At 56.0% G+C, this 45392-nt stretch carries 30 protein-coding genes and 3 pseudogenes; 17 read left to right on the top strand and 16 right to left on the bottom strand.

The annotated features are described in order from the left end of the window. The 3 genes from TX82_RS14570 to TX82_RS15490 form a co-directional block, all read right to left on the bottom strand. Positions 1–3220: molybdopterin-dependent oxidoreductase (locus TX82_RS14570; protein ID WP_244875046.1), on the bottom strand; the 3220-nt coding region annotated here is incomplete at its 3' end. A 667-nt stretch (positions 3221–3887) separates the two neighbouring features. Next, positions 3888–4520, bottom strand: coding sequence for a response regulator transcription factor (locus tag TX82_RS14575; protein ID WP_237100498.1), 633 nt, complete (start codon positions 4518–4520; stop codon positions 3888–3890). 20 nt (positions 4521–4540) lie between these two features. Next, positions 4541–5812 (bottom strand): GAF domain-containing sensor histidine kinase, encoded by a 1272-nt coding sequence (locus tag TX82_RS15490; RefSeq protein WP_187291986.1) that lies wholly within the window; start codon positions 5810–5812, stop codon positions 4541–4543. A 1160-nt stretch (positions 5813–6972) separates the two neighbouring features. On the opposite strand from TX82_RS15490, the gene TX82_RS14590 reads away from it, so the two are divergent. The 4 genes and pseudogenes from TX82_RS14590 to lpdA all read left to right on the top strand — a co-directional run bounded on the left by TX82_RS14590 (position 6973) and on the right by lpdA (position 12881). Next, positions 6973–7377, top strand: coding sequence for a hypothetical protein (locus TX82_RS14590; RefSeq protein WP_144079191.1), 405 nt, complete (start codon positions 6973–6975; stop codon positions 7375–7377). Between the two features lie 20 nt (positions 7378–7397). Beyond that, a pseudogene (gene aceE / locus TX82_RS14595) lies at positions 7398–10074 on the top strand (pyruvate dehydrogenase (acetyl-transferring), homodimeric type). A gap of 14 nt (positions 10075–10088) precedes the next feature. After that, a pseudogene (locus TX82_RS16930) lies at positions 10089–11485 on the top strand (2-oxo acid dehydrogenase subunit E2). 4 nt (positions 11486–11489) lie between these two features. Further along, positions 11490–12881 carry a dihydrolipoyl dehydrogenase gene (lpdA, locus tag TX82_RS14605; protein ID WP_005005943.1) on the top strand — a complete coding sequence of 464 codons (1392 nt, stop codon included), beginning with the start codon at positions 11490–11492 and terminating at the stop codon, positions 12879–12881. 110 nt (positions 12882–12991) lie between these two features. Here the strand turns inward: lpdA and TX82_RS14610 are convergent, their stop codons facing one another. The 5 genes from TX82_RS14610 to TX82_RS14630 all read right to left on the bottom strand — a co-directional run bounded on the left by TX82_RS14610 (position 12992) and on the right by TX82_RS14630 (position 20507). Further along, the gene (locus TX82_RS14610) at positions 12992–13171 is read right to left on the bottom strand and encodes an Hc1-related histone H1-like protein (protein WP_005005945.1); all 180 of its coding nucleotides are present in this window, start codon (positions 13169–13171) and stop codon (positions 12992–12994) included. Between the two features lie 376 nt (positions 13172–13547). Further along, on the bottom strand, positions 13548–14816 hold the full coding sequence (locus TX82_RS14615) for a tetratricopeptide repeat protein (protein ID WP_042251427.1): 1269 nt from the start codon (positions 14814–14816) through the stop codon (positions 13548–13550). Between the two features lie 153 nt (positions 14817–14969). Further along, positions 14970–15788, bottom strand: a complete 819-nt coding sequence (locus tag TX82_RS14620; RefSeq protein ID WP_005005955.1) for a glycine/sarcosine N-methyltransferase — start codon at positions 15786–15788, stop codon at positions 14970–14972. Between the two features lie 433 nt (positions 15789–16221). Continuing rightward, positions 16222–18453, bottom strand: coding sequence for an NADP-dependent isocitrate dehydrogenase (locus TX82_RS14625; protein WP_005005962.1), 2232 nt, complete (start codon positions 18451–18453; stop codon positions 16222–16224). Between the two features lie 422 nt (positions 18454–18875). Beyond that, positions 18876–20507: a sigma-54-dependent Fis family transcriptional regulator gene (locus TX82_RS14630; protein ID WP_005005967.1), complete on the bottom strand. Its 1632-nt coding sequence runs from the start codon at positions 20505–20507 to the stop codon at positions 18876–18878. Between the two features lie 205 nt (positions 20508–20712). Between TX82_RS14630 and TX82_RS14635 the strand changes: the two genes are divergently transcribed. The 8 genes and pseudogenes from TX82_RS14635 (at position 20713) to TX82_RS14670 (ending at position 29840) form a co-directional block, all read left to right on the top strand. Then, entirely contained in the window at positions 20713–21243 is a 531-nt protein-coding gene (locus tag TX82_RS14635; protein ID WP_005005968.1) for a hypothetical protein, read from the top strand. Between the two features lie 97 nt (positions 21244–21340). Next, a complete protein-coding gene (locus TX82_RS14640; RefSeq protein ID WP_005005971.1) occupies positions 21341–21568 on the top strand; it encodes a CDGSH iron-sulfur domain-containing protein in 228 nt (75 codons plus the stop codon). Positions 21569–21723: 155 nt separating this feature from the next. Next, positions 21724–22158: pseudogene (locus TX82_RS14645) on the top strand (DoxX family protein); the annotation flags it as partial. Between the two features lie 110 nt (positions 22159–22268). Then, positions 22269–23078, top strand: a complete 810-nt coding sequence (locus tag TX82_RS14650; protein ID WP_005005977.1) for a dioxygenase family protein — start codon at positions 22269–22271, stop codon at positions 23076–23078. Between the two features lie 50 nt (positions 23079–23128). Further along, complete coding sequence (gene ygiD, locus TX82_RS14655; protein ID WP_005005979.1) at positions 23129–23926, top strand: 4,5-DOPA-extradiol-dioxygenase; 798 nt, start codon at positions 23129–23131, stop codon at positions 23924–23926. An 11-nt stretch (positions 23927–23937) separates the two neighbouring features. Then, positions 23938–25482 carry an efflux transporter outer membrane subunit gene (locus TX82_RS14660; RefSeq protein WP_005005982.1) on the top strand — a complete coding sequence of 515 codons (1545 nt, stop codon included), beginning with the start codon at positions 23938–23940 and terminating at the stop codon, positions 25480–25482. Positions 25483–25544: 62 nt separating this feature from the next. Then, entirely contained in the window at positions 25545–26699 is a 1155-nt protein-coding gene (locus tag TX82_RS14665; RefSeq protein ID WP_222823029.1) for an efflux RND transporter periplasmic adaptor subunit, read from the top strand. Between the two features lie 3 nt (positions 26700–26702). Next, a complete protein-coding gene (locus TX82_RS14670; protein WP_005005985.1) occupies positions 26703–29840 on the top strand; it encodes an efflux RND transporter permease subunit in 3138 nt (1045 codons plus the stop codon). A gap of 22 nt (positions 29841–29862) precedes the next feature. Here the strand turns inward: TX82_RS14670 and TX82_RS14675 are convergent, their stop codons facing one another. From TX82_RS14675 to TX82_RS14685, 3 genes are all read right to left on the bottom strand, one after another. After that, complete coding sequence (locus TX82_RS14675; RefSeq protein WP_005005988.1) at positions 29863–31326, bottom strand: alginate export family protein; 1464 nt, start codon at positions 31324–31326, stop codon at positions 29863–29865. A 235-nt stretch (positions 31327–31561) separates the two neighbouring features. Continuing rightward, positions 31562–31759: a 30S ribosomal protein S21 gene (rpsU, locus tag TX82_RS14680; protein WP_042251432.1), complete on the bottom strand. Its 198-nt coding sequence runs from the start codon at positions 31757–31759 to the stop codon at positions 31562–31564. Positions 31760–31864: 105 nt separating this feature from the next. Then, on the bottom strand, positions 31865–33175 hold the full coding sequence (locus TX82_RS14685) for a DEAD/DEAH box helicase (protein WP_005005991.1): 1311 nt from the start codon (positions 33173–33175) through the stop codon (positions 31865–31867). A 1028-nt stretch (positions 33176–34203) separates the two neighbouring features. Here TX82_RS14685 and TX82_RS14690 point away from each other — a divergent pair. The 3 genes from TX82_RS14690 to TX82_RS15505 all read left to right on the top strand — a co-directional run bounded on the left by TX82_RS14690 (position 34204) and on the right by TX82_RS15505 (position 39352). Next, complete coding sequence (locus TX82_RS14690) at positions 34204–36288, top strand: TonB-dependent receptor family protein (protein WP_005005994.1); 2085 nt, start codon at positions 34204–34206, stop codon at positions 36286–36288. A 207-nt stretch (positions 36289–36495) separates the two neighbouring features. Beyond that, positions 36496–37644, top strand: coding sequence for an amidohydrolase family protein (locus TX82_RS14695; RefSeq protein ID WP_222823031.1), 1149 nt, complete (start codon positions 36496–36498; stop codon positions 37642–37644). A 193-nt stretch (positions 37645–37837) separates the two neighbouring features. Then, positions 37838–39352, top strand: a complete 1515-nt coding sequence (locus TX82_RS15505) for a tetratricopeptide repeat protein (RefSeq protein ID WP_005005998.1) — start codon at positions 37838–37840, stop codon at positions 39350–39352. A gap of 42 nt (positions 39353–39394) precedes the next feature. Here TX82_RS15505 and arsC read toward each other — a convergent pair whose 3' ends face one another. Continuing rightward, complete coding sequence (arsC, locus tag TX82_RS14705) at positions 39395–39742, bottom strand: arsenate reductase (glutaredoxin) (protein ID WP_005006000.1); 348 nt, start codon at positions 39740–39742, stop codon at positions 39395–39397. An 88-nt stretch (positions 39743–39830) separates the two neighbouring features. Next, on the bottom strand, positions 39831–41519 hold the full coding sequence (locus tag TX82_RS14710; protein ID WP_222823034.1) for a SulP family inorganic anion transporter: 1689 nt from the start codon (positions 41517–41519) through the stop codon (positions 39831–39833). A 320-nt stretch (positions 41520–41839) separates the two neighbouring features. On the opposite strand from TX82_RS14710, the gene TX82_RS14715 reads away from it, so the two are divergent. Together TX82_RS14715 and TX82_RS14720 are read left to right on the top strand one after the other, a co-directional pair. Further along, entirely contained in the window at positions 41840–42244 is a 405-nt protein-coding gene (locus tag TX82_RS14715; protein WP_042251437.1) for a YqaA family protein, read from the top strand. Positions 42245–42256: 12 nt separating this feature from the next. Next, positions 42257–43669, top strand: a complete 1413-nt coding sequence (locus tag TX82_RS14720) for an ArnT family glycosyltransferase (RefSeq protein ID WP_144079193.1) — start codon at positions 42257–42259, stop codon at positions 43667–43669. Between the two features lie 105 nt (positions 43670–43774). Here the strand turns inward: TX82_RS14720 and TX82_RS14725 are convergent, their stop codons facing one another. From TX82_RS14725 to TX82_RS14735, 3 genes are all read right to left on the bottom strand, one after another. Beyond that, complete coding sequence (locus TX82_RS14725; protein WP_005006006.1) at positions 43775–44197, bottom strand: hypothetical protein; 423 nt, start codon at positions 44195–44197, stop codon at positions 43775–43777. Positions 44198–44266: 69 nt separating this feature from the next. Then, positions 44267–44857 (bottom strand): hypothetical protein, encoded by a 591-nt coding sequence (locus TX82_RS14730; protein ID WP_005006009.1) that lies wholly within the window; start codon positions 44855–44857, stop codon positions 44267–44269. Next, the coding region (locus tag TX82_RS14735) for a L,D-transpeptidase family protein (protein ID WP_222823036.1) at positions 44854–45392 on the bottom strand (539 nt) is incomplete at its 5' end. The genes TX82_RS14730 and TX82_RS14735, both read right to left, overlap by 4 nt.

Genomic DNA, 45392 nt, shown 5'->3' on the forward strand with positions numbered 1-45392 from the left:
CGTACTGACCTGCCAGGTACATCTCGGCGAAGCGGTCTTTCAACGGAGACTCCGGGGTGTAACCGGTACGAGCCGGTTCCCACAGTCCCTTACCATGCATACCACCGTCTTCCGCCTTGGAGAACTTAACCAGCGTCTCTTTCGGCGTAGCGTTGATGGCATGGTTGTCTGCCTCGTACCCGTGTACGAACTTCATCTTGGTTTTGGACTTATGGAACAGACTGTCCGTCTGATGCATCGGCATCAACCAAGACCGGGTGATCGACTGCTGACCGCCGTACCGGAAGTTGGACTGGTACGGAGTGGTCATCGACAACGCGCGTCCGTCCGGGCGCTCTTCGTGCGCTTTAACCGAGCGCTCCGTGCTCTGCCATGCTGAATGCTTCATCATGGAAGTGTGGTACGGATACGCCGGGTTGTACTTCGCACGGAGCATCAGGCGGGCAACCTTGTAGCGCGGATCCGACGGCTTCCAGCCCATGTACGGGCGGTCGGCCGGGTTCGCGTCTACATACACGTAGTCGCCGTCGTTGATACCCAGGTCCTTACACAGGAACGGGTTCATGTGAACCTGCCACTCACCAACACCCGGAGACCGCTTATCCATGCGGTAAGGATCGCCGAAGTTGTTGTTCCAGATCATGTTCCAGTCAGTCGTCGCCCAGGACGAATGAGCCGTATGTCTGGATTTCGGAGTGACGCAGTAGAACCGGTACCCCTTCTCCCACAAGAAGTTCTTGGTCGTACGTACGGAAGACCACGGCTTCTTGATGTTACGAACGTGACGCAGATCCGGATCCTGCTCGTCTTCCGGAATCCCGTAATCGTCCGGGCGGATGTAGGGGTTGGTGGATACGATGACGTTCGGCAGGTAAGGAGTCGCCTCAGGACCTTCCCTGTGAACGATGAAGTTTTCACCATACTCGATCGCTTCCGGCTCGTCGTTGTAGAACTGGATGCGGCCGTGCGCGGTGTAGAAGGGTTTGGACTCCGTGTACATTTCCCAGAACGGAGACCGCGGGTAGGTGCGGTACAGCAACAGACAACAACCCGGCTCACCATACTTGCCGTTGATGATGTCGTCGATGTTGTAACCCATACCCGAAGTCGAGGTGGTGAACAACCGGCGGATCTGAGCTTTCGTCCGGTTCGGAGCTTCACCCTCGTATACCTTCATGTAATCCGCAAAGCGTTTGTCACCGGTGATCTGGGACAGGCGTTTTGCGAACTCGCGGTGGATCAGGTTGTCATCGATCGTGTCGAATACCGGTTTGATGCCGGTGCCGCCCCAGATCTGATGGAACGGGTTCGAACACGCCGAAGTGATCTCGTAAGACTCGAACTCGGCCCAGCTGTTCGCCGCGAGCACGATATCAGAGTACTCACAGGAACCGGTGAACTCGATGTCCTGAGCCACGATCATGTCTACGTTGTTGTTGGTGTTGAACACCATCTCGTAGAACCACTTCGCGTTGTTGATGACGTTAACATTAACAAACCAAAGAAGCTTGGTCGGAGTCGGCATATGGGTGCGGCCCGTGAAGACCTTACGTCCATACCGCGGGGTATTGACGATCAGAGCCTTGTCACGATGCGCCCAGTAACCAGGCTCTTCACCTTTGGCATAGGCCTTGATGTTTTCCCAACCGACGTTCTTCGTCACATCAAGAACCGGGTTGAAGGGATCTTCCGCAACCATGGCCGCGAAGCCCGGTCCCGACCAGTGAGAACCCTGGTAGTTACCGGCCTTGTAGTTCCCGGACCAGGTGTGGGAACCGGAACCCTTCGGTCCGACGTTACCCGTCAACATCAGTGGAACAAAGGATGCACGATTGTGCATGGTGGCGTGGAAGTAATGGTTGATACCTTCACCGTAGTGAATCTCAACCGGCTTGATGGTACCGATGTCGCGTGCCAGACGTACAACCAGATCCTTCGGGGCATGACAAATCTGGTTAACCGTATCCAGATCGTAGTCCTTCAGGTGGATTTTGTACATCTCGTACAGCGGCATAACGGTGATGGTCTTGCCGCTGACCAGCTTGATGTCATAAACACCGTCCAAAGCCGGGTCGATGTTCTTCCTCCGCATCTTCGCGCCAATGTCCTCGCGAGTCAGGGCGACCGGTTTGTCGGTGTTGGTGTCCCAAACTACGAAGTCCGGCATTTTGTCCCGATCGTAGTTCTTCATCCACTTGGTCGTAAAACCATCCTTGGGCAGGGGCTGGTTTTTGTAACCGGGGATATAGTCCTCCGGATGCAACCGGATCAGGTTGTCCGTGCGGACCAGCAACGGCATGTCGGTATACTCTTTGACGTATTCACCATCAACGAGACCCTCATCCATCAGAATTTTGGCTACACCGAGGAAAATGGAGATGTCAGCCAGACCAGCGCGGGTCGGGATCCAGTAGTCGGCCTTGGTTGCCGGAGGATTGTACTCCGGAGCTACCGTTACCAGCGTACCGCCACGTTCCATGATTTCCGTGTACCAGTGCGCTTCCGGCATCTTGTTCTCAATGAGGTTTTTACCCCACTGAATGGTCAGCTTCGCATACCGGTGGTCGGCGAAGTCGATGTCGGAAGTCTGCATGCCATGCGTCCAGGAATGACCCGGAGCCTGGTCACCATGCCAGGTGTAGTTGGACCATGCGCGTCCGCCCAGTACCTGACCCGGGCCGCGGCCGCGAATGATCGCATCCAGAAGACCCATCATGTTGGCGAGGCGGTAGATACCGTACTTACCGACAACACCCAGCAGGCCCATGCCGCCGCGATACTTCATCGAGCGGGATCCGGATCCGCCCATGGCCTCGATCATCTCAGGCTGATAACCTTCGTTCTTCAGGCGCTGCGCACCGCGGGAACCGCTGTACGCCTTTCCGATCGCCACGTGGCCTTTTGCCAGATAGGTGAAGGTCTCATCCCAGGTCACGCGGACGAACTCGTCCGTGCCCCGGCTGGTGAACTTATATTTTTCCCGGTTCTCCTTGTCCAGATAAGGAAAGCCGTCGTCGGCCCACTGCTTCCAGCCAACGCGCAACATCGGATACTTGTTGCGGTACGGTCCATAAACACGACGCGGGAACGTCATGCCGCGGAGACACATGCGCGGGTTCCACGCTGCGTCCGCCTGGTTGCCGTACAGATCGCGAACCTTGTGATGATCGTAGTTCTGCTCGATCCGCATCAGAATGCCGTTACGTACGAAACCGCGCACACGACACTGATGGGTGTCGTTCGGCGAACAGCAGTACGTGAACGAGCGTTCATACTTATATTGATCGCGATAAACTTCTTCCCAACGACGATCCGGATAGGACTCCAGGGGATTCCCAACCTTCACAACGGGTTTCAACTGAGCGCCTACCCTCTTGCTCGAAAGCGCCATGGCCGAAGCCACACCAGCACTTACCTGCAAGAACTTCCTTCGATTCAAACGCATAGATTCAAACCTCCCTGCATTAGAGATAAAATGAGCCCGATCTGCGGGCCTCCAACCACTTCTTCCTCTTCCAACAATACTTCGGGATCACAGGCGATCCCGCTTTCACTTCATCCATGGCGGCGTCAGCGGTTTCCCAAATTAACGGCGCGCCACAAAACTTTTTCACTTCTCCAGGCAACGGAAGAGAAATACAAAATAATTAGGCAAAACTATTTCTAGCGAATGCGATTCTATGGGTTTTCGGCAAGGAAGGTAATCAGACGAGCCTGATTGGCGGATCGGATTTGGCTGTTTTTGAAAAAGGAATGGGTCCTATGATTTTGTAGGAAAACGATGTCTATAATTTGTGGGAAGTTTTGCTTTTGCCTAATAACAAAGGACTTGGCAACCCGAGAGAGGGAGAGGAAAGAAGGGGTGTTTCCGACTACAGGGAGAGCCTTCAAAGAAGCCGGTTTAACAGTGCGTACTGAGTGAGTTCAGAATTTGTCTTCATATTCATCTTCTGCAAAATATGGGTACGGTGCGTGCTGACGGTTTTCACGCTGAGACACAACTTTTGCGCAATTTCGGTGAGTGACTTGCCGCCGGAAAGAAGGCAAAACACTTCAAATTCCCTGTCCGTCAGGTATTCGTGGGGTTGCTTGTCGAATCCGTTGAAATTGAATGTGAGCTTCTCCATATATTCAGGACTCAAGAACTTTCCACCGGAGGCCACTTTGCGGATGGCATTGATGAGCACTTCCAGCGGGCTTTCCTTGGTAACGTAACCCGATGCGCCGGCTTTGAGGTAACGCATGGCAAAATGTTCCTCCGGGTACACGCTGACGACAACGACGGGCAAATGAGGAAATTCCTCCTTCAACTGCTTCATGTATTCCAGGCTCCATTCGCCACCCATCGTTATATCCAGAAGCACCAGATCCACCTTGGTCTCGCGTGCTTTCTGCAGCATCTCGGCGCCATCGACTGCTTCTTCCACCACCTCCATGTCCTTGATGGCCGAAAACGCACGGTGAATGCCTTGACGGAAAATTGGATGGTCGTCCGCAACAAGAATTTTTATATTTTTCAAAGAAGGCTCCATAATATTTCTCAATGCTTCAACTCTATGGTTATGGTTGTACCCTCGTTCTTTCGTCCATTCAAGTAAACCTGCCCACCCCAGATTTGTGCGCGTTCCTTCATGCCAAGCAAACCGAGCGAGAAGTTTTCATTAATCTGTTCCGGAACGAGCCCTTTTCCGTTATCGAACACCCTCATTGTCAACAGGCCTTCTCGATCCGTGAGGTCCACATTCACCTTGCTGGCTTCGGAGTGGCGAATCACATTGGTGAGGCATTCCTGAAAAATCCGGTAGATGGTGCTGGACCTCTGCGTGTCGAGGCTAATGATATCCGGTTGCGTTGACAAATCAAACTCGATACCCGTGCGGCTTTGAAACAATTTCCCCTGCCATTCGATGGCTTCCGTCAAGCTCATCCGGTCCAGGACAGGAGGTCTCAGGTCCAGAGAAATTCGTTTGACGGTTTGGATCGTTTTCTGGATCAGGTCGGTGATCAGGTCCACATCCTCCGAAATATCCTTTCTTTCCGGCGGAACCTTGGCCTGAATTCGGGAAAGGTCCAGCTTGATTGCCGTCAGCACCTGGCCCAGTTCGTCGTGCACCTCCCTCGCAATCCGTTTGCTCTCCTCTTCCCGAATTGAATCGAGACGATGATATAGCCTGCGCAGATGGTTGTTGTATTCTCCTTTATCTTTGTCCACCTTCTGTCGTTCCATGACCCGGCCAAGCAGGAAACCGATGCTCTCCATCACTTCCAGCAGGCGGGCATTGGGCTCCAGCTCCTTGTTCGAAAAAAACTCCATGACTCCCACAACCTTGGACCCGATGTAAACCGGAAACGCCAATCCCGTTTTGACTCCCAGTTCTTCCACCATTCTGTTACGGGCAAAGTTGGTGTCCTGTCCCACATCCTTAATCCAATGGGGCCTGGAATCCCCAAGCACCCGGCCCGGCAAGCCTTCACCCGCCTCCAGTTTTGTCACCTCGGTGACCTTAATGAAATCCTCGTATCGGTGCGGGTTCTGACAAAACCAGATGCCGGTTGGAAAAAGTTTTTTTTCTTTATCCTCGAAGCGGAAAAAGTGACCCAACACCCAGTCAATCTCCCGGCAGATTCTTTCCAGCGAATACTCGATCGCTTCTTCCAGGGTCTTGCTCATATTCGTCTGGAATGCGATATCCCGATTCAATTGAAGGTAAGAGCTTTCCTCCTGCAGGCGGTTGTAAGCTTTTTCCAGTTCACCCGCCTTCAAAAACTTTTCCGCCCACTGCAATTCCATCAGGCAGAAATAGGTGGTCATCCAAATGATCAGAACCGTGAGACAGCGGTTGATCAAGGCAAACCACCAGTCTCCACTAGGGGGGGAAAGGAAAAGCCCAAAAAAAGTCAAAATCGTTCCCACGATGGCGCCGGTCCATACCGCCTTGCTTTCCCGGGAACGGAATCCAATGAGAACCAGAACCACAAAAGGCAGCCCGCTGGCAACCCCCAGAGGTATCTGGGTGTCCGCTATCAAAATCAAAAGCCCGAGCGCACAAACCACTCCCAAACGGCTCAGCTTCGAGGCGCGTCGTTTTGCCATTGGGGAGGGTAAATGAATATCGTTCACTTTTGGTCTCGGTGAGTTTTTAGGTTCAAACTTTTGACATGAAAAGGGCTACAGCCCTGAATACAGATATTTCCAATCTTAATTTACTCTAAAACCAGCCCCCCTGTAATCAGAATATTGACTACACACAATAGGAAATAAAGAGGCGGGAGTGAAGGGCCGGAAGCGTTGTTAGACACGCATCCATGCAGGAAGCCCCAAGGCTTATAAATAGTGGCTCACAGACACGGTTTTAAAGGATCAACCTGACCCAATTGCAACGAGAAGAGTCGACCCTTGGCCGATTCATTGGAAAGTTTTTTTCACAGGCCGGCTACCTCGTGTGTATTGCAGAGCCGCTTTTAATCTATTTTGGGTGCTACTTGCTCGAGATTTTCCTGCAGCGTGGAGGATCTTTCCGGGGTCGGGTCAATGAGGGGCCAGATCAAAATGAATACCAGAAAACTTGTGACAACGACACCGATGATGAAACCAAACCAGTCGATGAATGCGAATTTTTCCTTCTGTTTTTTTTGGTCATATATAACCAGATTGTGTGAACGAAATAAAAACCGGAATTGTCTGACACCCGGAAATACTTATCCCACACCTTGTGTTTGTTCCAAATTCCGTTAACGAAACTTAACCATAACCTTCGCTAAAATCAAAAGAAATTTTGCGCGTATCCATCCGGTGTTTTATCGCTTTTGCATCCGTTTCATAAACATCAAATCCGCACGGCAACCGCATTCCAGGCATTGCCTGAACAGGCTAAAATTAAAATTGGACCGTGGCCAACCTTCGCCTGCGTGGGCGGCGGTCCCACCGGGGTGGAATATTCCGGCGCGCGGGGCGAAGGGGTCCGTCTCGTTATGGTGAAGGACTACGCGGAACTGCAGCGCGACCGCATTCGGATTCTCCTCTTCGAGGCGGGCGGGAGCCTGCTCGGCGGGTTTTGCGACGATGCCACAGACATCGCGCGCACCGGACAGTTAATGGTGAACGGATTCATCGGCTGGCTGTTGTGGCTGGGGGTGTACATCTTTTTTTCTGATCGGGACCCGCAACCGCCTGTTGGTACTGTTGTACTGGGAATGGAATTACGTGTTCTACGACCGCCCGGCGGGCACCGTCATCCCCCGGACCCGGCGGAGTCAACGCCGCCCGCACACACGGCGCAAGCGGGGACGAAGTATTTTGGACCGAATCCGGCGTTGAGGTCTCGGGGGTTATCAAGTAATCTGGAAAGAAATAGGACAATACGGGCGGCGTGTTAACCCTTTCTTTGGAGGCGGGCATGACGCAGTGGGCGGACATTCCCATGGACGACACCGATCCGGCGGAAACGCAGGAATGGGTGGACTCGCTCCACTACCTGTTGCGCGACGTCGGACCCGAGCGCGCCCATTTCATCCTGCACCGCCTGCAGGATGAAATGAGGAAGTCCGGCCACCACCTCCCCTTCACCGCCAACACACCGTACATCAACACCCTCCCGGCGGAAGACCAACCGTCGTATCCCGGCGATCCGGAACTCGAAAGGCGCGTCCGCAGTCTGGTCCGCTGGAACGCGATGGCGATGGTGGTGCGCGCCAACCGCACCACTCCGGGTATCGGCGGCCACATTTCCACCTACGCCTCTCTTGCACTCCTGCTGGAGATGGGATTCAACCATTTTTTTCGCGGTCCCGGAAACGGAGCACCGGGTGACCAGATTTATTTCCAGGGACACGCCGCACCGGGTATCTACGCCCGCGCGTTTCTGGAAGGACGCCTCACGCAGAAGCAGTTGGAAAACTTCCGGCGCGAACTGCAACCGGAAAGCGGCCTGCCCTCCTACCCCCACCCATGGCTCATGCCGGATTTCTGGGAATTCCCCACGGTGTCGATGGGATTGTCGCCGATCATGGCCATCTATCAGGCACGGTTCAACCGCTACCTGCATCACCGCGGACTCAAGGACACCACCGACAGCAAGGTGTGGGCGTTTCTCGGCGACGGAGAAACCGACGAACCGGAAAGCCTTGGCGCCATCACCCTCGCCTCGCGCGAAAAACTCGACAACCTGATCTTCGTCGTCAACTGCAACCTGCAACGGCTGGACGGACCCGTCCGCGGCAACGGAAAAATCATCCAGGAATTGGAAGCGGCGTTCCGCGGCGCCGGGTGGAACGTCATCAAACTGATCTGGGGCACGGACTGGGATCCCCTGCTTGCCAAGGACGACAAAGGCCTGCTCAAAAAAGAATGATGGAAGCGGTGGACGGCTGGTACCAGAAGTACGTCGTCGAGAAAGGCCAGTTCATCCGAGAACACTTTTTCGGCGCACACCCGGAACTGCTCAAGATGGTGGAAAGCCTCACCGACGACAAACTGGAAACCCTGCGGCGGGGCGGTCACGACATGGAAAAGGTTTATGCCGCCTACCATGCGGCGGTGAACCATACCGGATCGCCCACCGTCATCCTCGCCAAAACCATCAAGGGCTACGGACTCGGCGAGGCGGGCGAAGGCAAGAACATCACGCACCAGGCGAAAAAGATGAACGAAAGCGAACTACTCAGCTTTCGCACCCGTTTCGGCATCCCCATCGGCGACGAGGACGTGGCCAACGCCCCGTTCTACAAACCCGCCGAGGACAGCGAGGAACTGACCTACCTCCACGAGCGCAGGCAACATCTGGGCGGGTTTCTTCCGGAGAGAAAGGTCCGTTCCAAACCACTTTCCGTTCCCGGCCGGGATCAGTTCGAGGAATTTTTTAAAGGATCGAATGGGCGCGAGGTGTCGAGCACCATGGCCTTCGTGCAGATGCTCACCCGGCTTCTCCGCAATCCGGATCTGGGTAAACTGGTCGTGCCGATCATCCCGGACGAAGCGCGAACCTTCGGCATGGAAACGCTGTTCCGCCAGTACGGCATCTACGCCAGCCAGGGACAGCTGTATGATCCGGTGGACATGGACCAGCTTTTGTACTACCGCGAGGCGCAGGACGGGCAGATTCTGGAAGAAGGCATCAGCGAGGCAGGATCGATTTCCTCCTTCATCGCCGCAGGCACCGCCTACGCCACGCACGGCATCAACACCATTCCGTTTTTATTTTTTATTCGATGTTCGGGTTCCAGCGAATCGGCGACCTCATCTGGGCCGCCGCCGACATGCGCACGCGCGGGTTTCTTTTAGGCGGCACGTCGGGACGCACCACGCTGAACGGCGAGGGCCTGCAACATGAGGATGGACACAGCCACCTGCTGGCAGCCACCGTACCCAACCTCATCACCTACGATCCAGCCTATGCATACGAGCTAGCGGTCATCATCCAGGACGGACTGCGCCGCATGTACCAGGAACAGGAAAGCGTTTTCTACTACATCACGCTCTACAACGAAAACCAGGTCATGACCGAAATGCCGGAAGGCATGGAAGACGGCATCCTGAAAGGCCTTTACAAATTGAAAGCGGGTGCGGACAAAAAAGGCTGGCCGAAGGCGCACCTGTTCGGCAGTGGCAGCCTGCTTCAAGAGGCACTCCGCGCCCAACGCATTCTGGAAGAACATTACCAGGTGTCGGTGGACGTGTGGAGCGCCACCAGTTACAAGGAACTGCGCCGCGATGCGCTGGAGGCGGACCGGTGGAACCGCCTGCACCCAACAGACAAACCGCGCACTCCTTATATAGAAGAGATTTTGAAAAAGGAGAACGGGCCCATCGTCGCGGTGACCGATTACATGAAACTGGTACCGGACCAGATCGCGCCCTGGGTGCCGAACCCTTACACGACACTGGGCACCGACGGGTTCGGCCGAAGCGATTCGCGCGAGGACTTGCGCCGGTTCTTTGAGGTCGACGCGGAATCGATCACGGTTGCCATCCTGCATATGCTGGCGAAACAGGGAACGATACCGATGAAGCGAGTGAAACAGGCGATCGATCATCTCGACATCGATCCGGATAAACCCGATCCTGTCTCTTCCTGATAAAGGACCCACTGATGAGCGAAGACATCAAACTGCCCGCACTGGGCGAAGGCATCGAGTCCGGCGACGTGGCAAAGATCCACGTGAAAGAAGGCTCGGAGGTGGAGAAGGATTCGGTGCTCCTCGAACTGGAAACGGAGAAAGCCCTATTGGAGTTGCCGTCGCCGGTGGCCGGACGCATCACCGCCGTCAAAATTTCAGAGGGCGAGACCATCCAAGTCGGCCAGTCGCTTTTCGATGTGGACACCGATGGAACGGAGGAAGACTCCAAACCGGAACAGGTGGAAGACAAAAGGGAGATCAAGGAAAAAGGAGAAAAGCCGGAACCCGGGCCAACGGAGAAGGAAGAAAAGGAACCGGAGAATAAGAAAGAAGCGTCGCAAGAAAAAGAGACCCCGCAGAAAAAAGCACCTCCTCAAACCGGGAACGATTCCGCGGCAAAGAAAAGGACAGAGGAAAAGAAAGAAGAAAGGAAGAGTGCGGAAGACGCTCAAAATAAACGGGAAGCCGAATCCATTCCCGTGCCCGCCGGACCTGGGGCGCGCAGGCTGGCACGCGAACTGGGAGTGGATCTCAGGCAGGTCGCGGGATCGGCGCGCGGCGGACGCATCACTCTCGATGACATCAAGGCTTACACCAAAAAGAAATTGGCCGCGCCTTCCACGGGTTCCGCCGTTCAACCGGAACCGCTTCCCGATTTCACGCAATGGGGGGAGGTCGAGACCAAACCCATTGCCTCGCTTCGCGGCAAGATCGCAAGCAATCTGACGCGGGCGTGGAACGCGGTGCCTTTGGTCACGCAGTTCGACGAGGCGAACATCACCGACCTCGAAGCGCTCCGCAAGACGCAGTCCGAATTCATCAAGAAAAAGGCGGAAAACTGACCGTCACCGTGCTGGTGCTGGAGGCACTGGTGGCGGCGCTCAAGGAGCACCCGCAGTTCAACGCCAGCGTCGATCTGAATGCAGGGGTCATCCACTACAAAAAGTATTACAACATCGGCGTCGCCGTGGACACGCCCTCCGGCCTGATCGTGCCCGTCATCAAAAACGTCGATCAAAAAAGCGTGGCGGAGCTGGCAGTGGAGTTGACGGAACTTTCCGAACGCGCGCGCAACCGCAAGGTATCGCTGGACGAGCTGCGCGGCGGCAACATATCGGTATCCAATCTCGGCGGTATCGGCGGCACCGGGTTCACGCCGCTGGTCCTGCCGCCGGAAGTGGCGGTGGTGGGCCTCTCCCGCACCCGCATGCAACCGGTTTACAAGGACGGCAAATTCCAGCCGCGCCTCATCCTTCCCTTCTGCGTGTCGTACGATCACAAATTAATCGATGGCGCGGATGCCGCCCGCTTTGCACGCACGCTGGCGGAACGGCTGGAAAATTTCACAGGCACCCTGCTCCAAGGTTAAACACATGGTTGAGCACCCGTTGATCGTGATCGGAGCCGGACCCGGCGGTTATGCCGCGGCGTTCCTCGCTGCAGACAAGGGCTTGGATGTGACGCTGGTCGATGACCGCAACGCCCCGGGCGGCGTGTGCCTGCATGTCGGGTGTATTCCTTCCAAAACCCTCCTGCACATCGCCAAACTCATCGGTGAAGCCCGGCAGGCGAAAGAATGGGGACTCGACTTCGGCGAACCGCGCATCGATCTTAAAGGTCTCCGCAAATGGAAGAACAAAGTCGTCGAACAGATGACCGGCGGACTCGCACAGTTGTCCAAACAACGGAAAGTGAAACGCATCAATGGTCGCGCGGTGTTTCAGAATGCGCATTCGGTGAAAGTCGGCAACGAGTTATTGAAGTTCAAACACTGCATCGTCGCAACCGGTTCGCGTCCCGCCTGGCCGAAGGGGTTTCCGAAACCCGGCGGGCGGTTGATGGACTCCACCAACGCCCTCGAGATAGAAGACATACCCGAACGCCTGCTTGTGATTGGCGGTGGCTACATCGGCCTGGAAATGGGCACGGTGTACGCGGCGCTGGGAAGCAAGGTCACGGTGGTGGAAATGACGGGCGACCTGCTTTCCGGCGTGGACCGCGACCTGGTGCGCCCGTTGCAAAAAAAACTGGCGGGGGAATTTGAAGCCATTCACCTGAACACGAATGTGAAATCTCTGAAAGAGAATGTAGATGACGTCCAAGCCATTTTCCAAAACGACGACGGGTCACGCGAGGACGCTTTCGATCGCGTGCTCGTCGCCGTCGGCCGCCAACCCAATACGGAAGGTTTGGGACTCGACGCCGCGTCCGTCGAGCTCGACGAACACGGCTTCATTCCGGTGAACGCGCAACGTCAAACGGCCGAGCCCGCCATTTACGCTATCGGCGATGTCACCGGTGGCGCATTGCTTGCCCACAAGGCGGCGCACGAAGCGCGGGTGGCGGTGGAAGCGATCGCCGGAGAGAAAACGGAATGGAACCCGCACGCCATCCCGGCGGTGGTGTTCACCGATCCGGAGATCGCGTGGTGCGGTCTGACAGAAAGCGAAGCGAAAGAAAAAAAGATCGATGTGGAGATTGCGAAATTTCCGTGGGGTGCGTCCGGCCGCGCTCAGAGCCTGGGCCGTACCGAGGGCGTGACCAAACTTGTCCTGCAACCCAAAACCGGCCGCGTGCTGGGCGTGGGGCTCTGCGGTGCAGGCTCGGGGGAATTGATCTCCGAAGGTGTGCTTGCCGTTGAAATGGGAGCGGTGGCGGAAGACATTGCGCGCTCCATCCATCCCCACCCGACGCTGTCCGAGACGCTGATGGAGTCGGCGGAAACTTTTCTAGGCACTGCCACGCACATCATGCGCAAAAAATAAAACCACCATCACCGGCCCATCAAAAACAAAAACGGACCCGGCCGCAATGGCCGGATCCGTTTCCATTCATGTTGCCGGAATTGTTTTTTGAAAGACGTGTTGAAATATATTCAGCCCAGGCTGTTTTTCTTGTCCTGGATTTCCGCGCGGCGGGCTTTCGCCAGTTTGCCGATTTCGGCCAGCGCTTTGCGGGCGCGCGCAGCGGCGGCTTTGATGTTTTTGGATTCGAAACTTTCGTTTTCGGCGATGTATTGCTCAAACGCGGCAACAATCTGTTCATGAGTGGTCATACGTCTCTCCGTTAAAATTTATTGATAATGCAATGAACTGCGTTTCACTGAGAAATAACCAAGCGTTGAATCCGAACTGGAGCAAATGATTTGAACCTTCCGGCAATTCACGAAGGATTCTGTATTCGATATTTCATTTGATGCGGGGACAACAATGTATTTCCCCTACCCATTAAGATACCGTTTTGCGCCCCAATAGCCCAGTCAAATTACTCAAGCATCAGAATATCAAGGGGATTGAAAACCGTGCAAGCGGCAATGAAATAAACGTTTTCCATTTTTTAGCTTACAACAGAATTTTTAATAATATCCACAGGTTGCAGAACTGAAAATTTCCAAAATGTGGAGACAGGGAGTTGCTTTTCCCGGACCCCTTTCACGCGGTTTTCATTTGACTTCGCAAGGAGGCGATGCGGGATTTCCAGGGATCGGTCCAATTGCCTTCGAACAGATTGAGAATGGCCTCGGCATCGCTCAAACAGTCGAGCGCACGCCGAGGCTCGTTTAACGATTTGTACAATTCTGCAAGGTCCACGTTCAGGCGCGCTTCCTCTTTGCGGTTTTCGACGAACCGCGCGGACATCTTTGCCTGTTCCAGGGTTTCCGCCGCCCGCGTGAGGTCGCCTTTCTTTTCCTGATTGAGTCCGATGCCGACCAGCAGCTCCAGCTCCTTGTCGTGGTCTTCCAGATCGCGGTAATGCTTGAGCGCCCTGCGGTAACAGTCGATGGCCCGATCGAGTTTTCCGCGCTTGACAAAAACGTGTCCTAGCCCATTGTACGCACTGCCGATGAAGGCGGGGATATCCAATTCATCCGCGCGGCACAACTGCTCCTCATAATATTTTTTGGCGTGGTCGAGGTTGCCGGACACCGCATAGGCATCGCCCAGATTCGCCAGAAGTTCGCATTCCTCCCGCGCGCCATTCAGTTCGCGAACGATGGAAAGCTGTTGCTCGAAGCACTCGATGGCCCGTTGCGTCTGACCCAACTGCGCGTATGCGAGACCGAGCGCCCCCAGCGCCTGTTTTTCCTCCTCGCGGTCGCCACTTTGTCGTGCCCGGCCCAGGCTGTTATGTTCCGCATCGATGGTGCGGCGCAGTTCCTGCACGCCGGAAAATTCCAATCCCATGCGCGGCGGTTCCAAAGGGTTGCCTTCTGCGTCTTTCACCTCCGGTAAAGGACCCGGACCGGCCTTGCTCACCTTCTCCATGACCTCCCGGCGAAAGTTCAATTCCGCTTCGATTTCTGCGAGAATTTCGTTCAGGTCTTCCGACCAGCGCTTGGTGCGCAGCCGGTGCGTTTTCATGTTCAGTAACCATTTCCACACACCGCCTGCTTCATCCTTGCCGGGAAGGCGCGCGTCGTCGATGAGCAACGGGATGAGAACCAAATCACCGTTCACGGCGGTGCCGATTTCTTCACGCATGCGTTCGTTCAGTTGCGAAGCACCGGAACCGGCAGGACCGATGGCGACGATCAGTACATCGGACCGTTTCATGCGGCGGCGGACTTCCGGCGTGGGTGGGGTTTCCTCCGGCGTGGCCCAGATGCAATCGGCGTGCAGAATCACATTGCACTCCTCCGTGATCGGAGCGATCAGCTGTTGGAGGTGATGTGTGTTCAGGGTGAAATATAACGTCGGCATACAATCAATGGCCTTGCGGCAATACAAAAAGGGGCCCGCCAAAAACGGCGGCCCCCTTTGTTGAGCGGTTCACGAACCCGGTGAACGCCGAAGGATTCGCTGAGTGGATGCATCAGGCCCACGCCTTACTTCGTATGTTTCGCGGGAACCTGTCTAATCTTCCTCGTCTTCTTCCTGGTATTCCTTCTCGGCAACATGCACCAGGAAGTCGGGTTCGTGGGCGTCGAACGTTCCCTTGAAATCCCCGTACGTCTCGATGTGCTGAAACCCGACCTCGTGCATGAGGCGGCGGGTGTACTTGCGACGCAGGGGAAACATGTTCAGATGATACGTTGAATTGTCGGGAAAGTTGTAACGAAACCGCGCGAGCCCTTCGTCCACGTACTCCGGTTCGGCGGAAACATTTTCGCCACAATAATAGTATTTGTGCTTGCTGGAGAACCCCTGGTCCAGAATGGAATCGTAGTTGCGCTGGTCCAGAATCAGGATGCCGTCGTGATTCAGCGTGGCATAAAATTCCGCCAGCGCCTTCCTCCGGTCATGTTCAGCAAACAAATGCGTGAACGAGTTACCCAGACAGATCACCGCATCGAACTGCTCGTGGATGGTGCGGTTCAGCCAGCGCCAGTCCGCCTGCACGGTGCGCAGAATCAGACCACGATTGCGCGCGTTTTTGAACGCCTTGGCAAGCATTTCCGGACTTCCGTCGGCACTGGTCACGTCGAACCCCGCGCTCAACAGGCGAACGGAATGAAATCCCGTGCCGGTGGCCACGTCCAGCACTCGTTTGATGCCGCGCGACCGCAGGAGTTCGATAAAAAAATCTCCTTCGCTTTTCCAGCGCTGTTCCCAGTCGATCAGTTCGTCCCACTTTTCGACGAAGCTTTTGACATACTCCTCCTGATAGTGGTCCGATTCTCGGACTTGCGTCGGATTCGTCCCAAACGATTGCTCTGGATTTGCTGTAGTCAAAACATACCTCGCTGTTGTTTCCGGTTATTTATATTTTCAGGATAGGCGGTGATTATATCATGAGATCAAAGGTTTAACTCGTCCAACAAGAGAAAATTTTAAAATAAAGCCAATATGGGCTGTTTTTAAAAATCTTGATTTTTTTTCACGTTGGCGGTACGGCCTGCAATCATTAGGCTTATTCCCCTTTGCCCCCAAAATGCTGAATTACTATGCATTTGAAAAAAAATTATTATTTATCAAGGAAAATATGGAAAGTCTTCGCTGAAGTAAAAAATCCTTTTTAAACGAAAGGAGTGTCCGCTCCACATCAATCCAATTGGATTGAATCGATTTTCCAGTTCCCAATCTTGGATCGGCACCCTTTCAAACGAAAAAAAGCCCGGCCGCGACGGCCGGGCTTTCCTGAAACTACCTGATGGGCTCGATCCGTTTAGATGCTGTCCAGGATCGAGTTGAAGGTCTTGCTCGGGCGCATGGCCGCGGCCACCTTCTTCGGGTCCGGATGGTAGTACCCACCCAAGTCCACCGGCTTGCCCTTCGCATCCTGCAATTCCTTGAGGATGGTTTCGAGCTTCTCCTCCATCTGCTTGGCGATGGGGGTGAACCGTTCCTTGAGGTCCGCATCGTCGCTCTGTGCGGCCAGCTCCTGTGCCCAGTAGAGCGCTTCGTAAACATGGCTACCGGCGTTGTCCAACTCACCCAGCTCGCGGCCCGGATTTTTCTTGTTTTCCATGAGTTTTCCGGTCGCGCGGTCCAGCGCATCCGCCAGCACCTGGGCTTTTTTGTTGCCGAAGGTCTTGCTGAGATGAGCCAGGGATTCCGCCAGCGCCAGGAACTCACCCAGCGAATCCCAGCGGAGATGCCCTTCCTTCTGGAACTGCTGAACGTGTTTCGGTGCGGAACCGCCGGCACCGGTCTCGAACAGACCGCCGCCATTGATCAGCGGAACGATCGACAGCATCTTGGCGCTGGTACCGAGCTCGAGGATCGGGAACAGATCGGTCAGGTAGTCACGAAGTACGTTACCCGTGGCCGAAATGGTATCCTCACCCTTCTTGGCGCGTGCGAGCGAGTGCTTCATCGCATCGACCGGAGCCATGACCTGGATGTCGAGACCGTTGGTGTCATGATCCTTCAGATACACGTTCAGCTTCTTGATGATCTCCGCATCATGCGGGCGGTTCTTATCCAGCCAGAACACAACCGGCGTGTTGGACGCGCGCGAGCGGTTGACGGCCAGCTTCACCCAGTCCTGAATCGGGATGTCTTTGACAATACAGCTGCGGAAGATGTCGCCCTTCTCCACCTGATGCTCGTGCAGGGTGTTGCCCTTGGCATCGATGAGGCGGATGGTGCCGTCTTCCTTGGCCTCGAAGGTTTTGTCATGGGAGCCGTACTCCTGTGCCTTCTGCGCCATGAGGCCGACGTTGGGAACACTGCCCATGGTGGACGGGTCGAACTCGCCGTTTTCCTTACAGAACTCGATGCAGGCCTGGTAGATGCCGGCATAACTGCTGTCCGGAATCACCGCCAGCGTGTCGTGCTCCTTGCCGTCCGGACCCCACATTTTGCCGGAGGTGCGGATGGCCGCGGCCATGGACGCGTCGATGATGATATCGCTCGGCACGTGCAGGTTGGTGATGCCGCGATCGGAGTCGACCATCGCCAGATCCGGGCCTTCCTTCATGCTGGCCTGGATGTCGTCCTCGATTTCCTTTTTCTTGTCGGCGGGAAGTTTCTCGATGCGCGCCAGCACATCGCCCAACCCGTTGTACGGATTGACGCCCAGTTCCTTGAACGTGTCACCATGCTTCTTGAACACGTCCTCGAAATAAGTCACCACACCGTGGCCGAAGATGATCGGGTCAGAGACCTTCATCATCGTCGCCTTCATGTGAAGGGAGAACAGAACACCGCGCTTTTTGGCTTCCTCTTTCGATGCCTTCAAGAAAGCGTCAAGAGCCTTGGCGCTCATCTTGGTGGCATCGACAATGTCGCCTTCGTCAATCGTGATGTTCTCTTTGAGTACCGTGGTTTTGCCGCTGGCATCGGTGAACTCGAGTTTCGCCTTGCCCGCCTGCGCCGCAGTGATGGTGGTGGATTTTTCATTCGACCGGAAATCGCCGCTGGTCATGCTGGCGACATCGGTTTTGGAATCCTTGGCCCACTTGCCCATGCGGTGCGGGTTTTTCCTGGCAAAATTTTTGACCGAAGCCGAAGCGCGGCGGTCGGAGTTGCCCTGGCGAAGAACCGGGTTCACGGCACTGCCCTTGACTTTGTCAAAGCGGGCCACAAAGTCTTTTTCCTCATCCGTTTTAGGCTCGTCCGGATAGTCCGGAATGTCGTAACCCTGCTCCTGCAATTCCTTGACAACGGCCTTGATCTGCGGAATGGACGCGCTGATGTTCGGCAGTTTGATGACGTTGCAGGTGGGCTCTTTGACCATGTCGCCCAGGATGGCGAGGTCATCCGGCTGTTGCTGTTCCGGTTTCAGCCGTTCGGGAAACTGCGCAATGATGCGGCCCGCCAGCGAGATGTCCATGGTGCCGACTTTCAGGCCTGCCACTTTACTGAAGGACTGAATGATCGGTAGAAACGAACCGCTCGCCAACTCAGGAGCTTCATCAACTTTCGTGTATATAATATCTGGTTTATCTGACATCTTTGTTTACCCCATTTTTAAGGTCGTGTTTTGGTTGAAAAGTATGGATTTTACAGAGATATTCCGGCAAATACTAAAAAAAATCCTGTTTCTGTCAACTGTTTTTTCGGCTTATAAATATGTAGAAAATTCAGGAAGTCAGAAACCGTTCACATTCCACCCCGGAACACAATTTTCCCTGTATTTTCCCATCCAGCTGGGAGCCGGATAACGAAAAGTTTTTCAATCGTGTTTGGAAAATGAGCGGAATGGGTTTGTGAACCGTTGCCTACTATAACGCAGGTTGGCCTGCAATCCAACAACTGCTTGCGCTGCAATCCCAATTTCTTTGAGTGACAACCTCGTTTTTCCGTTCCAAGCCGTGAAGGGAAACCTGACCGGGAAGGGAGGACCGACCGGCGGAGCGCCCCACCCACCACGAGTCATTTCTGAACATATTGTTTTTTAAGACCCATCGACTTGATGCGCGTGGCCAGCGTGGTGGGTTTGATGCCGAGAAGTTTGGCCGCGCCGTCGTTGCCGTAAACCTTGCCGCCCGCCTGCTTGAGCGCGCGCAATATGTTTTCCTTTTCGCGCTTTCGCATCTCCGCTTCAGAAACCACCTCCCCTCCCACGAGCTCCTCTGCAGCCGCCGGGGATTTTTCTCTCGGTTCACTCACCCCCGGCAGATCGAACTTCAACCGCCCGCCGGTGGCGGTGATGACGGCGCGCTCCACCAGGTTCTGCAATTCGCGGATGTTTCCCGGCCAGTCGTATTTTTCGAGCGAGACGATCACCGACCGCGATGGCGGTCTGATCGGCTGATTGAACCGTTTCGACGCCACCTCGATAAAGTGACGGGAAAGCAGGGGGATGTCTTCCCGCCGCTCGCGCAGGGGCGGGAGCTCGATGGGAAACACGTTCAGCCGGTAATACAGATCCTCGCGGAAGCGGCCTTCCTTCACTTCACGTTTGAGGTCGCGGTTGGTGGCGGCCAGAATGCGCACGTCGGTGGTGCGGGTGCGTTCGTCGCCCACGCGCTCGTACTCCCCTTCCTGCAGAACGCGCAACAGCTTGCTCTGTACGTCGAGCGGGATTTCGCCCACCTCGTCGAGGAACAGCGTGCCGCCGTTGGCGAGTTCGAACCGCCCTTTGCGGTCCTGCACCGCCCCGGTGAACGCTCCTTTAATGTGGCCGAAAAATTCGCTTTCATATAAGTCGCGCGGAATCGACGCGCAGTTGACCTTGACCAGGGGACGTTTCACGCGCCCACTGCGCTTGTGCACTTCGCGCGCCACCATTTCCTTGCCGGTGCCGGACTCCCCGGTGATCAGGATGTTGGCGTCGGTTTTCGCCACCATCTCGATCTGCCGCAGAACCGTTTTGAGAGGGGCGCTCTGGCCGATGATGCCGCCGAACGCCTGCGTCTCCACCAGTTCCTCTGCCAGGTATTCGTAGTCGTCAGTGAGCTGACGATTCAACTCCTCGATCCGCTCAAACGCTTCGGCATTGGTGATGGATACGGCGAGATGGTCCGCTACCAGCCGTCCCCAGAACAGGCCCTCGCCTTCCGCTTCCACCTCCGCCCTCGGAACGTAACCGCAAACCCCCAGCACCTTGCCCTGGAACACGACGGGAAGCACGGCGAGACCGATCACCTTGCGTGGCTCTCCCCAACGCTTCGACACGGCAAAGTCAAAATCCTCCTCCACCGACTCCGTGTCCCCAATTTCACCCGTCACGGCAGAACGCCCTACCTTGCCGACGCCAAGAGGAATGCGGATGTAATCGTCCTCCTCCATGGCATCCGACTCCGGTTCAAATCCGACGCTGTATTTTTCCGCCACCAGATGCAGGCAACGGGCCTGGTCGAGGCATTGTGAACGAAGCGGACAGGTATCGCACCGGTCACCGGGACGCACCAGCCAGATACGCGATAACGCCAGCAAGGGATCTTCCGCGGCTTTATTCACCACCCGCTCCAGCAAAGAATTCACACTGCGCTCCTGTGGCATCGCCAGCAGAAGTTCGCGCATGTTGCGGAATGGAAGGATGTTGGGGTCGGCATTGCTCATGGCCACATTATAACGGATTTCCGTTACACGACAACGAAAATACGTTGAAACCTAAATTTCCGTAACCATCAAAAACAATCAAAAAAACATTAAATACTTACAATTAAAAGGCTTAATCATCTTCCCCCTGCTTTGGCCCGGCTTTTGCTTAATACAAGTTAAGTTTGCTTTGAACCGTTTTCAACTTTTTAAAAGGAACCCGATCATGGAAACCCATCGCGCGAATTCATCGTCAGCTCCCCGTGCCGCAACGAAACGTCACTGGCTGCTCCGGATGATGCTGGTTTTGGGGTCGCTTTTTGTATTCGCCGCCCCCGTTCTGGCTTCCCACGGTGCCGCGCACCACGGGCCGAAGGAATTCGGCAATTGGGAGTCCTATTTCAATTCCTCTCATGCAGAGCATCCGTCCTCCTCCACCCAGGCGAAAAACCCGTTCACCCCGTACCTCCCCGGGGTGAACGGCCTGGTACTGGACAAGGCCGGAATGCACTGCCTGTTATCGGCCAAGGTTCGCCCCGATGCGGGTTCACCGAGCCCGGAGTGCCGGCTTTTCGGCAAACCAGGTGAGGAAACCGCTCTGGCGCCGATGACCCAGGAATGGAACCTGTTCCGCCGGGCATTGACCGGAGGACAGGCCCGGTTTTTTGAAACCACGCCAGCTCCTGCACCCGCGATCGATCTCAACACGTTGACGGGTTACCTGATCGAGACCTACGGCGTATCACGCTTGCATTGATTGATGGACCGGCATTGGCAATGAAAAACATTCCCTATACGACGACTGCAACGTGAAAGCCAAATTGCAAAAAACAATGAAAACCAAGGAGGCTCACATGAGCTGGCAAAAGGAACCATTTGAGATCGAAGTCAAAAAAGGAGAAATCAAGGCGTTCTGTGCCTGCGGAAAATCGGAAAACGGCCCGTACTGCGATGGGTCGCATCAGGGCACGGAATACACGCCCTATGTCATCGAGTTTGACAAGGATCAGACCATCTACGCCTGCGGATGCCAGCAATCCGGCAACCGCCCCTTTTGCGACGGAAGTCACGAAAGGCGGTAATGCGAATACATGAGCCGGTAGACAAAAATAAAAATTGGGCCGGTCAGGATGTAGGGAGGGGCTCCTGTCCGGTTCTCCGAATAACTTTGAGACTTTATCCGATAGGCTTATAATAATTTCGACATACAGGAGAAAAAATCATGAGTGCCAAACCCATTATGCAGAAAATGTTTGAAACCGAAAACCGGACCGGTCCCATGATCGTCCGGGTGCTTCTGGGCCTGGTCATCTTTCCGCACGGGGCGCAGAAATTGCTGGGCTGGTTCGGAGGTTTCGGCCTCGAAGGCACGCTGGGTTTCTTCACCCAAACCATGGGCATCCCGATGGTCATCGCGCTTCTCGTCATCGCCGGCGAATTCTTCGGCGCACTGGGCCTGATCACCGGATTCCTCACACGTTTCAGCGCCTTCGGCATCTTCGTCACCATGATGGGGGCGATGTTCATGGCGCACTGGGACAACGGGTTCTTCATGAACTGGTCCGGCAAACAGGCCGGAGAAGGTTTCGAATTCCATCTGCTCGCCATGGGCATGGCGGCGGCGCTCATGGTCTCCGGCGGCGGTAAATACTCCGTGGACGACTGGATCGCGAAAACCTTCTTCCATCATAAAAAGTTCCATAAGCAGGAAGCAGCCGACAATGGGGCGATCGCGCATCCGGAACCATACTCATCGCACCGCACCCTGCAGGAGAGCGCACGATGAAAAGCCTGGAAAACTCGTATTCGCGACGCAACTTTTTGAAGACCGGGATGGGGGCGCTCGGCGGACTCGCAGGATCCTTTCTTGCGGGTTCCGCCTGGGCGCAGGCCATGCGGATGACCACTCCCAGGCAGACACTGGGGCCGTTCTTCCCGGACGAAGGCGATGCGGTCCACGAGATTCGCGAAAACCTCGACTTCCGCCTGCCCATCAGCGAAGCCAACGACAACGACCTCACGCACATCAAAGGTCACAAAGGCACCGCTGAGGGCCAGGTCATTCATCTGGAAGGCCAGGTCCTGTTCCGCTGGCAGGGAGAAGCCAAGCCGCAACCCGGTGCGGTGATCATCCTGTGGAACGCCGCCGCCTCCGGACGCTACAACCACCGCGGCGACCGCGAGGCGACGCGGTTCAAGCATCCGGAAACCGGACAGTGGGTGGAGCGCACGCACGACGAACACTTCCAGTACTGGGGGCGCTGCATCACCGATGATGACGGTCGTTACAGTTTCAAAACCGTGGTGCCCGGTTTCTACCCGGTGGACATCGAAAACGGATGGTACCGCCCGCCGCACCTGCACTTCATGGTCACCGCACCCGGCATCCCGCAACTGGTGACCCAGTTGTATTTCAAAGGCGAGGCCGTGCCCAACAACGAACTCATACAGAAGTTGAACGCGCGCGACCTGATCCTGCGCGACTCGGCTCTCACGCGGGAACAGCAGGAAAACCTGATCGTCGAATACCGTCGGTCGGAGTCAAACCCGGACGTGCTGACCGGCAATTACGATTTCATGCTGTCATTCTGAAACATGAACTTTGAACCCAATGAAGCACAAACCTTAAACGCCGTTTTGTTATGAATACGCCGACCCAATCCAAATCTGCCAAAATGCCCGCCCTGTTTCTGGGGCATGGAAACCCGATGAATGTCCTCGAGAAGAATCCGTTCGCTCTGAGCTGGGAACTTCTGGGGCGGAGCCTGGCGCGGCCGAAAGCGATCCTCTCGATCTCGGCGCACTGGGAAACCTACGGCACCTACGCCACCGCCATGGACAAGCCGCGCACCATTCACGACTTCGGCAACTTCCCGCAGGCGCTGTTCGACATCGACTACCCGGCGCCCGGCAGTCCGGAACTGGTTCAACGCATCCAATCGCTGGTCACCGCCACGGAAGTCCTGCCGGATCACAACTGGGGCCTCGACCACGGCACGTGGAGCGTTTTGTGCTGGATGTTCCCGAAAGCCGACATTCCGGTAGTACAATTTAGCCTCAACCGCAACCTCTCCCCGCGCCAGCATTACGAGATCGGCCGCGAACTGAAGCCCTTGAGAAGCGAAGGTGTCCTTATTCTGGGAAGCGGCAATATCGTGCACAACCTGGATTTTTTCGATCCCAATCCCTGCACCCCGCCCTACCCCTGGGCCAGTTCTTTTGACGATTCGATCAAAGGGTTCTTGCTCAAGGACGACCATGAAAGTATCCTGAATTTCAGCCACCTGGGAGAAACCGCGCGCTTGTCCGTTCCCACACCGGAACACTTTCTGCCGCTGATCTACATCATCGCTCTGCAGGACGAGTCCGAGCGGGTGACGTTCCCGGTGGAAGGCGTGGTCTCCGGCGCCGCGTCCATGCGCGGAGCCATGATCTCCTGACGACGAGGATTATGCGAATCCCATCCCGTACACTCACCGCTTTCCCGTCCGGAGTGCGCGCTCTTGCGGGATCGGCATGGCTGCTGTTTGCCGCCTGCACCACCGTCGGTCCGGATTACGTGCCTCCCCAAACCACGATGCCAACGGATTTCCACACCAGGGTGGAGAAACAGAAATTCGAATCGAAAAAAGAACAGGACAATAATAAGGAAGAGAAGGAAACGGAAAAAACGCCGGAAATTCCGGTGAAGCAGGTGACGCCGGAAATGCTGGCCGAATGGTGGCAGACGCTGGAAGACCCGCTCCTCAGCCAGTTGGTGGACAAAGCGGTAAACGACAACCTCGATTTGAAACTGGCGCAGTCGCGGGTGCGGGAAGAACGCGCCCGGCGCGGCATCGCGCGGTCGGAGAGGTTCCCCACCATCGACGCCGTCGGCAGTACCGCGCGGCAGAGGTCCAGCCGGGAAAACCTGTTTCGCCGCGGCGGGGAATTCAACATGTATTCCGCCGGCTTCGACTCCACCTGGGAAATCGACCTGTTCGGACGCATCCAGCGTTCCGTGGAAGCGGCGGAAGCCTCGGTGGAGGCGCGCAAGGAACAGTTGAACGACACACTGGTGACGCTGGTGGCGGAAGTCGCATTGAACTATATCGAGATCCGCACCTTCCAGGCACGTTTGGAAGCCGCAGAAAAAAACCGCCGGGTGCAGGAAGAAACGCTGCAGATCGTCAAGGACCGCCTTCAGGCGGGGCTCACCTCCACGCTCACGCTGGAGCAGGCCAAGTACAATCTTGAAAACACCAAGGCGGAAATCCCCACGCTCAAAACCGGGGTCGAACAGGGCAAGAACGGCCTTTCGGTTCTGCTCGGCGAATTCCCCGGCGCCATCAATGAAGAGTTGCAGGAATTCAAACAAGTGCCGGTAACGCCGATGGATGTCGTCGTCGGCGTGCCTGCTGATTTACTGCGGCGACGGCCGGATATCCGCCAGGCGGAGCGGGAGCTGGCCGCGCAGACGGCGCGCATCGGCATCGCGACCTCGGAGTTGTATCCCCGGTTCACCCTGCTGGGTTCCATCGGACTGGAGTCGATTTCCGCCTCCAGCTTTTTGAGCGGACCCGCCACCGCGTTTTCAATCGGGCCGCAGGTGACGTGGAACGTGTTCAGTGCGGGGCGCATCCGCCAGAATATTAAAGTGCAGGATGAACTGCAGGAGCAGGCCCTCATCCAGTACGAAGCCACCGTGCTCACTGCGGTTCAGGACGTGGAAAACGCCCTGATCGATTACGCCAAGGAACAGGTGCGGCGCCAGGCCCTTCTCAAATCCATCGAGTCCGCTCAAAACGCGGTGGAACTCTCGCGCGAACTGTACGTTGCGGGCTTGTCGGATTTCATCGCTGTGCTGGAAGCGGAACGGTCCCTGTTCAGTTTTCAAGACCAGTTGGCGGTGAGCGAAGGCCGCGTGGTGTCGAACCTCATCCGACTGTTCAAGGCGCTGGGGGGTGGGTGGAAACCCCTAATGGCAGAAGCTCCGGAAGAACAACCGCAATCCTGATATGGACTCATATATTGAAGGGAACTAACGTGTACCGGGTCAAAAATTTAACGCAAACTTTTTTGCTGATTGTCGTGGGCCTGATTGCAGGGTGCCAGCAACCCGACAGCGCCGCTGCGCCGCAACCCAAGCAACCTCCACCCATGGTGACGGTGGCGCCGGTGGTGCAACAGAAAATCGTACGCACGCACGAACTGGTGGGCCGCACCGCCTCCGTCCGCACCGTCAACATCGTCACGCGGGTGGAAGGGTTTCTTGAAAAAAGAAACTTCAAGGAAGGCGAGGACGTCAGCAAGGACGACCTGTTGTTCATCATTGAACAGGAACCGTATCAAATCGCGGTGAAGGCCGCGGAAGCCCTCGTTTCCGAAGCGGAAGCGACTCTCGAAAACGCGAGAACCTACCTGAAACGAGTCCAGTCCGTGCGCAAGGGCGCGGTGTCGCAATCCGATCTCGACAAGGCGGAAAGCGATTTCAAACGTGCCGAGGCGGCGTTGATGCAGACCAAGGCCAATCTCGAACAGGCGCAACTGAACCTGAGTTACACGGAAATCCGTGCGCCTTTCAGCGGACGCATCAGCCGCGCCAATGTGCATGAAGGCAACCTGGTGAAACCGGATACGGGAACGCTCGCCACCCTGGTGCAGATGGACCCCATGTACGCGCTGTTCACCGTGAACTCCGGAACGGTGCTCACGGAATTCCAGAACCAGATCCAACGCGGCAAGGCCACCACCTTCACGCCCAAACTCATCCTGCCCAACGGCACGGAATACCCGTACGCGGGCGTGGAGGATTTCGTCGACCACCGGGTGGATGAACGGACCGGCACCATCACCATCCGCGCCAAGTTTCCCAACCCGGCCAGAAACGTCCTGCCGGGACAGGCGGAGATCCCACACACTCTGCGCATCCTGCTTCCGGGGCAGTTCGTGCGGGTGCGTGTGCAACGCGATGAAGTGCGGACCGAGAAGGTGATCCCGCAAGCCGCCATCCAGCAGGACCAGACCGGCAAGTTCGTGCTGGTGGTCGATGCGGAAAACCGCGTGCACAAGCGCAACATCACCACGGGAGACAAGGAAGGCGTCAAATGGATCGTCAAGGAAGGATTGGAGGTCGGTGAGATGGTGATCGTCGAAGGTTTGCAGAAAGTGCGGCCGGGAACCACCGTCGAGATTGCATCCAAACCTTCCGGCGACAATAAGGAAGGGGCCTGAACCATGTTCAGCAATTTTTTCATCGAGCGGCCCCGATTCGCTTTCGTCATCTCCATCGTGCTGGTCATTGCCGGGCTCGTGGCCCTGCCGCAAATGCCGGTGTCGCTGTACCCGCCCATCGCACCGCCCGTGGTGGTGGTGACCGCCTCCTATCCCGGAGCCAACGCCTCCGTTCTGGAAGAAACCGTGGCCGCGCCCATCGAGGAACAGGTCAACGGCGTCGAAGGCATGATCTACATGTCTTCCACCAGCACGGACAGCGGCGCCTACACGCTGGAAGTCACTTTCGAAATCGGCACCGACCCCGATATGGCGACGGTGAACGTACAGAACCGCATTTCCCTGGCGACGCCGGCATTGCCGGATGAAGTGCAGCGTTCGGGCATCTCCGTCCGAAAGCGCTCGCCGGAGTTTTTGCAGATCATCGCGTTTTCCTCTCCTGAAGGCACCTACGACCAGCTGTTCCTGAGCAACTTCATCACCATCAACATCAAGGACGTGCTGGCACGGGTGCCCGGTGTGAGTGACGTCATCATATTTGGGGCATTGAACTATTCCATCCGCATCTGGATGGACCCGGACAATATGATGAACCTGGGCGTCACCACAAGCGACGTCACCCAGGCCATCCGCGACCAGAACATCCAGGCGGCGGCGGGACAGGTGGGACAAATGCCTGCGCCCCAGGACCAGCAGTTCCAGTACACCATTCATGCGAAAGGACGGCTCTCCGACGTCTCCGAGTTCGAGGACATCATCATCCTCGCCAAGCCGGACGGTTCCGTGGTGCGTTTGAAAGACATCGCCCGCATCGAAATGAGTTCGCAGACGTTCGAGACCTTCTCCCGGCTCAACGGGTCGCCCACCGTCAACTTTGCGGTGTACCAGTTGCCGGATGCCAACGCGTTGGAGGTGGCCCAGCGGATCCGGGAAAAAATGGCGGAGCTGTCCGAAAACTTTCCGAAGGACGTCCAGTACATCATTCCCTACGACGCGACCCGGTTCATCGACAACTCCCTGAAGGAATTGGTGGAGACCCTGTTCATCGCGCTGGGCCTCGTGGTCCTGGTGGTTTACATTTTCATTCAGGACTGGCGGGCCACCCTGATCCCCGCTCTCGCCATACCGGTTTCGCTGATCGGTACTTTTCCCCTGCTCCTGTCCATGGGGTATTCCATCAACAGCCTGACGCTGTTTGCGCTGGTTCTCGCCATCGGCGTGGTGGTGGACGATGCCATCGTGGTCGTGGAAAACGTGCAACGTCATCTGGAGGAGGGACTGGAGCCCAAGGAAGCCACACGGCAGGGGATGAAAGAGGTGTTCGGCCCTGTTATCGCCACGACGCTGGTTCTGCTTGCGGTGTTCGTTCCGGTCGCCTTCGTGCCGGGCATCAGCGGCGAGTTGTACCGGCAGTTCTCCGTGACCATCGCCTTTGCCGTGTCGCTGTCTTCCCTGAACGCGCTCACGTTGAGTCCCGCTCTCTGCGCCACCATGTTGCGGAAGCGAACGTCCCGTCCGTGGTTCGCTCTGCGCTGGTTCGAGTTTCTGTTCCGCGGGGTGTCGCACGCCTACCTGTTTTTCGTCAAGGTCATCGTTCGTCGCTTCGTCTTCACCGTACTGGTTTTTTTGATGATCGGCGGCGGTGGTTACTGGATTTTCAAAAACGCCGCGACCGGATTCATCCCGCAGGAAGACCAGGGCGTGTTCTTCATCGACCTGCAACTCCCGGACGGCGCCTCCATGAACCGGACGGATGGCCTTCTTAAGGAAGTGGAGTCCATGGTCATGAAAATGCGCGGCGTGGAGAATGTGGTGACATTGGTAGGCCGCGGGTTGATCAGCGGATCGAAACCCAATTCGGGGACGGTCATCGGCGTACTCGAACCGTGGGCGAAACGCACCGCGCCGGAGTTATACAGCGACGCACTGGTGGGACAGGCGTGGGGGCTGACGGCGCAGGTACCGGGAGCACGGGCTATCGTTTTCACACCGCCGCCGATCCGCGCACTCGGCAACGCCAGCGGATTCGAATTACAACTTCAAGACCGGCGCGGCGGCGAGCCGCAGGATCTGTCTTCCGCCATGCGCGGATTCGTCTTCGAAGCCAACCAGACCCCCGGACTGCAACGCGTGTTCAGCACCTTCACCGCCGAGGTGCCGCAGATCGAACTCGATGTCGACCGCCTGCAGGCCAAGGCGCTGGGCATCCCGGTCGCGGAGATCTTTGAAACCCTGCAGGCGCAGTTGGGTTCGTTCTACGTGAACGACTTCAACAAATTCGGCCGTGTGTACCGCGTCATCATCCAGGCGGAGAGTGAATACCGCGACAACCCCGAGGACATCAACCGCATTTACGTGCGGAGTGCCGAGGGAGCCATGGTGCCGCTCAGCACGCTGACGACGACCACACCCATCCTCGGACCGGAATCACTGACGCGGTTCAATGTGTACCGCGCGGCGAAGATCAACGGCTCGCCCGCACCCGGTTACAGCACCGGGCAGGCCATTGCCGCCGTCGAGAAGTTGGCCGCGCGCACCCTGCCCGCGGGCATGGGATTCGAATGGTCCGGCATGTCCTACCAGGAAGTGGCGGCGGGTTCGCAGGGACCCATCATCTTCGCGCTGGCTTTGATTTTTGTTTACCTGTTCCTCGTCGCGCAGTATGAAAGCTGGTCGATTCCGTGGGGCGTCATCCTGTCCGTGCCGGTGGCGGTGCTGGGTGCGCTGGCGGCAATGAAATTCACCGGGCACATCCTCGACATCTACGCGCAGATCGGGCTGGTCATGCTGATCGGCATGGCGTCCAAGAACGCCATCCTCATCGTGGAGTTTGCGAAAGTGCAACGCGAAGACGGCACGCCGGTGTTTGAGTCCGCCATCAATGCGGCGCGGCTTCGATTCCGGGCGGTGATGATGACGGCCATCTCTTTCGTGCTGGGGGTTCTGCCGCTGGTGCTGGCCAGCGGTGCGGGCGCCAACAGCCGTCAGTCTTTGGGTATCATCGTGTTCGGAGGCATGGTCGCTTCCGCCGTCATCGGCACCCTGCTGGTTCCCTCTCTTTACAGCCTGGTGCAGACGATGACAGAAAAGGTCGCAGGTAAAAAGACGGAAGCCCCGGCTAAACCCGAACCGGCGGAGTGAAACTCCAACCTTTGCCGTTTATTTAAAATGCGAATGTCGTTGCGACGTAGGAATATGTGCTGTTGCCCTGACGTGGCGAGCCGGGAACGTCGTCCTGAAAGTCGCCGTCCACGCGGTGCGCCACCCCCGCCTGCACGAACACGTTGGACGTCGCCTGCCACGCGGCGGAAAGATAGATCAAATGACCGAGGAAGGAACCGGAGCGGCCGGTGGTGTCGCGCAAACCGGAGTTGCCCGCCCACGTATCGGTGTTCGACGCCAGCCAGAACGCGCGGTAATGCAACGCGGCTTTGAGTTTATGGTGCGGCTGGACGTGCAGTTTCACCCCCGGCCCGTTGATGTTCGACCGCACGAACGCGCGGTGGATCATGGTCGGACCGTAATCGAATACGTTCGCACCGAACAGACTGTTGAAGGTGCCGTTTTTGCCGTCGTTGGGATTGGAGTCGCCGCTGGCATAGTCCCACGCCAGCACCAGCCGTGGCGACCATGTGGTTTCAAAGCTGTACCCCACTTCCCCATGAAGAAAATAAGCGAAGTGATCGAGGTCCATCGTGTTACCGGGAGCGGTGCTGGACCGTGACTCGCCGAATTGAACGACCGATTCCCATTCGTAATCGAAGTGCCCGCCTTTAGCCGGACGAAATAACCGGAATCCCGGCGTGTACAATTGACGGTTGCGGGTGGCAAAATCCCCATCACCCTCATGCAGACCGAACAGGTACATTTCCGCCCGGTCACCCCACGGCGCATGTCGCGTTGCGAGAAACAGCCCCCAGAATATCGTATCCGGCGATTCCTCGTCGAACTCCACGTCGTTGTCGAGCAGTCGCCCGGCATTGGAAGGCAGGCGGTTGACCGGCATGGTCACCATGGCACGCACCTGTTCTCCATCCTTCGACTGCCAGATGGCGTCGATTCCGGTGAAGGCGTTTTTGGTATTGCGGTAACGGTTGCGCGCCACCAGGCGGCGCTTGCCGAAATCCATGGTCATGCGCCCCGCCCTCACCAGCAGGCGGCTTCCGTTTTGAAATAGATCTTCGCCGCGCCATTGCAGGTTCGCTTCCAGCAGTTCCGCCGCATTGACGATGGTGTTGTTGACCACCGAACCGGAGTCATTGAGGTACGCGCGCGAATCCTGAAATTCCAGCTGGATTTTAAAATACTGCGGCAGGTGCAGAGTCGCCTGCGCCAGTGTGCGGAGGGCGTACACCTGGTCGCTTCCTGTGGCACCGTTTCGGAAAGCGCGGTCCAATGTTTCGTAGCGTGACCGATGCTGAACTTCCAGGGACAACCACCGCGGCAGAACCCCACTCTGGTTCAAAGTAAATTCCGCATCGCGGCCCAGCCCCTTTTCCTTGTACACGTACCCTTTGGGCGGGGGAAAGGTCTTTTGGGGTTCCGCACTTTGCGCCAACACACCGGGGACAGGCAGGAACCAGCACGCTCCCAGCAGGTAAAAAAAGATTCGCTTCAAGACAGGCATGATCCCCTCATTTCCAGAAAGGTCAAAAGACCCGATATACCTACATAAACATAGCGAAAGTGTCAACCGAAAGTTCCCGCAAAGGGAAACTGCGGTTTGGAGACAGGGGCGGAGGTGTCCCCTTATTGCTTACAGGGAGGCGGGAAGCAGACTGTGGTGGAGTACTACGCAGGCGCGTGGGTTTGGCCAGCCTTCGGGAACGGGTCCCGGTTCAAGCGCCGCAAACCCTTCCTTATTACCAGGAAGGGCGCGAGCGGCGCATGGCGGAGCGTTTCTTTTTCTGCGCTTCCTTCATTTTGCGCTTTTTCTTGACCGACGGCTTTTCATAATACCGGCGGCGTTTGAGTTCCTTGAACAATCCTTCTTTGCTGATCTGGCGTTTCAGAACCTTGAGCGCCCGATCGACCTGATTCTGATGAACGATGGCTTCGATGATGGGGTCCTCCTTGGTTAAAAGTTGACTCGATTCCTGTTCCCTTATGCATCAGGGAACGTGCCGGACCCGGTCCGGGTCCGGCGCTTCCATTCAATCTTAACACTAACCCGCGCGGGATGAACGGGCGCGAAACGGTTTTCTTCTGCTTCCGTTGCCATTGCGGCGCGGCTGCATGCCATTCTCCCCGCGATTCGAGCGGTTGAATTTATCGTTTCGGCCATTGCGGGCCCCTTTCAGAGCCGCCACGCTGGCGGAATGATAGGGGTGATCCGTATCCACGTCCACGGTGCTTTTGATCTCCCGTTCAATGCGGCTCAGGTAAGGCCGCTCCCCGGCATCGCAGAACGACAGCGCAATGCCTGTCGCACCCGCCCGCGCGGTGCGGCCGATGCGGTGAACGTAGCTTTCCGCTTCTTTGGGCAATTCGTAATTGATGACGTGGGTGATGCCGTCCACATCCAGACCCCGCGCCACGATATCGGTCGCCACCAGCACCCGCGTTTTACCGGACCGGAATTTTTCCAGCGCCTGCAAACGGGCAGGTTGCGACTTGTTGCCGTGAATGGCTTCAGCGCGGATGCGCGTCTGGTTCAGTCTCTTTGCCACCTGGTTGGCACCATGCTTGGTACGGGTGAATACCAGCACGCGCTCGATCTGAGCGTCACCCAGCAGGGACTCGAGAAGAGCCTTCTTGTTTTCCTTGTCCACGAACAGGATTTTCTGCGCGATATTTTTTCCCGTGGTGGAAGGGGGCGACACGGAAACGTGAACCGGGTCGTGGAGAAACGTGGAGATGAGCCGGCGCACTTCCTGCGGCAGGGTGGCCGAAAACAGCATGGTCTGCCGCTTCTGGGGAAGAGCCGAATGGATGCGGCGCACGTCCGGCAAAAAGCCCATGTCCAGCATACGGTCGGCTTCGTCCAGCACGAAAATTTCCACTTTATCGAGGCGCAACGCCCTCTGCTCCATCAAATCGAGGAGGCGTCCGGGGGTGGCGACCAGCACATCGACGCCGCGTTTGAGAGCGCGAATCTGGTGAAAGGTTTTGACGCCGCCGTACACCAGGGCCCGGCTGAGTTTGAGATGGCGTCCATACACGCGAAAACTTTCTTCGATCTGCACCGCAAGCTCGCGCGTCGGCGCCAGGATCAATGCCCGCGCCCCCTTGGGCCCGGGAACGGTGTTGGATTCCGCCAGCCTCTGCAACAGGGGCAGTGCGAAAGCAGCGGTTTTGCCGGTACCGGTCTGGGCACAGCCCAACAGGTCGCGGCCCTGCAGGAGATGCGGGATGGATTCCGACTGGATCGGGGTCGGCGTCTGGTACTGTTCCTCTTCAAGAGAGCGGAGAATGGGGTCGATCAGGTTGAGGGATACAAATCCCTCGGCAGAGGGAGCGGTCAATACAGTGTTCAAAATAATATCCTTTGGTAGTGTTGCTCGAAATAGAAGGCGCAACGATTCCAGACTCTTCAGTGCAAGCCCGAAGATGCGGCTTCGTACCCGGTGATTCGGGTGATAGCGTTAATTTGAGGAGAACAAGAGGGAAGGGAAACAGAAACGCGCCGGATTAGGGTTCCGGGAAGGTTTCGATCCAGAAAGAAAGCTTTTCAGCTCATCGCCGCCAATTCTCTAACAGCTCAATCAACTAGCAGGGAATATTATAGCGCAAATGGAAACAATAAGCGAATGCAATTCGAAAATAGAATGCCATGACCGGGACATCCCAAAAAGCCCCGGGCTTCTGGCCTCGAACCGGTGAATTGGCATTCCTTGCCCCAAAACCACCCTTTTTGATGAGGGGCCGACGGACAAATAGGTTGATTTTATGGATACTATTTCATATTATTTGCCCATGCTGAAGCGAATTGTGACAGGTATTCTGGTTACGGGAGGTGTGTTGTTGCTGTTTGCGGCGCAGGCTGTAGCCGCACCGCATGCCCACGAAGGCGTGAACCCATTCGCTTCCCATGCGTCTTCAACGAACGCGGAAAAACCCCATTGTCCGCAACATGGCCACCACCTGTTGATCCTCTGCCCGCATGCTAACCGGGCAGGCGCCACGCATCCCGTGGACTGCCAGATCAGCCGGGATTGCGGTGAGCATCCGCGGGCTGTGGTTACCGGGGGTTCGCCCCTGCCGCCTATGGAACGGATCGTGGGCCCGCTAACATCGAACCCCTTTCTCCAAGGTGCGTCCGTCGCGTCACACATTGCTTCCTACAATTCTATCCCCCCCCTGGGTCTGCTGCCCCCCCTCCCCGGTCCTTCTGACTTCATTCGAACCCATTACAACTTTATTGAACGAACCCGGCATCTGTCCGTGATCGGTCCTGCTGTTACCGGCGGCACCTTATTCACTTCTGTTGGTAAACAGACGTGAAGCGATCACTCAAAGACCGGCCGTGGTTCCAACCGTTCCAGGAAGTCAAAAGGAGGTTCCCGTGAGCAGCAGGCTGAAATTCGTGTTCCCATTCTTTGTAATTGTTGTTTTGAGTTATTTTTTCTTTGCACCCGCCGCGTTTGCACAGGGCAAGGATATCGTACTGAATGAAATCGAAGTCGTTGGTAAAAAGGAAAAACCGAAGGGGACGCTGACCGTTCCCAGCAATGAGGAAGCGGAAAAGGAAATCAAGAAAGCCCCGGGCGGCGTGAACGTGGTCACCGAGGAATCGTTTGAGGACCGGTACACCCTCAATTTCGAGGACACGCTGGCGCTGGTCCCCGGAGCGTTCGCACAGAAACGGTTCGGCGAGGAAGTGCGGCTGTCGCTTCGCGGCTCGGGACTCGCACGCGGATTTCATCTTGTCGGAATAAGGCTGTTGCAGGATGGCATTCCTTTCAACCTGGCCGACGGCAGTGGCGATTTCCAGGAAATGGATTTCCTCGCCTTGCAACGCATCGAGGTCTATAAAGGCGGTAACGCTCTGCAATACGGCGGCATCACGCTGGGCGGCGCGGTCAACCTGATCACCAAAAACGGCAAGAGCCATCCCGGCCAGATGTACCGGTTCGACGGCGGCGCCGACCAGACCTTCCGCCTGCACCTGCAATCCGGTTACCAGTTTGAAAGCTCCGACCTGTTCGTCAGCGTCACCGCCACCACCAGCGACGGTTTCCGCGACCACGCCAAGCAGGAAAACGTCAAGTTCAACAGCAACTACGGTCTGCGCCTGTCGGATTCGGTGGAAACGCGTTTTTACCTGAGCACCAACGTGATCGCGCAGGAACTGCCGGGCACCGTCACTTTGGGCCAGGCTCTCAGCAATCCGGAAAACGCCAACCCCTCGGCCATCACCCAGGACTGGCAACGGGACATCAACTCCGTGCGCCTTTCCAATAAAACCACTTTCGATCTGGGCAACGGCCGGTTCTTGGACGTGGGCGCGTATGTCAATCACAAAACCCTTTTCCATCCCATCACCTCGTTCGTCGGCATCATCGACCAGACCAGCCTCAACTATGGCATGTTCGCGCAGGCGCATGGTTCCTACACGCTGAGCGGGTATAAAAATGAATTTCGAGGCGGCGTGCTTTCCCAGTTCGGCTACACCAATGCGCTGGTGTTTCAAAACTTCGGCGGTGCGCGCGGCGCCTTGACTTCCGACCAGGATCAGTCCGCGGAGACGGTGGTGTTGTACGGCGAGAACCATTTCTACTTCAATCCGCAGTGGGCTCTGGTCACGGGCGGCCAGGTGATTTATGCCGGACGGGAATCGGAAAACAGGCTTGCGCCCGCGCAGAGCGATTCCCAAACCACCGCCACCTTCAACCCGCGCGTGGGTGTGATGTACCACCACACCCCCAACATCCAGTTTTTTGCCAACGTCACGCGCAGTTACGAGCCGCCTGACTTTTCCAACCTGACGCAGGGCGGCGCGGCGGGATTCGCTCCGCTCTCCGCACAGAAAGCGTGGACCGTCGAGGTGGGAAGCCGCGGACAACAGGGACGCGTGGCGTGGGACATTGCCCTCTACCGTGCATGGGTGGACGACGAACTGCTGCAGTTCACCACCGGACCCGGGTTCCCCGTTTCCACCTTCAATGCCGACTCCACCATCCACCAGGGTGTGGAAGCGGGTCTCGATTTCCTTCTGGCCAACAACCTGTTGCAGAGCGGCGACCGCCTGCAATGGCGGAACGCGTACACCTACAGCGATTTCAATTTTGACGGCAACGTTCAGCATGGCGATAACACCCTGCCGGGCCAGCCGCCGCATTTTTACCAGGCAGAATTGCGCTACACGAACCGGGACAAATGGTTTGTCGCGCCGACCCTGGAAGCGGCGAGCAGTGCGTACGTCGATTTCTCCAACCGGTTGAAGGCACCGGGTTACGCCATCCTCGGGTTCACGGCGGGTTACACGGTGAACAAGAATATCGACGTGTTCGCCAACGGACGCAACCTGCTGGACAAAAACTTCATCTCCACCTTTTCCACCATCGCCACCCCGACGGCGTCCAACCAGGCGGCGTTTTATGCCGGAGACGACCGCCGTATCTTTGGCGGAGTGCGCCTCAAGTTTTGACCTGCGGCGGCCGGTGATATTGAATTTGCAAAAAGGGGAGATGGAAACATGAAAATCCGGCAGAGGACCAAATCAATGTGTGGGAGGGTTGTCAGGCAGGTCCTTTGCCTGGTCTTGATTGTTTCGGCTCCCCTTTTCGCATCCGCCCAGGAACATAACGCAAGCCCGGTCCTCATCCGTGCGGAACGGGTCTTCGATGGTCATCACGTGCGGACCCACACCGCCGTTTTGATCCGGGATGGAAAAGTGGCGGAAACGGGTCCGGCGTCCCAGCTGAAACCGGAAGGCGCAACCGTGATCGATCTGGGCGATGCCACGCTGCTTCCCGGTTTTATCGAACTGCATGCCCACCTTACATACAAAAAGGTGCCCGAAGATACGGTTCTCCGTCACGGCATCACCACCCTTCGCGATGTGGGGGGACCCGTCCACCCGCCGCGCGGCGGCAACGGCACCTTGCGAGTGATGACCTCCGGGCCAATTCTCACCGCGCCGCAGGGTTATCCCATCCCGGCCCTTGGCACAGCGAATATTGCCATCCCAATCCACAATGAGGGCGAGGCACGCAAAACGGTGCGGGATCTGATCGCCAAGGGGGCGGTGGTGATCAAGATCGCGCTGGAACCGGGAGGAGAGCACCGCGCCCCGTGGTCGATGCATCACGCACATGGCCACGGCCATGCCACCCCCGCCTCACACCAGGAAAAAGCAGATCATACGCACAAAGCGAAAACCCCTCACACAGGTCCACATTCCAGTCAACATTCCTCGCATACCCCCGCTTCCTCACACTGGCCTTTGCTTCCGGAATCGGTGGTGAAAGCCATCGTCGACGAAGCGCACCGTCACAACAGATCTGTCACCGCCCACGTGGGCGAAGAACGGGGGGTGCGCATCGCTCTTGCGGCAGGAGTCGATGAATGGGCGCACATGCCCTGCGATCCCATACCCGAATCATTGCTGAAACAGGCGGTGGCTCAGAATGTCACCATTGTTTCCACTCTTGATACGTTGTCCAAATGCACCGGCATTCAACAGAATGCAAAGATGTGGAAGGCGCTGGGTGGTTCCCTGCTCTATGGAGCGGAAATCGCGCATCCCGACATCCCCTGGGGCATCGACGGGCAGGAACTGCTTTACCTCATGCAGTGGGCGGGAAAGAACCCGATGGAAATCCTTCGCGCCGCGACGTCCCACTCCGGAAAACACCTGGGTGTACCGCTTCTCGGTACCCTGGAGCCGGGGGCGCCAGCGGACCTCATCGCCGTGAAGGGAAACCCGTTACACGGCCTGAAAGCCCTCGAATACCCCGACCTGGTGATTTCCGGTGGCCACGTGGTGGTGAACCGCTTCTGACCTACACCCTTTATTTTTAACTGGCCTGCAAACGGTTATCCACACACGCCTGTTAAAGAAAACCCCCGCTTTTCCTGGACAGCCCCGGACTTCAATTCCTTTCCCTTGTCATAATTCAAAAAATCCGAATAATAGAGGTCTTGCGACATCGAACAGGAACCCTTGCCAACGATCGATCGAAATAGGTTACGTTTTGCAAAATCCTCAGCTCAGTATTGACCAACTTCTTCAGGAAGCGGCGCAGGCGCTGAATGCCCAACGGCTGGAAGATGCCCGGAATTTGCTTCAACAGGTATTGGAACTGGACGCCAGCCATTTCGATGCACTGCATATTCTGGGGGTGCTGGCTTTCCAGAAAGGCAGCCCTGCGGAAGCGGAGGATTTCATTCGCCGCGCGCTGGCAGTGGACGACGGTTTTGCCGAAGCACACTACAACCTTGGAAAAGTGTTGCGGGAACGGGGACGGCTGAAGGAAGCGGCGGAGGCTTACCAAAAAGCCGTGCGGATCAATGACCGCCTCGATCCGGCATGGTTCAACCTGGGGCTGGTCGAGTTGGAATGGGGCCATCATCCGCAGGCGGTCGATGCCTTCCGCCGAGCGGCAGAAATCGATCCCACCGATCCGGACTATCCGTTCAACCTGGGAAACGCCCTTTCCACCCTGGGAGACGTGAAGGAAGCCCGTCGGCAATTCGAACGCACGGTTTTCCTCGATCCGTCCTACGCCCACGCCTGGAATAATCTTGGCATCATGTTGCGGGAATGTGGGGAGATTAAAGAGGCGATGGATGCCTACCAACGCGCCCTGGACATCAATCCCCAGTTCGCGGATGCCCATTTCAATCTCGGCAACCTGTATGAAGCCCAGGGAAATGCCGAGCAGGCTTTGGTTTCCTATCAGCAGGCGGTGAAAGCCAACCCCAGGTTTGCCAAGGCATACAATAACCTGGCCAACATTTATTACCTGCAAATGGAAATGGACCGGGCGCGGGAGACCTATGAAACGGTATTGGAGATCGACCCCGCAAACCATACGGCCCGGCACATGATGGACGCCCTGCGCGGCGCAACCACCCAGGCGGCTCCGGCGGAATACGTCTCCCGGCTGTTCGACAAGGCAGCACCGGAATTCGAGGAAAGGCTGGTCCTTTCCCTCAAGTACCAGTCACCTAAAGAACTTCGGCAGATGCTGGACGCTTTGGTTCCGGAAGAAAAGGTTTTTGACTGCGCGGTCGATCTGGGTTGCGGTACCGGGCTTTCCGGAGAAGCGTTCAAATCGCGCACCCGAAGGCTGGTGGGTGTGGACCTCTCTGCGCGGATGCTGCAAAAGGCCCGTGAAAAAAAAATCTACGATGCCCTGCATGAAGGAGGACTGGTCGAGTTTCTTGACCAGTCCCAGGAGAAGTTCGATCTGTACCTTGCGGCGGACGTGCTGGTGTACATCGGTGATCTGGACCCGTTGTTCCAGGCGGCGCGGAAACGCGCAACAGGCAGTGCATGGTTTTTGTTTTCAGTGGAACGGGTGGATGAAACCGATTTTGCCCTGCGACCGACCGGGCGCTACGCCCATTCCCGATCCTACATCGAATCCATTGCAGACAAACACGGCTTTACCTGCATGGCGATTGAGGAAACGGTGGTGCGCATGGAACGCGACGAACCCATTCCCGGTTACAACGTGGTGACCCGCCTTAAAGAAACCGACTGAGGAAAGTAACCTCAAGGCCCCCTCAATCCCACCATTATCTATTTATAGTATTTCCAGGACCTGTTCCGGCGGGCGGCCGAGCGCGGCTTTGCCGTTTGCGAGCACGATGGGGCGCTCGATGAGAATGGGGTTTTCCGTCATAGCCTGAACCAGTTCCTCGTCTGTCAGTCCGGGGTTGTCTAGCTTCAAATCCCCGTATTCGTCCTCTTTTTTTCGCATCAACTCACGCGGGGTCATACCCAGTTTTTTCAGGATCCCCATCAACGTACCCGCCGATGGCGGAGTTTTAAGATATTCGACGACTTCGGGCTCGATGCCTTTTTCCTTCAGCAACTCCAGCGTCGCGCGCGACTTACTGCATTTCGTATTGTGGTAGATGGTGACTGACATGATTTCTTCCCTGAATGTTAGATTTTTAAAACCATAATTCAAAATCTCCACCAGCTTCGCTTAAAGAGGTGCGAAGGACAATGGAAAATCAATCGTCCTCGGAAAAATTCAGGGTTTTCCTACGGCTGAGATAATCCACGCAATCTGCGAGTTCCGGAAACAGGAACCGCTCGGGAATCAGGCTGGGTATCATGTCGATTTTCATGAGCATGTCCTGCGGCTGATCCTGCAATCCGCAAATGAAAACGGTGATCCCGCGGCTTTTCAAATCCAGGACCACCTCTTCCATGGCAAACAGTCCGGTCTGGTCGACGAACGGCACTTCCTTCATTTTAAGAATGACAATGCGAATTCCCTGGAACTGTTTGGCGATATCCTGAAACGTCATCGCAAACCCAAAAAACAGCGGGCCGCGGAGGCGTTTGATGAAAACCGCGTCGGACAATTCGGGCGTCAGGCAAACGCTCTCATCGGCGGACGAGTCCTGCGAGTTGGAATAGGAGCCCAGCGACATGACTTCCGTCTGGGTTTCGGCCAGGTCTCCCATTTTTTTCATGAACAGGATGGAGGATAGAATCATGCCGAGGGCCACGGCCTGAATGAGGTCCGCGAATACGGTCATCAAAAGCACCGCGACCATGACGGCGGTCTCTTCGCGAGGGAGCCTGAAGATGTGCTTGAGGCCCTTGTAGTCGATGATGCCGATTCCCACCGTCACCAGGATTCCCGCCAACACCGGTACCGGAATCCGGGACACCCAGGGCCCCGCGACCATGAGCACCAGAATCAGGGACAGGCCGTGCACCACGCCGGAAAGCCGCGTCCGCGCTCCCGAATTGGTATTGACGAGGGTGGACATGGTGGTGCCCGCGCCGGGGATGCCGCCAATCGAGGCCGCCGCCATGTTGCCAAGCCCCTGACCGATCAATTCCTGGTTGCTGTCATGCTTGGTTTTGGTGACGTTGTCCGCGATAACGGAAGTGAGCAGCGAATCGATGCTCCCCAGAAGCGCCAGGGTGATGCCGGAATAAAAAATTATCTCCAGGTTCATCGATTCCCAGTTGACGAGCAGACCCAGCTTGAACTCCGGTAGCTGGGAAGGGATGGCCCCGATGTTGACCACTTTGAAACCCGTCCACACCGCCAGCACGGAAACAGTGACCAGGGCCAGCAAAATATTGGGTACGGTGCGGGTGATTTTCGGAAAAAGAAAAATGATGGCCACCGTGACCAACCCCAGGCTCGCCGCTTCGAAATTGAAGTCGGAAAAAAGTTGAGGGAGCCCGAGGAGTATGTTGTGAATGCCTTTCGGCGATTCCTTTCCCACCAATGGGAAAATCTGGAGAAGAATGATGATGATTCCGATTCCCGTCATGAAACCGGAGACCACGGGGTAAGGGATGTACCGGATGTATTTACCGAACCTCAAAACTCCGAAGAGGGCCTGCATCACTCCTGCAAAAAAGAATGTTGCGATGATGGTGGGAAAGGCGGCTTCCAGGCTTCCTGCCTGTTCGATCGACCCGCTGACCACAAGGGCGGCAACGACAAGCATCGGCCCGGTGGGTCCGCTGATCTGGGTAGGCGTACCGCCAGATACCGATGCGACCAGGCTCAGGGCGATGGCACCATAGAATCCCGCAACGGGACCCAATCCCGACTGGGCTCCAAATGCGAGCGCCAGCGGAATGCCCACGATTCCGGCGGAAATGCCTCCGGCCATATCCCCGCGCCAGTTGGCAAAGGTGAAGCGTTTCAATTCCGGTGTGGAAACCACATGCAAGCACCCAAAAGGTTCGCATTCAAACAAGGGTGAAAATCGCTGCCATTTTCAAGGAGCCGGTGGCAGTTCAATAGTAGTCCATCGCTCGCAAAAGTCCACTGTTTCTTGTTGTGATTATTTTCTGATTTTAAAACCGGTGGAATTCGTTCAGCCTGGTTCCATTTCTGGAGGCTCTATAAAAACGCATTTAATTCGAGTACCATTGGTTCCCACATCAGCTTTGCGCTCTGCTCGCTGAAATTCAAACTTCTTTCAAAATTTTGTATTTTAAGAGTACGCATTTGGAATCGCTTATAGAATGGAATTATTTGGGAATGTTCTCCGCCGCGTTCCTCGCGGCGACGATTCTCCCTTTGAGTTCCGAGGTGGTTCTGAGTGCCCTCCTGTTGAACGGCCTGACGCCATCGGTCCTGGTTGCCGTTGCCACCCTGGGCAATGTGCTGGGTTCCGTCGTGAATTTCGGGCTGGGTTACTGGGGTACCGAACTGTATAAACGGAAATTTTTCAGGGTTTCAGACAACGAAATTGATGCTGCGCTGGCACGGTACCAAAAATATGGCACCGCCTCCCTCGTCTTTGCATGGGTCCCGGTAATCGGTGATCCCCTGACCCTCGCGGCAGGCATCCTGCGGGTGAATTTCATGGCATTTCTTGTTCTGGTCACCGCGGGAAAACTGGGACGATACCTGGTGCTCACTTACATCATCCTGCAAACCTGACCGAGAATGGACATGCCAGATCAAGCCGTGGCTTCAAATACATCACGCTACCGGATAATTCTGGCTCTGGCTGTTTTGAGCTTTCTTCCCACTCTTTTCCTGCCCTACACAGGTGAGGAAGGTGTTTATACCATCACTTCGATGGAAATGGCTCAGCGCGGCGATTGGTGGATTCCCACTTTATACGGAGAACCCTACCCGCGCCCTCCCATGATGAACTGGCTGATGTTTCCTCTTGCCTGGCTGACCGGATGGGAAAACATCCTGGTTGCATCGCGCTTGGTGGCGGCTCTGGCTACGGTCGCGACAGGATGGCTCCTCCTCGCATTTGTCTCCCGGGTTTACCGGGACAGGCAACTGGCTTTTCACAGCGCCCTGTTCTTTTTTTCCGGCGATACGCTTTTTTACCGCGGCTGGCTCGCTTACGCCGATCCCCTGTTCGGATTTTTCGTATTTATCGCCATTGCTTCCCTGATGCTGATGGTCCATGAAAACAGAAAAATCTTTTTATTGGGCGTCATGTTTGGATTGACGGGATCCTTCCTCACCAAGGCCGTCACCGGATACGTTTTCTATGCCCTATCACTTGTGGTGGTTTGCATCTTCCATAAACAGGGACGCAGAATCATCGCGACGCCCTTATCGATCCTCATGCATTCCCTTGCTTTGGCGGTTCCTGTGCTCTGGTCGAGGTGGGCCGAGGGGGCGGGGTCCCTAATTGCGATGATGCAGCTGGTTGTGGACAAGCTGACCGGAGTAAATCCTCCCTTTTCCCCAGTCTCGTTTCTGGGGGAACGGGTTGCTTTTCTGGCGGAGAGTGGTGTCGTCCTGTTACCCGGAAGCGCGATCGTGTTTTATCTGATTTTTCGAAACCGCTCCCTGCCCTCCGTCAAACAAAACCCTTTTGCGCAAACGGTAGCGTGGCTGGTATTTTTGAATTACCTGCCGTACCTGTTCGCTCTCTCAACCAACATCCGATATGTCCTTCCCCTCTATCCGTGGTGCGCCCTCCTGCTTGCCCTGTTGCTGTCGGATCAGAAAACGTTTCCCCTGAAACGATGGGCGACGCCTCTGTTTGCCATGATCGTTTCGCTAAAACTGTTATTCACAGCCGGCACCTTTCTCTGGTTCCAGACCAGCGATCATTCTAATGCCCATTCAAAAGCGGCCAGGCAGGTGATTGCTCAAACCGGGCTGCATCCCCTTTATGTCGTGGATTCCTCATCCATCGGACTCAGCGTGACGGCGCACATCGACAGCCTGCGATTTCCCGACCCTCCCTTGACCAAACCCAGCACCGGCTGGGCCGACGCCTTCGTGCTGGCCCGGGAATACCAGTTCCCGAATGACCGGGTGGTCGCTACTTTCCATTTACCGGGAGGAACGATCCATCTGCGTTGCCGCGGCAGCGCTTGCATAAAATAATTTTCACAATCCACACTTCTGAAGGTCCTTGAAGGAAAATCCAATTTTGGTCGCTGTACTTAAGAAACACATATTTAATAATTGCGATAATTGCCAACCACAAATCTAAAAGGGGTGTTCCCAAAACAGGTCGTCCTGATCGTAGGTGAAGCTGATCGTGTTGCCCCCGTTCACGCTCCTTGAGGTAATCCGGAAACTGTTGTCATACGTCCGGCTCACGCTCCCCGACACCGTCCCGCTCCAGGTGGTGGAGAGCGGCAGACTGCCGTCATACGTGAACGACAACCCCTCTCCGCCCGGGGCGGTGATGGTGTTCAGGTTTCCCGTCACGCTGTCGTACCCAAAACCCACTGTCCCACGCGGGATGACGAAACTGCTGAGGCGTCCCCCCGTATCGTAGTTGAACGATATGGTCTGGCCATCGGGGCGGGTGATGAGCGTCGGTTGCTTATCCAGATTGTAAGAAAACTGCGTGGCGTGCTGGGGGAGGCCGATGTTCGGCGGATCGTAATCCGTCTCCAGGTTCACGGCATCGTAGGCGAAGCCGTGTTGCGGCCGGCCGGGCGGGGACCCTAAATGAAGTCGATGAAATCAACCTTATTTTGGAAGATCCCTGACCTTGAGATCAATATCCGGAAAGTTCACACACTCATCAAATAACCAAGATACATTTTTTCCATTTGGAAATTTAATATCACCAATGAATTTCATATCCGAGTCAAAATCAAAAACCCACTCTTCGTTTTCACGAGTCACATGAAATTTTCTATCTCCGTATTCGTTATAAACGACTGGAGGTAGTTCAATAGAAATTTTTGCATCATCCTCAAACCTATCAGAGCCCATATATTTTATACATTTTAACCATCTTGAATTCCCTTCTAATGAAGGGGTGTTTTTTGTAACGAACTCCCTGATTTCCGGGCGTATCGTGGCTATATCTGTACCATCATTAACTTCAGGGAAATATCCATAAAGAACCCCATATTCATACCCAAACGCATGATCAAACAAGGCCCTTGAGTCAGACATTTTCAGTTCAGATTTCTTAGACAAAGTTTCGAAAAACTGGTTTATAGTCTTCACCTGTTGCTTTATGCGAGGGTGGCTCGAGTCTAATCCACCTCCAAAACTCACTGAAAAAAACACAAAGGTTATTAGAATTTGAAATATGATTTTCTTAATCAATTGGCCTCCACAAGCACAGCGATTCCTTGTTTTTTGATATTTTTTCTAATACCCAGGTAACCATTTAATTTATTAAAAAACCGCTTCGCATCAGCACAGACCACCCCAATACAACCCTGTTTGCCTATTTCACTAAAACGACCTGTAACCTGGTCCGGGTGTATCCTGAGCAAATCACGGGTAGTATGGTTTAGTGGGAAATTTTGTAACGTCATGTTGTTTTCACTTGTCTCACCTGTCATAGCATCTATATGCGCATCAACCCGGAAAGAATTATTCAGGTCCAAACTGAATGCCGCAAGAGGACACACCATTCCACTCTTGGTTCTTGGTCGCAAATAATCTCCCCAAAAAAGTCCTTCGGGGGTTGGTTTTAAACCACTTGCTGTTCCGGTAGTCGCCGCGAATACGTCCAGAGGGTTGTCGTCATCATCGAACCAGATCACGACGCCTCTTCCTACCGGAGAAGTCTTGTCATATTGAAAGAGCAAATAATCCAATCCTGTTATGTCGGTCATATTGATGGGGTCTCCGA

It is taken from the genome of Nitrospina gracilis 3/211 (genome assembly GCF_000341545.2).
GTDB classification, from domain to species: Bacteria; Nitrospinota; Nitrospinia; order Nitrospinales; family Nitrospinaceae; genus Nitrospina; species Nitrospina gracilis.

Excerpts from the sequence above, each read along its gene's own strand:
- TX82_RS14610 (WP_005005945.1), bottom strand. The coding sequence starts at position 13,171 with ATGACCACTCATGAACAGATTGTTGCCGCGTTTGAGCAATACATCGCC.
- TX82_RS14660 (WP_005005982.1), top strand. The coding sequence starts at position 23,938 with ATGCGAATCCCATCCCGTACACTCACCGCTTTCCCGTCCGGAGTGCGC.
- TX82_RS14635 (WP_005005968.1), top strand. The coding sequence starts at position 20,713 with ATGGAAACCCATCGCGCGAATTCATCGTCAGCTCCCCGTGCCGCAACG.
- TX82_RS14675 (WP_005005988.1), bottom strand. The coding sequence starts at position 31,326 with ATGCCTGTCTTGAAGCGAATCTTTTTTTACCTGCTGGGAGCGTGCTGG.
- TX82_RS14630 (WP_005005967.1), bottom strand. The coding sequence starts at position 20,507 with ATGAGCAATGCCGACCCCAACATCCTTCCATTCCGCAACATGCGCGAA.
- lpdA (WP_005005943.1), top strand. The coding sequence starts at position 11,490 with ATGGTTGAGCACCCGTTGATCGTGATCGGAGCCGGACCCGGCGGTTAT.
- TX82_RS15490 (WP_187291986.1), bottom strand. The coding sequence starts at position 5,812 with ATGACCACCTATTTCTGCCTGATGGAATTGCAGTGGGCGGAAAAGTTT.
- TX82_RS14590 (WP_144079191.1), top strand. The coding sequence starts at position 6,973 with ATGGTGAAGGACTACGCGGAACTGCAGCGCGACCGCATTCGGATTCTC.
- TX82_RS14625 (WP_005005962.1), bottom strand. The coding sequence starts at position 18,453 with ATGTCAGATAAACCAGATATTATATACACGAAAGTTGATGAAGCTCCT.
- TX82_RS14640 (WP_005005971.1), top strand. The coding sequence starts at position 21,341 with ATGAGCTGGCAAAAGGAACCATTTGAGATCGAAGTCAAAAAAGGAGAA.
- TX82_RS14715 (WP_042251437.1), top strand. The coding sequence starts at position 41,840 with ATGTTCTCCGCCGCGTTCCTCGCGGCGACGATTCTCCCTTTGAGTTCC.
- TX82_RS14670 (WP_005005985.1), top strand. The coding sequence starts at position 26,703 with ATGTTCAGCAATTTTTTCATCGAGCGGCCCCGATTCGCTTTCGTCATC.
- TX82_RS14720 (WP_144079193.1), top strand. The coding sequence starts at position 42,257 with ATGCCAGATCAAGCCGTGGCTTCAAATACATCACGCTACCGGATAATT.
- ygiD (WP_005005979.1), top strand. The coding sequence starts at position 23,129 with ATGAATACGCCGACCCAATCCAAATCTGCCAAAATGCCCGCCCTGTTT.
- TX82_RS14650 (WP_005005977.1), top strand. The coding sequence starts at position 22,269 with ATGAAAAGCCTGGAAAACTCGTATTCGCGACGCAACTTTTTGAAGACC.
- TX82_RS14615 (WP_042251427.1), bottom strand. The coding sequence starts at position 14,816 with ATGCCGACGTTATATTTCACCCTGAACACACATCACCTCCAACAGCTG.
- arsC (WP_005006000.1), bottom strand. The coding sequence starts at position 39,742 with ATGTCAGTCACCATCTACCACAATACGAAATGCAGTAAGTCGCGCGCG.